Origin of the sequence: Pseudomonas pergaminensis, from assembly GCF_024112395.2 — a bacterium.
Classification (GTDB): domain Bacteria; phylum Pseudomonadota; class Gammaproteobacteria; order Pseudomonadales; family Pseudomonadaceae; genus Aquipseudomonas; species Aquipseudomonas pergaminensis.
Genome location: NZ_CP078013.2, coordinates 4747737 through 4805175, shown reverse-complemented (window position 1 = coordinate 4805175; position 57439 = coordinate 4747737). Strand labels below are relative to the sequence as shown.

Here is a 57439-nt window from a genome sequence, read left to right as displayed (position 1 = left end):
GCGCGCATGAAACTCGCCGCCGCCGGCGTAACCCCGTCCGACAGCAACATCGGTTTTGAGATCCTCGACAAGGACCAGGGCCTGGGCACCAGCCAGTTCATGGAAGCCACCCGCTACCGTCGTGGCCTGGAAGGCGAACTGGCACGCACCATCTCCAGCCTGAACAACGTCAAGGGTGCCCGCGTGCACCTGGCCATTCCGAAAAGCTCGGTGTTTGTGCGCGACGAGCGCAAGCCAAGTGCCTCGGTCTTGGTAGAACTGTTTGCGGGCCGCTCCCTGGAGCCTGGCCAGGTCCTGGCGATCGTCAACCTGGTCGCCACTAGCGTGCCTGAACTGAGCAAATCGCAGATCACCGTGGTGGACCAGAAGGGCAACCTGCTGTCCGACCAGGCGGAAAACTCCGCGTTGACCCAGGCCGGCAAGCAGTTCGACTACAGCCGCCGCGTCGAAAGCATGCTTACCCAGCGTGTACACAACATTCTGCAACCGGTGCTCGGCAACGACCGCTACAAGGCGGAAGTGTCCGCAGACGTGGACTTCAGCGCCGTCGAGTCGACCTCCGAGCAATTCAACCCAGACCAGCCCGCCTTGCGCAGCGAGCAGTCCACCAGCGAACAACGCACCGCCGCCAATGGCCCGCCGCAAGGTGTGCCAGGCGCATTGAGCAACCAGCCGCCGGCCCCGGCCTCTGCGCCGCAGACCACCGGTGGCGCTACCGCCAGCGCTGGCGCGATTCAGCCAGGCCAGCCACTGCTGGATGCCAACGGCCAGCAGATCATGGACCCGGCCACCGGCCAGCCGATGCTCGCCCCGTACCCGGCGGACAAGCGTAACCAGTCCACCAAGAACTTCGAGCTCGACCGTTCCATCAGCCACACCAAGCAGCAACAAGGCCGCGTCAATCGCCTGTCGGTGTCGGTGGTGGTGGATGACCAGGTCAAGGTCAATGCCGCGGATGGCGCCGTCACCCGTGCTCCTTGGAGCGCCGACGAATTGGCGCGCTTCACGCGCCTGGTGCAGGACGCCGTCGGTTTCGACGCGAGCCGTGGTGACAGTGTCAGCGTGATCAATATGCCGTTCTCCGCCGAGCGTGGCGAAGTGATCGCCGAGCCGGCGTTCTACTCGCAGCCGTGGTTCTGGGACATCGTCAAGCAAGTACTGGGTGTGTTGTTTATCCTGGTGCTGGTGTTCGGCGTGCTGCGCCCGGTGCTCAACAACATCACCGGCAACGGCAAGAAACAGCTTGCCCTGGCAGGCGGCGACGTCGAGTTGGGTGGCATGGGCGGCCTGGACGGCGAACTGGCCAACGACCGCGTCAGCCTCGGTGGCCCGCAAAGTATCCTGTTGCCAAGCCCGAGCGAAGGCTATGACGCTCAGCTGAATGCAATCAAGAGTCTGGTGGCAGAAGACCCGGGCCGTGTGGCCCAGGTCGTGAAAGAGTGGATCAACGCAGATGAGTGATAATCGAGCCGCTGTTGCCAAGCTCACCAAGGTCGACAAAGCCGCAGTCCTGCTGCTGTCCCTGGGTGAAACCGACGCCGCCCAAGTGCTGCGCCACATGGGCCCCAAAGAGGTTCAACGGGTGGGCGTGGCCATGGCGCAGATGCGCAATGTGCACCGCGAGCAAGTCGAGCAGGTGATGAGCGAGTTCGTCGAGATCGTCGGCGACCAGACCAGCCTGGGCGTCGGCTCCGACAGCTACATCCGCAAGATGCTCACCTCGGCCCTGGGCGAAGACAAAGCCAACGGCCTGATCGACCGCATCCTGCTCGGTGGCAACACCAGCGGCCTCGACAGCCTCAAATGGATGGAGCCGCGTGCCGTTGCCGACGTGATCCGCTACGAACACCCGCAGATCCAGGCGATCGTGGTGGCCTACCTTGACCCGGACCAGGCCGGTGAAGTGCTCGGCCACTTCGACCATAAGGTGCGCCTGGATATCATCCTGCGCGTGTCGTCGCTGAACACCGTGCAACCGGCGGCCCTGAAAGAACTCAACACGATCCTGGAGAAGCAGTTCTCTGGCAACTCGAATGCCTCGCGTACCACCCTGGGCGGTATCAAGCGCGCGGCCGACATCATGAACTTCCTCGACAGCTCGGTCGAAGGCCAGTTGATGGACTCGATCCGCGAGATCGACGACACCCTGTCCGGCCAGATCGAAGACCTCATGTTCGTGTTCAACAACCTCTCCGATGTCGACGACCGTGGCATCCAGGCGTTGCTGCGCGAAGTGTCCTCGGACGTGCTGGTGCTGGCCCTCAAGGGCTCGGACGAAAACGTCAAAGAGAAGATCTTCAAGAACATGTCCAAGCGTGCCTCGGAACTGTTGCGCGACGACCTGGAGGCCAAAGGCCCGGTGCGCGTCAGCGACGTGGAAACCGCGCAGAAAGAAATCCTCACCATTGCCCGCCGTATGGCCGAAGCCGGAGAAATCGTTCTCGGCGGGAAGGGCGGCGAAGAAATGATCTAAGGCGCCTTTCATGTCGAACAAAGATGAGGCGCCCAGCGATCTGATTCGCGCGCGGGACGTCGGTGGGTTCGACATCTGGTCGTTGCCCAGCTTCGACCCACATTTGCCCGAGCCTGAGCCGGAGCCGGTTGAAGAGCCTCCGGCGGAGATGGAAGAAGTGCCGCTGGATGAAGTCCAGCCACTGACCCTGGAAGAGTTGGAAGCCATCCGCCAGGAGGCCTACAACGAGGGCTTCGCGGCGGGTGAAAAAGACGGTTTTCGCAGCACCACCCTCAAGGTGCGCCAGGAAGCGGAGGAGGCGCTGAGCGTCAAGCTCGCCAGCCTGGAACGCTTGATGGGGGTGTTGTTCGACCCGATCGCCGAGCAGGATTCACAGATCGAAAAAGCCATGGTCGACCTGGTGCAGCACATCGCCCGGCAGGTGATCCAGCGCGAGCTGGTGCTGGACTCCAGCCATATTGAAAGCGTCATGCGCGAAGCCCTCAAACTGCTGCCACTGGGTGTCGGCAATGTGCGGCTGTACATCAACCCGCAGGATTTCGAACAGGTCAAAGCCCTGCGCGAGCGCCACGAAGAAACCTGGCGCATCGTCGAGGACGCCTCGTTGCAGCCCGGTGGTTGCCGCGTCGAAACCGAACACAGCCGCATCGATGCCACGGTCGAAACCCGCATCAGCCAGATCATGGCCAAGTTGCTGGATCAAGCCCACGAGCAGGTGTTGAACCCGGCTGAGCCCGACCTGAGCGTGGACCTGGACGCCCCCGATGCGCCTTGATCGCACCAGCTTCGCCAAGCGCTTGAGCGGTTATGCCGAGGCCGCCGAGTTGCCTGGCCAGCCGATCCTCGAAGGACGCTTGCTGCGCATGGTTGGCCTGACCCTCGAAGCCGAAGGCCTGCGTGCCGCCATGGGCAGTCGCTGCATGGTGATCAACGACGACAGCTACCACCCGGTGCAGGTCGAAGCCGAAGTGATGGGCTTCTCCGGCAGCAAGATCTTCCTGATGCCCGTGGGCAGCCTGGCGGGCATTGCCCCCGGCGCCCGCGTGGTGCCATTGGCTGACACCGGCCGCCTGCCAATGGGCATGAGCATGCTTGGTCGCGTGCTCGACGGTGCCGGTCGCGCACTGGATGGCAAGGGCGGCATGAAGGCCGAGGACTGGGTGCCGATGGATGGCCCTACCATCAACCCGCTCAACCGTAACCCGATCAGCGTGCCGCTGGACGTGGGCATTCGCAGTATCAACGGATTATTGACGGTCGGCCGCGGCCAGCGTCTGGGCCTGTTCGCCGGTACCGGCGTGGGTAAGTCGGTGTTGCTGGGCATGATGACCCGCTTTACCGAGGCCGACATCATCGTGGTGGGGCTGATCGGCGAGCGGGGCCGCGAGGTGAAGGAATTCATCGAGCACAGTCTCGGCGAAGAAGGCCTCAAGCGCTCGGTGGTGGTTGCATCCCCAGCGGACGATGCGCCGCTGATGCGTTTGCGCGCCGCCATGTACTGCACGCGCATCGCCGAATATTTCCGCGACAAGGGCAAGAACGTCCTGTTGCTGATGGACTCGCTCACGCGTTTCGCCCAGGCCCAGCGGGAAATTGCCCTGGCCATCGGCGAACCGCCGGCCACCAAGGGGTATCCGCCGTCGGTGTTCGCCAAGCTGCCCAAGTTGGTGGAGCGCGCCGGTAACGCCGAAGCCGGTGGTGGCTCGATCACCGCGTTCTACACTGTATTGTCCGAAGGCGATGACCAGCAGGACCCGATTGCCGACTCGGCGCGGGGCGTGCTCGACGGCCACATCGTGCTGTCACGGCGCCTGGCGGAAGAAGGGCACTACCCGGCCATCGACATCGAAGCGTCCATCAGCCGGGTGATGCCGGCGGTGGTTACGCCGGAACACATGGCCCGCGCCCAGCATTTCAAACAACTGTGGTCACGCTACCAACAGAGCCGCGATTTGATCAGCGTTGGCGCCTACGTGGCCGGCGGTGATCGCGACACCGACCTGGCCATCGCCCTGCAACCGCAGTTGGTGACCTACCTGCGCCAGGGCCTCAACGACAAGATCAGCATGGGCGAGAGCGAAGCACACTTGCAGACGATCTTCGCCCCCGCGCCGGGCGGCTAAGCCATGGCCAACAGCCGCGCCGCACGCCTGGCTCCGGTGGTGGACATGGCCGAAAAGGCCGAGAAAACCGCCGTTCAGCGCCTGGGTTATTTCCAGGGGCAGGTGCGCTTGGCCGAAAGCAAACTGGGCGACCTGGAGCGTTTCCGGGGTGAGTACCAGCAGCAGTGGATCGAGCGCGGCAGCAAAGGCGTATCGGGCCAGTGGTTGATGGGCTACCAGGGCTTTCTCAATCAGTTGGAAACGGCTGTCGGCCAGCAGCGCCAGAGCCTGGCGTGGCACCAGAACAACCTCGATAAAGCCCGCGAGAGCTGGCAAGCGGCGTTTGCCCGGGTCGAAGGTTTGCGCAAATTGGTGCAGCGTTATATCGACGAAGCACGCGCGCTTGAAGACAAGCGCGAGCAAAAGCTGCTCGACGAACTGTCCCAGCGCCTCCCACGCCAGTCCCAGTTCTAAATGTGCTCGCGAATGCGCTGGGTCAGTCACAGATATATCAACTGACACACCGTATTCGCGAGCAAGCCCGCTCCCACAGTTGATGTGTGGTGTTGCTCAGATCGGGTTCGCCTGCTAAACCTTGTCTCATTGCCAAAGACAAGGAAGCAGTCGCATGTCAGTCGAGTCGGAAGTATCCCTGGATGGGACGAAGTTGACGATCGCGGTCAAGGGCCGGTTTGATTTCGGCAGCCATCAAGCGTTTCGTGATGCTTACGAGCGTTTCTATAAAGTGCCTGAGTTGTACGTCGTCGACTTGAAGGAAGCCACCTACATGGACAGCTCCGCCCTGGGTATGCTCCTGCTGTTGCGTGACCATGCCGGTGGCGATAATGCCGAAGTGCAGGTGATCAACAGCAACTCCGATGTGCGCAAGATCCTCGCCATCTCCAACTTCGACAAACTGTTCGACATCAGTTGAGCGCCCTGGCCCCGGTCCTTGAGCCGCTGACGATCCTGATCGCCGAAGACAGCGCCGCCGACCTGCTGTTGCTGTCGACCATCGTACGGCGCCAAGGGCACCAGGTGCTCACGGCCACCAATGGTGCCGAAGCGGTCGAGGTGTTTATCCGCGAGCGCCCGCAACTGGTGTTGATGGACGCACTGATGCCGGTGATGGACGGCTTTGAGGCGGCGCGCCGGATCAAGCAACTGGCGGGTGAAGAGTTGGTGCCGCTGATCTTCCTTACCTCCCTGCGCGAGAGCGAAGCGCTGGCGCAGTGCCTGGATGCGGGCGGCGATGACTTTTTACCCAAGCCCTACAACCAGCTTATTCTCGCCGCTAAGATCAACGCCATGGACCGCCTGCGGCGGTTGCAGGCCACGGTCTTGCAGCAGCGCGACCTGATTGCCAAGCATCATGACTACCTTCTGCATGAACAGCGGGTGGCCAAGGCGGTATTCGATAAGGTCGCGCATTCCGGTTGCATCAATGCCGCACCGAACATTCGCTACCTGCAATCGCCCTATGCGTTGTTCAACGGCGACCTGCTGCTGGCCGCCTACACACCGTCCGGCGATATGCACGTGCTGCTCGGCGACTTTACCGGCCATGGCTTGCCGGCGGCGGTGGGCGCCATGCCCCTGGCGGAAGTGTTCTATGGCATGACCGCCAAGGGTTACGGCCTGGCACAGACCCTGCGCGAGATGAACGCCAAGCTCAAGCGCATCCTGCCGGTGGACATGTTCTGCTGCGCCACCCTGTTGTGCCTGAGCACGCAGCGGCGCGTGGTGGAAGTGTGGAACGGCGGCATGCCCGAAGGCTATGTGCATGAAGTCGCCAGCGGCAAGCGTACACCGCTGGCGTCGCGGCATTTGCCGTTGGGGGTGTTGTCGGCCGAAGCATTTGATGACCGCACCGAAGTCTGGCCGATGGCGTTGGGTGACCGGGTGTTCCTGCTGTCTGATGGTGTGTTGGATACCGCCGATGCCAATGATCAGCTGTTCGGCGCCGAACGCTTGCAGCAGGTATTCGCTGCCAACCGTGAGCCGGATCGTCTGTTTGAAGACATTGAACAGGCCTTGGCGGCGTTTCGGGGTGAGGCGCGAGATGACGTGAGCATGGTGGAGATCACCCTGCAAGCGGGCCAGCAACTGCGTGCCAGCGGGCCGTTGTATGCTGACAGCGGCCAGTCGTGCCCGCTGGACTGGTCGGTGAGTTTTGAATTCCGCGCAGAGACCTTGAAGCGTTACAACCCATTGCCGTACTTGCTGCAATTGTTGCTGGAGATCCATGGCCTGCGGGAGCAGAGCGGGGCGCTCTACAGCGTGATGGCCGAGTTGTATTCCAATGCCCTGGAACACGGGGTGTTGGGCCTGGATTCGCGGCTCAAGCGCGATGCCCAGGGGTTTGCCGAGTATTACCGCCAGCGCAATGACCGCCTGGTGCAGCTCAACAGCGGCTACATACGCGTGCATGTGCAAGTGCTGCCGACCGCGGCGGGCGGCCGCATGACCCTGCGCGTCGAGGACAGCGGGCCTGGTTTTGACGTGGAACAGGTGCTGGCGCGGCCGCTGGATATTGACCGTCTGTCTGGCCGGGGTTTGAGCCTGGTGCGTCAGTTGAGCAGCGATGTACGCTGGTCTGATGGCGGGCGCAGTGTCTGCGTGGAGTTTTGCTGGGAGGCTCTGGCATAATCCGCCGATTCTTGATCAAGGAGCGAGCAAGTGGTTGATCTACATCTGGACCCGGAGGTGTTGTCGGGTCTGCAGGAAGTCATGGAAGGCGAGTATCCCAAGTTGCTTGATACCTTTCTCGATGATTCCCAGAAGCGCGTCGAAGCGTTGCGCAAGGCCAGGGATGATGCGAAGGCGTTGGGGCGCATTGCGCATAGCTTCAAGGGGAGCAGTGGGAACCTTGGGGCGGTGAGGTTGGCGCAGTTGTGTCAGCGGTTGGAGGTTGAGTCCGTTGGGCCTGTGGTTGGGGATCTGGGGGAGTTGGTGGATCAGATTGATCGGGAGTTTGCGTTGGTGAAGCCGTTGTATGAGACGGAGCGGCAGCGGTTTCAGATCTGATTGAGTACATATCCGTTATTTAGGTAACGGCGGGTATTGGTTCCGCCCTTACGGCGGCTCACTTTTGAAAAGCGCAAAAGTAAGCAAAACGCTCTTGCCCCAACACTCGGCACCTCGCTTAGGCTCGGTGTGCCCTCACTCCGGCTTTGGAGCGTGGGCCGCCGCGATGGGCCATCCTTGGCCCAGCGCGGCTAACCCGGCGTCCTGCCGGGTTACCCACGCTCCAAAGCCTGCGTTCGGCCAGCGTGTTTGACGGGGCGCCTAAGATCAAGATCAAGAGCGACTCGCTTCGCATCGTGGATACGCGGTCCATTGTAGGAGCCGGCTTGCCGGCGAAAAACGTGAGATCGCCGCGTTTATCCAGATGTACCCCCATCATCGTTAACGACCATCGCCGGCAAGCCGGCTCCTACAGGACCGCGTTGGCTTTTGCCTTTGCTTCACACCACTCAAGCCGGCTGTCAGGCCGCTGTGCTTTTGCTTTTGATTTTGATCTTAGGCGCCCCGTCAAACACGCTGGCCGGAATCTGACAGGGATTTGGGGGGTAAACCGGCAGGGATGCCGGTTTAGCCGCCCCGCGCCATGGATGGCGCGTGGCGGCGGCCCCACAAATCACTGTCGGATTACGGGCATACCGAGCCTAGGCGAGGTACCGAGTGTTGGGGCAAGAGCCTTTTGGTTACTTTTGGGCTCTTTTCAAAAGTGACCCGCCGTAAGGGCGGAACCAATATCAGCCGTTACCTAAAAAACGGATATGTACTCAATAAAACCAACCGCCCCCAAACCTGGCCCGACTCTTGCTCTACCTCCCAATACTGCATCCCCGACCCCCATGCAGTGGAGACCTTTACCTATGCCAGTCGCCCCGAATTCGCTCCTTCAGGCTGCCCCCGCGGCCAAGCCTAAAGCGCCCGCCGCCAATCCACCGGCAGTGGCTGCGGACCCACGGGACAAGGGCCCTGGCTTCGCTCAAGTGTTCGCCAACCAGGCTTCCAAACCCACGGCCAAGGCCGACGACAATTCGCCCAAGCCCACCGCCGGCAAGTCTTCCGACGCCAGTGCCAAGCCAGCGGCAAGCAGCGACAAACCTGCCGCCAGCACGCCAGCGGTTGCCGATAGCGGCAATACCTTGCCTGCCAAGCCACCGGCCAACACCGACGACAGTGCCAGCAAGGACGACGACGCGCCTGCCGACCCATCCCTGGTACAGCAGCCCCCGACAGACCCGGTGGTCGATCCGGCACTGATTGCCACCGTCACCCCGGTGGCCGTGCCAGTGCCGGTTGAAACCCCAGCGCCTGTCACCACCGCCAAGGACGACAAAACCCAGCCGGTGGTGGCAGCGCCGGTCGCCGCGACCGAGGAGGCCAAGCCGGCCTTCGATCCGGAGGCCGATCCCCTCGACGCTATGCCGACCGTGCGCCTGGCGATGGAGCAGGGTGGCCACGTGTCGGCCAGCAGCCAGGCCTCGGCCAAAACCGCGCCGGCACCGACCCAGGATCAGCCGACCGCCGCGCAGAACTTCGCCGCTGGCCTGGCCAATATGGTTGACCAACAAGCCACCAAGGACAGCACCGACCAGGGCGGCGACAAGGCCTTCAGCGGGCTGATCGACGACGGCCTCAAGGACCTGAAGAATGCCAGCAGCGACACCCGTGTCGATGACTTCGCCAACCGCCTGGCCGCGTTGACGCAAGCGGCCACGCCGAAAACCGCCAATGCCTTGCCGCCGGTGACCAATGCGCCGTTGGCCATGCACCAGAGCGGCTGGACCGACGAAATCGTCAACCGTGTGATGTACCTGTCCAGCGCCAACCTCAAGTCGGCCGAGATCCAGTTGCAGCCGGCTGAACTCGGTCGCTTGGATATCAAGGTCAACATGACCGCCGACCAACAGGCCCAGGTCAATTTCATGAGCGCCCACCCGGTGGTGCGTGAAGCGTTGGAAAGCCAATCCGGCCGCCTGCGGGAGATGTTCGCCCAGCAGGGCATGGGCCAGGTGGACGTCAACGTCTCCGACCAGTCCCGTGGCCAGGAACAGCAGCAACAACAGGCCCAGACCCGTGGCGTGAGCAGCAGCGGCGGACGTGGCGGTGATAATGGCGACAGCGGCAATCATATTGATGTAGCTGAAGCGGTGACGCCCGTGACCTCAACCGTGATCGGTTCCAGCGCGGTCGACTACTACGCCTGATTCAAGCCTTGCACAGGCCCAGATGTGGGGGCGGGCTTGCTCGCGAATGCGGTGGATCAGTCAGCACTTCTATCGCTGACCTAGCGCTTTCGCGAGCAAGCCCGCTCCCACAGGGATCAGTTGCAAGGCAGATTGCAGGGTGTTCTTCCCAATCTGCCAGACAACTCTGGCATAACACTTGCTCTTGCCATTCCGTAGATCTATGAATCCCCGAATAGTGACGGATTATTGGCATGGCGAAGAGCGACGACGCAGCAAAAGCACCCGCAGGCAAAGGTAAGCTCAAGCTTATCCTGCTGATAGTCCTGGGCCTGCTCCTGGCCATCGGCGCGTCGGTGGGTGGCACCTGGTACATCATGCACAGCAGTGCAAGCAAACCGGCACCCGCCGCCGAAACCGCCACTAACGTCAAGCAACCGGCAATCTTCGAGCCGATGCTCCCGGCCTTTGTCGCCAACTTCAATCAGAACGGTCGTCAGCGCTACCTGCAAGTGAGCATCACCTTGCTGGCCCGCAACGCGTCGGACCTGGACGCCCTCAAGGTGCACATGCCAGTGATCCGCAACAACCTGGTGATGCTGTTCTCCAGCCAGAGCTTCGACACACTCGCCACCCCGGTGGGCCAGGAAATGCTGCGCCAGAAGGTCACGGCCAGCGTGCAGGAAGTGGCCCAGAAGGAACTCGGCAAAGTCGTGGTCGAGCAGGCGCTCTTCACTAACTTCGTATTGCAGTAGGATCACGACATGGCCGTGCAAGACCTGCTGTCCCAGGATGAAATCGACGCGCTGCTGCATGGCGTCGACGATGGTCTGGTACAGACCGAAATGGCTGCCGAGCCCGGCAGCGTCAAAAGTTATGACCTCACCAGCCAGGATCGTATCGTCCGTGGACGCATGCCGACCCTGGAGATGATCAATGAGCGTTTTGCCCGCTACACCCGGATCAGCATGTTCAACATGCTGCGCCGCTCGGCGGACGTGGCGGTAGGCGGCGTGCAGGTGATGAAGTTCGGCGAGTACGTGCACTCGCTGTACGTGCCCACCAGCCTCAACCTGGTCAAGATCAAGCCGCTGCGCGGCACCGCGCTGTTCATCCTCGACGCCAAGCTGGTGTTCAAGCTGGTGGACAACTTCTTTGGTGGCGACGGCCGCCACGCCAAGATCGAAGGGCGTGAATTCACCCCGACCGAGCTGCGCGTGGTGCGCATGGTGCTGGAGCAGGCCTTCATCGACTTGAAGGAAGCCTGGCAGGCGATCATGGAAGTCAATTTCGAGTACATCAACTCGGAAGTGAACCCGGCCATGGCCAACATCGTCGGCCCCAGCGAGGCCATTGTGGTGTCGACCTTCCACATCGAACTCGATGGCGGTGGTGGCGACCTGCACGTGACCATGCCGTACTCGATGATCGAACCGGTGCGCGAGATGCTCGACGCCGGTTTCCAGTCCGACCTGGACGACCAGGATGAACGCTGGGTCAAGGCCCTGCGCGAAGACCTGCTGGACGTCGACGTGCCCCTGAGCGCCACCGTGGCCCGTCGCCAGTTGCGTTTGCGCGATATTTTGCACATGCAGCCGGGGGATGTGATTCCCGTCGAACTGCCGGAAGAAATGATCATGCGCGCCAACGGCGTGCCGTCGTTCAAGGTCAAGCTCGGCTCTCACAAAGGCAACCTGGCGTTGCAAGTGATTGAACCGATCAACCGTCGCTGATCCACATTAATTTCTGCTCCGCCGAGGACATGTAATGGCTACCGAACACGAAAACACTTCCGCCGAAGACCAGGCACTGGCTGACGAATGGGCGGCAGCCCTGGAAGAAACCGGCGATGTTGGCCAGGACGATATCGATGCGCTGTTGGCCGCTGACGCTGCCACCGCGCCGGCCGGCAACCGCCTGCCGATGGAAGAATTCGGCAGCGTGCCGAAAAACAACGACCCGGTGACCCTCGACGGCCCGAACCTGGATGTGATCCTCGACATCCCGGTGTCGATTTCCATGGAAGTGGGCAGCACCGAAATCAACATCCGCAACCTGCTGCAACTCAACCAGGGTTCGGTGATCGAGCTGGACCGCCTGGCCGGTGAGCCGCTGGACGTGCTGGTCAACGGTACCCTGATCGCCCACGGCGAAGTGGTGGTGGTCAACGAGAAGTTTGGCATCCGCCTGACGGACGTGATCAGCCCAAGCGAACGCATCAAGAAGTTGCGCTGATATGAAGTATTCGATGGCGGGACTGTTTCTGGCGCTGCCATTGAGCGCCCTCGCGGCTGAGCCGGTCGCGCAAGCGGCTGCGACGGCAGCGCCGGTGGTGAGCAGCGGCATCGGCGGGCAACTGACCCAGCTGGTACTGGGCCTGTTGCTGGTGGTGGGTTTGATCTTTGCGCTGGCCTGGCTGATGCGCCGCGTGCAGCGCGTGGGCCCGGGCAACGGCCAGGTGATCGAGATGATCGGTTCGCGCGCCCTCGGCCCGCGTGATCGGCTGGTGCTGGTGCAAGTGGGCGAGGAGCAGATCCTGCTCGGCATCACGCCCGGTCGCATCACCCCGCTGCATGTGCTCAAGACCCCGGTGAGCGTGGATCAGAGCCAGTCCGCCACGCCAGAATTCGCCCAGCGCCTGATGGAGTTGCTGGGCAAGGATCAGAAGGATAAGAAGTAATGCGCGTTTTATTGACGCTCATGCTGCTGCTGGCGGCGCCATTGGCGTTCGGCGCCGACCCGTTGTCGATCCCGGCGATTACGCTGGGGACCAACGCGGCGGGTGCGCAGGAGTATTCGGTCAGCCTGCAGATCCTGCTGATCATGACCGCGCTGAGTTTTATCCCGGCGTTCGTCATGCTGATGACCAGCTTCACGCGGATCATTATCGTGTTCTCGATCCTGCGCCAGGCCCTGGGCCTGCAGCAGACGCCGTCGAACCAGATCCTCACCGGCATGGCTTTGTTCTTGACGTTGTTCATCATGGCGCCGGTGTTCGACAAGGTGAACCAGCAAGCCCTGCAACCCTACCTGGCGGAGAAAATGACCGCCCAGGACGCGATCGACAAGGCCCAGGGCCCGATCAAGGATTTCATGCTGTCGCAGACCCGTTCCAGCGACCTTGAGCTGTTCATGCGCTTGTCCAAGCGCACCGACATCGCCACCCCGGACCAGGCGCCACTGACCATCCTGGTGCCGGCGTTCGTCACCTCCGAATTGAAAACCGCGTTCCAGATCGGCTTCATGATCTTTATCCCGTTCCTGATCATCGACCTGGTGGTGGCGAGCGTGTTGATGGCCATGGGTATGATGATGCTGTCACCGTTGATCATCTCGTTGCCGTTCAAGATCATGCTGTTTGTGCTGGTGGACGGTTGGGCGCTGATTATCGGCACCCTGGCCGGCAGTTTCGGCGGGGTATAGCGCAATGACGCCAGAAGTCGCCGTCGACCTGTTCCGTGAAGCGCTGTGGCTGACCACCGTGATGGTCGCCGTGCTGGTGGTGCCAAGCCTGTTGGTGGGCTTGCTGGTGGCGATGTTCCAAGCCGCGACCCAGATCAACGAACAGACCTTGAGCTTCCTGCCGCGCCTGCTGGTGATGCTGGTCACCCTGATCGTGGCTGGCCCGTGGCTGGTGCAGACCTTCATGGAATACATCCTGCAGTTGTACGGCAGTATTCCGCAGTTGATCGGCTGACCCGATGCAGTCCTTGCTGGCATTGACCGACACCCAGATCAGCACCTGGGTGGCGTCCTTCATCCTGCCGCTGTTCCGGGTGACAGCGATGTTGATGGCCATGCCGGTGTTCGGCACGACCCTGGTGCCACGCCGGATACGCCTGTACTTTGCGGTGGCGATCACCGTGGTGATCGTGCCTGGGTTGCCGCCGATGCCGGCGGTGAACGCGATCGATCTGAGTGCATTGCTGCTGATTGCCGAGCAGATCCTGATCGGCGCGCTGATGGGGTTTTCCCTCTCACTGTTTTTCCAGGCGTTTGTGATTGCCGGGCAAATCATCTCGACCCAGATGGGTATGGGCTTCGCGTCCATGGTCGACCCTACCAACGGTGTGTCGGCCGCGGTGATCGGGCAATTCCTGACCATGCTGGTGACCTTGCTGTTCCTGGCCATGAACGGCCATCTGGTGGCCTTCGAAGTGATGACCGAAAGCTTCACCACCTTGCCAGTGGGCTCGGGGTTGGTGGTCAATCACTTCTGGGAAGTGGTGGGGCGCCTCGGCTGGGTGCTGGGGGCTTCGCTGTTGCTGGTGCTGCCGGCGATCACCGCGTTGCTGGTGGTCAACATCGCCTTTGGCGTCATGACCCGTGCAGCGCCGCAACTGAACATTTTCTCGATTGGTTTCCCATTGACCCTGGTGTTGGGCATGGGGATTTTCTGGGTCGGCCTGGCCGACATTCTCAATCAGTATCAACCGCTGGCGACCGACGCCTTGCAGTTTTTACGTGATCTGGCACGGGCGCGCTGAGCCATGGCCGAGAGCGAGAGTGGTCAGGACAAGACAGAAGACCCCACGGAGAAACGTAAAAAGGACTCCAGGGAAAAGGGCGAGATTGCGCGCTCCAAAGAGCTCAATACCGTCGCCACCATGATGGCCGGTGCCGGCGCCTTGCTGATCTATGGCGGCGGGCTGGCGTTGGACTTGATGGAGTTGATGAAGCATAACTTCGCCTTGCCCCGCGAAGTGCTGCTCAACCCTGATGCCATGGGCCAGTACCTGCTGCACTCGGGTAAGATCGCGATCCTGGCGGTGCAACCGATCCTCATCACCTTGCTGCTGGCCGCGCTGATCGGCCCGGTCGCCCTGGGTGGCTGGCTGTTCGCTGCCAGCAGCATGGCGCCCAAGTTCAGCCGCATGAACCCGGCTGCCGGGCTCAAGCGCATGTTTTCCACCAAGGCCCTGGTGGAGTTGCTCAAGGCATTGGCCAAATTCATCCTGATTCTGTTTGTGGCGCTGATGGTGTTGTCGTCCGACATCGACGACCTGCTGCGCATCGCCCATGAACCGTTGGAGTCAGCAATCATCCATAGCGTGCAGGTGGTGGGCTGGAGCGCGCTGTGGATGGCCGCCGGGCTGATCATCATCGCCGCCGTGGATGCCCCGATCCAGCTGTGGGAAAGCCACAAGAAACTGCTGATGACCAAGCAGGAAGTGCGCGACGAGCACAAGGACCAAGAGGGCCGCCCCGAGGTCAAGCAGCGCATTCGCCAACTGCAGCGGGAAATGTCCCAGCGCAAGATGATGGCCTCGGTGCCCGACGCCGACGTGGTCATCACCAACCCGACCCACTACGCCGTCGCCCTCAAATACGACCCGGAGAAGGGCGGCGCGCCGATGCTGCTGGCCAAGGGCAGTGACTTTACCGCGTTGAAGATCCGCGAGATCGCGGTGGCCAACGACATCCTGTTGCTGGAGTCGCCGGAGCTGGCGCGGTCGATTTTCTATTCCACCGACCTCGACCAGGAGATCCCCGCCGGGCTCTATCTGGCCGTCGCGCAGGTGTTGGCGTACGTTTATCAGATTCGCCAGTACCGCGCGGGCAAGGGTAAGCGCCCGGACCCGCTCAAAGACCTACCCATTCCCCCAGAACTGCGCCGCGATACTTAATCCGGGGGCGGTGTAAAACCTCAATGCATGAAGCAAAGGTTTGACGCTGTTGGGCGTCTTGCAGGCGGTATTGCAAGACGCCTTCCAACTATTGCTTGATGGGAATACCGGTGGGTATTTCTATTGGGGGTCAACACCTAACGAGCCTGATGTGGCTAATATCAGCGAGCCATCTAGCGACTGAAAGCCCGCTCCACATTTGAACCTTTAAATAGGTCGTATATTCGCCGCATGAAGACCTTTTGGTCCTTGTACTACGTCAAATTCTACTCTTTGGCCTTCATTTAGGCTTTTGTACCCATCTGACGTAACTGCCGAGTAATGGGCAAAAACGTCCGCACTCCCATCATCCGGGGCAATAAAACCAAACCCCTTCTCCGCGTTAAACCACTTCACTGTGCCTGTTGCCACTGCCGCTCTCCTTTACACCTCTGGACCCGTCTCGGTATCGTTATGCGCACGAATGGGAAGCGCATAAACGCCCTGGGGTTTATGGACCATTTGGAACATTATCGGCTCACCAATCGACAGCGCAGCCCATTGCCAGTCGCTCCAATCGATGAAGACGATTTCTTCTCCGTCGTCCAACGCAATCAACCACTCACCACGGGTCAATTCATAGGATTTGACAATACCTCTACTCACCTTCAATACCGCTCTCCTGCATCTCGTTTACTACATGCGCGAAGTGCATGGCGTGTAATAAACAACGGGAAGCACCCTGTGACTACTGTCAAAGTTGACAGGTCAAGCACAGTTTACGACGAACGGCAGACCCACCTGCTGTAGGAACTGGCTTGCCAGCGATGGTCGTTAACAATACGCAGGCAGACAGGCTGAACGCGACGCCCTTGGTTTTTTTGCCGGCAAGCCGGCGGGTGGGACGTTTCTTTCTGTTCAGTCAGACTTGATAGTGTGGTTTTCCTTTAATGCTGCTGTTGTGGGTCGGTGATTGGGGTGTTTATTCGTTGTATGTAATTTCTTGAATTTTATGGGTCGGAACTTGGAGGGGGATTATCCCACTCAATCAAGGCTGCATCTTATGCTGTGTTTTTTTAAATGAAACACTCAATGAATCGCTCTCTGAGGGACTATGAATAATGGATATTGCATCTCGGCACTTATCTATGCCTGCCCATCATCGTGAAGAACAGTGTGGTGATAGATTTGGAAGGGAGAAACATTTATATAAAGCGGTTGCTTTGGCGCCCGGTGATCGCGACGGTCATGTGATGAAGCGTTCATACACACAGCCGGTTGTTGGCACCAATTGGGTGGGTGAGATGACGAATCAGCCATTGAGTAATCCAGTCGTTCAGTCCTTGAGTGATTTGTTTCATCAGCTCGCACAAACGCTTGCGAGTTTTCTCAAGGGCTTTATGCCTGGTGCTTCCGTCGCACAGAATGTCTCGGAAAAACCGGTTGTAGTGGTGGATGGCAAATCTGAGATTAAGGCCCATAAGAGTGTTATGGGGCAGGTGCTGGAGACAGCCAAAGCCACGATTACACCCGAGGATCAACGGCTGTACCAATTTCTCGACGGGCGTCATCCACGTACAGCGGAGGAGCGAAGGGCAGTTGAGAAGTTTGCCGTGGTTGAGCGTCAACTGGAAAAATATCTGACCATGGACCCGACTGAATTCACAGCGCAAACAGTGCCGGTTGAAACAGAAGACTTGGAAACAATATTAACCCATGAAGGTTTGCCTACTCGTCGGGAAATGGATGTCATTGAAAAAATGCATGAGGGGCAGGAGATGACATTGGAGGAGCAGATCATTTCTATCAAGCTGAATATGCTGGGTTGTTGATAGTGTCTGTGTAGTCAATATATTGAAGCGTATTTTATGCGGCGGGAAATGAGGGCGCATTTGTCTAACACGATCTATGCGCCCTCATGTTTTGGGGAAGATGGGAATGCGAATACCGTTCGTCGCTAAGTCGCTCTACCTGTCAACGTTAACAGTAGCCAGTATTGCCCGCTCGCGGTTCCATGGCGCTACACGCTGCATGCCTGAACGGTGCGGAGGAGCGGTGATGGAAGCGCTAACCGGCACGATCAAATCTTATAGTCGAAAAACCGGTGAAGGCTTGATTGCACTGGATGGCGAGGATGAGCCTGTACGTGTTGACCTTCTCAGTTCAGCCGGGGTCTGGCTGAAGAATGGCCTGCACGTGCAGTTATCGAGGATCCAGCGGCCCAAAGGGATTTATGCGTTCAATATCAAGCTCATCTCGCGATCTCCATAGGGGGCATCGAGCGAGCGGCCGGGAGAAAGGTAATGGCAACAGGTACGGTGAAGTGGTTTAGCGCGGACAAGGGGTTTGGTTTTATTTCGCCGGACGATAGAAGCGCAGATGTATTTGTCCACCATTCCGCAATAACAACCGATGGCTTCAGAACCCTCGAACAAGGCAAGAAAGTCGAATACGACATCGTTGAAGGCCCAAAAGGCCCCCAGGCCGATAACGTCAAACCCTTGTAGTTTCGTCCTCACCGATGGTTTCAAGGCAATGCCCCTGAGAGCGATCTGACCCTTAGAGCAAAAGTTGGAAGGCTTCTTGCAATACCGCCTGCAAGACGCCCAATTGCGTCAAAACTTTGCTTCAAAGGACACGAGGAATACCGGTGGTGGATCGCTCTCAAATGCTCGGCAACGCCCGCAGCACCCTGACTGACCTCTCGCGAGGCAATCTGGGTGTGCCGTTGTTGTTGCTGGTGATGCTGGCAATGATGATGTTGCCGATGCCGCCGTTCCTGCTCGACGTGTTCTTTACCTTCAATATTGCCCTGTCTGTGGTGGTGTTGCTGGTCTGCGTGTACGCCCTGCGGCCCTTGGATTTTGCGGTATTCCCGACGATTCTGCTGGTGGCGACCCTGCTGCGCCTGGCGCTCAACGTAGCGTCGACCCGTGTGGTCATGCTGCACGGCCAGGACGGCCACGCCGCCGCCGGTAAGGTGATCCAGGCCTTCGGTGAGGTGGTGATCGGCGGTAACTACGTGGTCGGTATCGTGGTGTTCGCGATCCTGATGATCATCAACTTTGTGGTGGTCACCAAAGGCGCCGGGCGCATCTCCGAAGTGAGCGCGCGTTTTACCCTCGACGCGATGCCCGGCAAACAGATGGCCATCGACGCCGACCTCAACGCCGGCCTGATCGACCAGAACCAAGCCAAATCCCGTCGCCTGGAAGTCGCCCAGGAGGCTGAGTTCTACGGTTCCATGGACGGTGCCAGCAAATTTGTGCGCGGTGACGCCATCGCCGGCCTGCTCATTCTGTTCATCAACCTTATCGGCGGCATGGCCGTGGGGATCTTCCAGCACGGCATGACCTTCGGCGATGCGGGCAAGGTGTACGCGCTGCTGACCATCGGTGACGGTTTAGTGGCGCAATTGCCATCACTGTTGTTATCCACAGCTGCGGCGATCATGGTGACCCGTGCGTCGGGCTCCGAAGACATGGGCAAGCAGATCAGCCGGCAGATGTTTGCCTCGCCCAAGGCCCTGGCCGTGGCGGCAGGCATCATGGCGATCATGGGGATCGTGCCGGGCATGCCTCACGTGTCGTTCCTGAGCATGGCGGCCATGGCGGCTGGCGGTGCCTACCTGTTCTGGAAAAAGCAGAATGCGGTCAAGGTCCAGGCCCAGCAAGAGATCGCGCGTCAGCAGGAACTGCTGCCATCCCCGGCCCGCGCCCAGGAAACCAAGGAGCTGGGCTGGGACGACGTGACCCCGATCGACATGATCGGCCTGGAAGTCGGCTACCGCCTCATCCCGCTGGTGGACCGCAACCAGGGCGGCCAATTGCTCGCGCGGATCAAGGGCGTGCGCAAGAAACTGTCCCAGGACCTGGGCTTCTTGATGCCCACGGTGCATATCCGCGACAACCTCGACCTGGCCCCGAGCGCCTACCGCCTGACCCTGATGGGCGTGATCCTGGCCGAAGCCGAGATCTACCCGGACCGCGAACTGGCGATCAACCCGGGGCAGGTGTTCGGTAGCCTCAACGGCATCACCGCCAAAGATCCGGCTTTTGGCCTGGACGCGGTATGGATAGAAATCAGCCAGCGCAGCCAGGCACAGTCCCTGGGTTACACCGTGGTGGACGCCAGCACGGTGGTCGCCACCCACCTCAACCAGATCCTGTACAAGCACTCCCACGAGCTGATCGGCCACGAGGAAGTCCAGCAATTGATGGGTTTGCTCGGCAAAGCTTCGCCAAAACTCGCCGAAGAACTGGTGCCGGGCATCCTGTCGCTGTCGCAATTGCTCAAGGTGTTGCAGGCGCTGCTGGCCGAACAGGTGCCGGTACGCGACATTCGCAGCATTGCAGAGGCCATCGCCAACAATGCCGCCAAGAGTCAAGATACTGCCGCCCTGGTGGCTGCGGTGCGCGTCGGATTGTCGCGTGCAATCGTCCAAAGCATTGTAGGGCTTGACTCCGAGCTGCCTGTGATCACCTTGGAACCAAGGTTGGAACAAATATTGCTCAATAGTATTCAGAAGGCAGGACAAGGCCAGGAAGAGGGCGTTCTGCTGGAGCCAAGCATGGCTGAGAAACTGCAGCGTTCGTTGATTGACGCCGCACAGCGCCAGGAAATGCAGGGCCAGCCGGTGATACTGCTGGTGGCCGGCCCGGTCAGGGCGATGTTGTCGCGGTTTGGACGCTTGGCAGTACCGAATTTGCACGTTTTGGCTTATCAGGAAATTCCTGACAACAAGCAAGTGACTATCGTCGCGACAGTAGGGCCCAACGGCTGAGGGTAGTGGGTTATGCAAGTTAAGCGTTTTTTCGCCGCCGATATGCGTCAGGCCATGAAACTGGTTCGTGATGAGCTGGGCGCCGACGCCGCGATTATCGGAAACCGTCGTATTGCCGGCGGTGTCGAGCTGACGGCTGCCCTGGACTACACACCCCAGGCCCTGGCGCCGCGCGTGCCGAACATGGAGCTCGAAGACGAGCTGCGCAAGACCGCTTCGCGGATTGTCTCGGCCCAGGCTGAACTGAGCATGCGCGGCGACAGCGATGCCACCACCAACCGCCAATTGTTCGCCGGCTTGCCGCTGACCGCTGCCGAGCCGCTGGTCGAGCCCACCTTCAAAGAACCGCCGCGTCCTGCTGCGCCTGCTCCGGCGCCTGCGGTTGACCAGCGCGTGTTTGATTCGATGCGCTTTGAACTCAACGGCCTGCGCGAACTGCTTGAAGTGCAGCTTGGCTCGCTGGCCTGGACCCAACTGCAAGGCAGCAAGCCGCAGCAGGCCAACCTGTGGCGTCGTTTGCAACGTATCGGCCTGTCTGGCCCGTTGTCTCGCGACCTGCTGGCCCTGACCACTGAAATCGAAGAGCCTCGCCAAGCCTGGCGCATGTTGCTGGCCCACTTGGCGCGGATGATCGTCACCCCGGAAATCGAACCCTTGGAAGAGGGTGGTGTGATCGCCATGGTCGGCCCTGCCGGCATGGGCAAGACCACCACCCTGGCCAAGTTGGCGGCTCGTTACGTGCTCAAGTACGGCGCTCAGAATATCGCGCTGGTGAGCATGGACAGCTACCGTATTGGTGCCCAGGAGCAGCTCAAGACCCTGGGCCGGATCCTCAATGTGTCGGTGACCCATGTCGACCCGGGCCAGTCCCTGGCCAACGCCCTGGACCCCTTGCTGCGCAAGCGCGTGGTGCTGATCGACACTGCCGGCCTGCAAGCCAGCGACCCGGCATTGCGCATGCAGTTGGAAAGCCTGGCGGGGCGTGGCATCAAGTCGAAAAATTACCTGGTGCTTGCAACCACCAGCCAGAAACAGGTTCTTACCGCTGCGTATCATAGTTACAAGCGTTGTGGCCTGGCCGGTTGCATCCTCACCAAGCTCGATGAAACCGCGAGCCTGGGCGAGGTGCTGAGCCTGGCCATCAGTCATGAATTGCCGGTCGCCTACCTGACCGACGGGCCGCGGATCCCGGATGATTTGCATCTGCCGCGCCGTCATCAGTTGGTCAGCCGTGCAGTCAGCGTGCAAATGCAAGAAGAGCCTAGCGAGGAAGCGATGGCCGATATGTTCGCCGACCTTTACCACAACCCGGCAAAGCGGGTGGGTTGAGTCAGGATGAACACCGTGAAATGTATCTACATCGATGGTCTGCAAGCGATTCACGCGGCCAAGCCATGTAGCCTGCGTCTAAGCAAGACAAGGTAAAGAAATAAAATGGGCAGCATGCATCCCGTACAGGTGATCGCGGTGACCGGCGGCAAAGGTGGCGTCGGGAAAACTAACGTGTCAGTGAATTTGTCCCTGGCCCTGGCAGAGCTTGGCCGTCGCGTCATGCTGCTGGATGCTGACCTGGGCTTGGCGAACGTGGACGTTCTGCTGGGGCTGACACCCAAACACACCCTTGCCGATGTGATCGAGGGCCGCTGCGAGCTGCGCGATGTGCTGCTGCAGGGCCCCGGTGGCATCCGCATCGTGCCGGCTGCCTCGGGCACCCAGAGCATGGTGCACCTGAGCCCGGCGCAGCATGCCGGCCTCATCCAGGCTTTCAGTGATATCGGCGACAACCTCGACGTGCTGGTGATCGACACCGCCGCTGGGATCGGCGAGTCCGTGGTCAGCTTCGTGCGTGCTGCACAGGAAGTGTTGCTGGTGGTCTGCGACGAACCCACCTCGATCACCGACGCCTATGCCCTGATCAAACTGCTTAACCGTGACTACGGCATGAACCGCTTCCGCGTCCTGGCCAACATGGCCCAGAGCCCGCAGGAAGGGCGCAATCTGTTCGCCAAGTTGACCAAGGTCACGGATCGCTTCCTCGATGTCGCCTTACAATACGTCGGCGCAGTTCCCTACGACGAGTGTGTGCGCAAGGCTGTGCAAAAGCAGCGTGCAGTCTACGAAGCGTTCCCTCGTTCCAAATGCGCATTGGCGTTCAAGGCTATTGCCCAGAAGGTCGATACCTGGCCGTTGCCCGCCAACCCTCGGGGGCATCTGGAGTTTTTCGTCGAGCGATTGGTGCATCAGACGAGCGCAGGACCCGTGCTATGACAGCGACCGGCTACAACGCGTACAAGAAGTCTGCCCGTGACAGCCAGGGCGAATTGATCGAGCGCTACGCGCCCCTGGTCAAGCGTATCGCCTATCACTTGCTGGCACGCCTGCCCGCCAGCGTCCAGGTCGAAGACCTGATCCAGGCGGGCATGATCGGCCTGCTCGAAGTGTCGACCAAATACGACGCGAGCAAGGGGGCGAGTTTCGAGACGTACGCGGGTATCCGCATACGTGGCGCGATGCTCGATGAAGTGCGCAAAGGTGACTGGGCGCCGCGTTCGGTGCATCGCAATACGCGCATGGTCAGTGACGCAATTCGCGCAATTGAAGCAAAAACCGGTCGCGACGCTAAAGATCACGAAGTTGCGGCCGAACTCCAATTGAGTCTCGACGATTACTACGGGATTTTGAACGATACCTTGGGCAGCCGCCTGTTCAGTTTCGACGACCTCTTGCAGGACGGCGAACACGAAGGGCTGCACGAGGACGGCGCGAGCGCTCATATGGAGCCATCGCGTGACCTGGAAGATGAGCGTTTCCAGGGGGCGTTGGCGGACGCGATTGCCAATTTGCCGGAGCGTGAGCGACTGGTGTTGGCGCTGTACTACGACGAAGAGCTGAACCTCAAGGAAATCGGTGAGGTCCTGGGGGTCAGCGAATCGCGGGTCAGCCAGTTGCACAGCCAGTGCGCAGCCCGCTTGCGGGGGCGTTTGGGAGAGTGGCGAGCGCGCTGACAGGCAGTGTGGGGACACTGTAGACGATACCGCGAGGGCAAGCAGCCTTCGCGGGTTCGACCCGTGGTGCCCCCGGCAGTCCTTTTTGTGTAATGCCTGTTGATTGAAATGGCGCGTCCAGGTGCTGGGCGCGTTTAAGACTGCTTGGAGGTCGAATTGGACAAGAACATGAAAATCCTCATCGTTGATGACTTCTCAACGATGCGGCGGATCATAAAAAACCTGTTGCGTGACCTTGGGTTCACTAACACGGTCGAGGCGGATGACGGCATTACGGCGATTCCGATCCTCAACAGCGGGAGCATCGACTTTCTGGTAACGGACTGGAACATGCCGGGCATGACCGGCATCGACTTGCTGCGCCACGTGCGCGCTGACGAAAAGCTGCGCAGCCTGCCTGTGCTGATGGTGACCGCCGAAGCCAAGCGTGAGCAGATCATCGAAGCCGCCCAAGCCGGGGTTAACGGTTACGTGGTCAAGCCATTCACTGCCTTGGCCTTGAAAGAGAAGATCGAAAAAATCTTCGAACGCATCCACGGCTAATGCCATCGCGGGGGAGCTATGGAGCATAAAGAAACGTCACAGGGAGACTTCGAGTCGACCCTGAAAAAGCATGCTCATCAGTTGGTCGACAGCCTTGAGAAAGGCCAGTTCGGCGACGCGGTGCAGTTAATCCATGAGCTCAACCAGACCCGTGACCGCGGCCTGTACCAGGAAGTGGGCAAGCTCACACGCGAGCTGCACAGTGCGATCGTCAATTTCCAGATTGACCCGCATATGCCCCAGGCCGAAGAAATTTCGCAAATCACTGATGCCACCGAACGCCTGTCCTACGTGGTCAGGCTGACTGAGGCGGCGGCCAACCGCACCATGGACCTGGTGGAAAACGCCACGCCTCTGGTCAACGGCATGGCCAATGAAGCCCAGGCCCTCAGCGTTGACTGGGGCCGCTTCATGCGCCGGGAAGTGGGGGCTGAAGAGTTTCGTGAATTGGCGCGTCGGGTCGATGGGTTCTTGTCACGCAGCGAGCAGGAAAACCGCACGGTTTCCAGCAACCTCAACGACATTCTGCTCGCCCAGGATTACCAGGACCTCACCGGCCAGGTGATCAAGCGTGTGACCCAGTTGGTCACCGAAGTGGAAAGCAACTTGCTCAAATTGGTGCTTATGGCAGGCCAGGTTGACCGCTTTGCCGGCATTGAACATGACCGCGAAGCGATCCTCTCGGAAAAAGATCCACAAAAACATCTCGCCAAGGGTGAAGGTCCGCAGATTCATGCCGATAAACGTGAAGACGTTGTGTCAGGTCAGGATGACGTAGATGACCTGTTATCCAGTTTAGGCTTCTAAGGAGCACCCACATGAGCTTCGGCGCCGATGAAGAAATCCTTCAGGATTTCCTTGTAGAGGCCGGCGAAATTTTAGAGCAACTGTCCGAACAACTGGTCGAGCTGGAAAGCCGCCCGGATGATGCGAACCTGCTCAATGCAATTTTTCGCGGTTTTCACACTGTAAAAGGGGGCGCCGGCTTCCTCCAGCTCCATGAGCTGGTGGAGTGCTGTCACATCGCCGAGAACGTGTTCGACATCCTGCGCAAGGGTGAGCGGCACGTCGACTCGGAACTGATGGACGTGATTCTCGAAGCGCTGGATGCGGTCAACGGCATGTTCAGCGAAGTGCGCGAACGTGCCCCGATCACCGCGGCCACCCCGGAACTGCTGGCCGCGCTGGCGCGCCTGGCAGAACCTGCCGACACCTCGGCTGCGCCTGTGGTGGAAGCCGCGCCGGAGCCCGTGGCGCAAGCCGAGCCGGATGTGACCGACAGCGAGTTCGAACAGCTGCTCAACTCCCTCAGTGCCGTGAAGGCCGAGGCAGAGACGCCGGCGGCTGCCGTCGCAGCACCGACCAGCGAAGACATTACCGACGCTGAGTTCGAGTCCCTGCTCGATCAGTTGCATGGCAAAGGCCAGTTTGCGGCCGATGCTGTCGCACCGGTTGCTGCTGCAGAGGCGCCTGCCGCCAGTGCCAGCACCGACATTACCGACGACGAATTTGAAGCGTTGCTCGACCAACTGCATGGCAAGGGCACCTTCGTGGCCGACGCCTTGCCGGAAGTCGCCGCCACGGCTGCGGCGCCTGCCGCTGCCAATGCAGCACCGGCGGGCGACGGCCTGATCTCCGATCACGAGTTCGAGTCCCTGCTGGACGAATTGCACGGCAAGGGCAAGTTCAGCGAAGTGGCCCCGGCCGCAGCGGTCGCGTCCGCTGCACCGGTGGCCGCCAAAGCCGCAGCGCCGGCCCCGGCCGCCAAGCCAGCTGCCACGCCAGCCGCAGCGCCAGCACCGGCTCCGGCGCGTGCCGCTGCAGCACCGGTGGCCGAGAAGCCTGCCAGTGAAGCCGAAACCACCGTGCGGGTTGATACCGCACGCCTGGACGACATCATGAACATGGTCGGCGAACTGGTACTGGTGCGTAACCGCCTGGTACGCCTGGGCTTGAGCAGCGGCGACGAAGCCATGCAAAAGGCCGTGTCGAACCTCGACGTGGTGACCGCCGACCTGCAGACCGCCGTGATGAAAACGCGGATGCAGCCGATCAAGAAAGTCTTCGGCCGCTTCCCACGCCTGGTTCGCGACCTGGCGCGTCAGCTGAAGAAAGAGATCAACCTGGAACTGGTGGGTGAAGAAACCGACCTCGACAAAAACCTTGTCGAGGCCCTGGCCGACCCGCTGGTCCACTTGGTGCGCAACGCCGTCGACCACGGCGTGGAAACCCCGGAAGAGCGCGAAGCCTCGGGCAAGTCGCGCAACGGCAAGGTGATCCTGGCCGCCGAGCAAGAGGGCGACCACATCCTGCTGTCGATCACTGACGACGGCAAAGGCATGGACCCGACCATATTGCGCAACATCGCGGTCAAGCGCGGCGTGATGGACAAGGACGCCGCCGACCGCCTGACCGACACCGAGTGCTACAACCTGATCTTCGCCCCGGGCTTCTCGACCAAGACCGAGATTTCCGACGTGTCGGGCCGTGGCGTCGGCATGGACGTGGTGAAGACCAAGATCAGCCAGCTCAACGGCTCGATCAACATCTACTCGACCAAGGGCCAGGGCTCCAAGATCGTGATCAAGGTGCCGTTGACCCTGGCGATCATGCCGACCCTGATGGTGATGCTGGGCAACCAGGCTTTCGCCTTCCCGCTGGTCAACGTCAACGAGATCTTCCACCTCGACCTGTCGCGCACCAACGTGGTGGACGGTCAGGAAGTGGTGATCGTACGCGACAAGGCGTTGCCACTGTTCTACCTCAAGCGCTGGCTGGTGGCATCGGCCAAGCACGAAGAGCAGCGCGAAGGCCATGTGGTGATTCTCTCCGTGGGCACCCAGCGGATCGGCTTTGTCGTCGATCAACTGGTTGGCCAGGAAGAAGTGGTCATCAAGCCTTTGGGCAAAATGCTGCAGGGAACCCCGGGCATGTCGGGTGCGACCATCACCGGTGACGGTCGGATCGCGCTGATTCTCGATGTTCCGAGCATGCTCAAGCGTTACGCCGCTCGGCGTATTTGATTCTGGTGGGGCAGGGCGGTAGTGCCCGCCCCGCCTAACGGAGTGTTTATGGCAGTCAAGGTCCTGGTGGTGGACGATTCGGGTTTCTTCCGCCGCCGCGTCTCGGAAATTCTTTCCGCCGATCCAACGATCCAGGTGGTCGGCACGGCCACCAACGGCAAAGAGGCGATTGATCAAGCCATTGCGTTGAAACCGGACGTGATCACCATGGACTACGAGATGCCGATGATGGATGGCATCACGGCAGTTCGGCACATCATGCAACGCTGCCCGACCCCGGTGTTGATGTTCTCCTCGCTGACGCACGAAGGCGCCCGGGTCACCCTGGATGCGCTGGACGCTGGCGCGGTGGATTTCCTGCCGAAGAATTTCGAAGACATCTCGCGCAACCCCGAGAAGGTCAAGCAAATGCTGTGCGAGAAAGTGCACAGCATTTCGCGCAGTAACCGTCGCAGCCTGTTCAGCGCGCCAGCGCCGACGCCTGCACCGGTTGCAGCACCGGCTGCACCGACGTCATCGTTTGCTCGTCCAGCGCCTGCGCCGGTTGCACGGCCTGCCGTGGCGCCGGTTCGCGCTGCTGCGCCTGCGACTGCCCATTCGCCTGCGCCGAAGCGCAAGGCCTACAAACTTGTGGCTATCGGCACGTCCACGGGCGGCCCGGTGGCCCTGCAACGCGTATTGACCCAACTGCCGGCCAACTTCCCGGCGCCGATCGTGCTGATCCAGCACATGCCTGCGGCGTTCACCAAGGCATTCGCCGAGCGCCTGGACAAGCTGTGCCGCATCAGTGTCAAGGAAGCCGAGGATGGCGACATCCTGCGTCCTGGCCTGGCGTTGCTGGCGCCGGGTGGCAAGCAAATGATGGTGGACGGCCGTGGCGCGATCAAAATCCTGCCGGGCGATGAGCGCCTGAACTACAAACCCTGCGTGGACATCACCTTTGGTTCGGCGGCCAAGTCCTACGGCGACAAAGTTCTGGCGGTGGTCCTCACCGGCATGGGCGCCGATGGCCGTGAAGGCGCGCGGCTGCTCAAGCAGGGCGGCAGCGCAATCTGGGCCCAGGACGAAGCCAGCTGCGTGATCTATGGCATGCCCATGGCCATCGTCAAGGCGGACCTGGCCGACGCCGTCTATAGCTTGGACGACATCGGCAAGCATCTGGTGGAGGCCTGCCTCTGATGGATGTATTGAGCCTGATCGGCATCATCATGGCGTTTGTCGCGATCATCGGCGGCAACTACCTCGAAGGCGGTCACCTCGGCGCATTGGCCAACGGCCCGGCAGCGTTGATCGTGATTGGCGGTACCGTGGGCGCGGCGTTGTTGCAGTCGCCCATGAGCTCGTTCAAGCGCGCCATGCAGATTCTGATATGGATCATTTTCCCGCCTCGCGTGGACCTGCCAGGTGGCATTGATCGCGTGGTCAACTGGAGCCTCACCGCGCGCAAGGAAGGCCTGCTGGGCCTGGAGGGCGTGGCTGACGCCGAGCCGGACAGCTACGCACGCAAAGGCCTGCAATTGCTGGTGGACGGCGCCGAACCGGAAGCGATCCGCAGCATCCTGGAGGTGGATTTCTACACCCAGGAAAGTCGCGACATCAACGCCGCCAAAGTCTACGAAAGCATGGGCGGCTACGCGCCGACCATCGGCATCATCGGTGCGGTGATGGGCTTGATCCACGTGATGGGCAACCTCGCCGATCCGTCGCAACTGGGCAGCGGCATTGCCGTGGCATTTGTCGCCACCATCTATGGCGTGGCGAGTGCCAACCTGGTGCTGTTGCCGGTGGCCAGCAAGCTCAAGTCGATTGCCATGCGCCAGTCGCGTTACCGCGAGATGTTGCTGGAAGGCATCCTGTCGATCGCCGAGGGTGAGAACCCACGCTCCATCGAATTGAAGCTCCAGGGCTTCATGGATTGATGGGAGATATCGATTATGAGCCGTCGCCGTCGCGAGCCTGAAGAACACGTCAACCACGAGCGGTGGCTGGTGTCCTATGCGGACTTCATCACCTTGCTGTTCGCGTTTTTCGTGGTGATGTACTCCATCTCGTCGATCAACGAAGGCAAGTACAAAGTCATTTCCCAGGCGCTGATCGGCGTGTTCAACGATGCCGACCGCGCCCTCAAGCCGATCCCCATCGGCGAAGAACGGCCCAAGACCGTGACGCCGGCCAAACCGTTGGTCAACGACAGCGATGAAACCGCCGCAGGCGTGGGTGGAACCAGCGATCCGCTGAAAAGCATTGCCGATGACATCAGCGCCGCGTTCGGCGATTTGATCAGCTCCAACCAGATGACCGTGCGTGGCAACGAGCTGTGGGTGGAGATCGAGCTGAACTCCAGCCTGCTGTTTGCCAGTGCCGATGCGATGCCCAGTGACCAGGCGTTCACTATCATCGACAAGGTGGCGGCGATCCTGCGGCCGTTCGAGAACCCGATCCACGTGGAAGGCTTTACCGACAATTTTCCGATCAGCACCGCGCAGTACCCGACCAACTGGGAGCTGTCTTCGGCACGTGCCGCGAGCATCGTGCGCATGCTGGCGATGCAGGGTGTGAACCCTGGGCGCCTGGCGTCGGTGGGGTATGGCGAGTTCCAGCCGGTGGCCAATAACGCCACGGTGGAGGGGCGCGCACGTAACCGTCGGGTGGTGCTGGTGGTCTCGCGCAACCTGGATGTGCGCCGCAGCCTGACCGGCACCGGTACCGCCAATGCGACACCGGATGCCGCCTTGAAGCGGGCTGGCACACAAACTGCACCGCCCCCTGTAAAACCGCCGGTTCGTCAGAGCGCCGTCAATTCTCCGTCGCCGGCTCAATAACCTTATGCAATGTCTCGGTCGCGCCTGTGCCTGCCGGGAGGAACCAACCGAATGAGAGTCTGGGCAGTTGCCAATCAAAAGGGTGGGGTCGGCAAGACCACCACCTCCATCGCCTTAGCCGGCTTGCTGGCCGAGGCGGGCAAGCGCGTGGTCGTGGTGGACCTGGACCCTCACGGCTCCATGACCAGCTATTTCGGCTACGACCCGGATGCGCTGGAACACAGCAACTACGACCTGTTCCTGCACAAGGGCAGCGTGCCCGCCGACTTGCCGGGGCAACTGCTGCTGCCCACCAGCAACGAGAGTATTTCCCTGCTGCCCTCCAGCACCGCCCTGGCCACCCTTGAACGCCAGTCGCCGGGGCAGAGCGGGTTGGGCCTGGTGATCGCCAAGACCCTGGCGCAACTCTGGCAGGACTTCGACTACGCCATCATCGACAGCCCGCCGTTGCTGGGCGTGTTGATGGTCAACGCGTTGGCGGCCAGCCAGCAGTTGGTGATCCCGGTGCAGACCGAGCACCTGGCCGTCAAAGGTCTGGAGCGCATGGTCAGCACCCTGGCAATGATCAACCGTTCGCGCAAACAGGCGCTGCCGTTCAGCATCGTGCCGACTTTGTTCGACCGCCGCACCCAGGCATCCCTCGGCACCCTGCGTGTGTTGCGCGATGCCTACCCGGATACCATCTGGAACGGCTACATCCCGGTGGACACACGCCTGCGTGACGCCAGCCGCGCCGGCCTGGCGCCGTCGCAGTTCGACCCGAAAAGCCGAGGCGTACTGGCCTACCGCGCGTTGCTCAAGCACCTGCTGTCCCAGCAACTTGTGGCGCAGGTGGCGTGATGAACCGTCCCGTAGAACTCAAGACCCGGCCGCAACTGGCACTGGAATCCTACCTGGATGCCTTGCTGCAGGATGCGACCGCGGAAGAATTGCCGGAACCGATCCTGGTGCTGGAGCCCGCTGTAGAGCCGGAAAGCACGCTGGATGAATTCCAGTTGGCCGTTCTGGAAGAGCAGGCCCGCGACGCGCAGGTTGTGCCGGTTGCCCCGGTCATCGTGCCGATCGCGCCGGCAGTGGTTGCGCCCGTGGTGGTCGAGCCGGTGGTGGAAGTGCACCTGCCACCGAGCATCACCCCGCCGCCGGTGACTGGCGATGGGCGTCCGAGTTGGGCTGCCGAGCCGTTCGAATGCCTGCTGTTCGATGTCGCCGGGTTGACCCTGGCGGTACCACTGGTGTGCCTGGGCTCGATCTACTCCCTGGAAGGTCAGGAACTGACGCCGCTGTTCGGGCAGCCGGAGTGGTTCCTCGGCATCCTGCCCAGCCAGGCGGGCAACCTCAAAGTGTTGGATACCGCGCGTTGGGTCATGCCCGACCGCTATCGCGACGACTTCCGCCAAGGCTTGCAGTACGTGATCTCGGTGCAGGGTTATGAGTGGGGGCTGGCGGTGCATCAGGTCAGCCGCTCGTTGCGCCTGGACCCGAACGAAATCAAATGGCGCAGCCACCGGGGCCAACGGCCTTGGCTGGCGGGCACCGTGATCGAACACATGTGCGCGTTGCTCGACGTCGCCGAACTGGCCGAGTTGATCGCCAGTGGCGCGGTCAAGGCGATGCCACAGAACAAACGCAGTTGATTGAACAATAAGGGCCGCATGCGAATGCGGTCAGCGAAGCACACACGCCGTGTCATGCGGCATTTGAAGGGGTCAGGGGTATGAATAAGTCAGCGTCCGCACAAGGTTTGGATGATCCGATCCTGCAATGGGTTACCTTCAAACTGGACAACGAGTCCTATGGCATTAACGTGATGCGCGTGCAGGAAGTGCTGCGCTACACCGAGATCGCCCCGGTACCGGGTGCGCCGAGCTATGTGCTGGGCATCATCAACCTGCGCGGCAACGTGGTGACGGTGATCGACACCCGCCAGCGTTTTGGCCTGGTACCGACTGAGGTCAACGACAACACGCGTATCGTGATCATCGAAGCCGACAAGCAAGTGGTCGGGATCATGGTCGATAGCGTGGCGGAAGTGGTGTACCTGCGCCAATCGGAAGTGGAAACCGCACCGAATGTGGGTAACGAAGAGTCCGCCAAGTTCATCCAGGGCGTATGCAACAAGAACGGCGAACTGCTGATTCTGGTTGAGCTGGACAAGATGATGAGCGAAGAAGAATGGTCGGAACTGGAGAGCATCTGATTGTTCTTTGAGGCCGCGGTGATTGTCCTGGCCCTGTTGTGGGCCGGGACCCTGGCGTTCCTGCTGCGCTATGTGCGCCAGCAGCGCGAATTGTTCCTGCAGCAGGCCGAGCGTGATGCGGTGCGTGACCGGCGCATTCTGGAGTTGGTCAAGCGGGTTGATCATTACCAGCAGAGTGCGGTGAAGGTGGGGGATGAGGTGCATGAACTGCGCGCCATCCTTGCGCCGTTGCCCGACAAGCTGGCGCAGATTGAGCAGCGGGATCCGTCGAGCCTTTCGTTTGCGCAGGCGGCGAAGTTGGTGGGGATGGGGGCTACGGTGGATGAGCTGACGCAGTCATGTGGGTTGACGCAGGCTGAAGCGCAACTGATGAGTAAGTTGCATAAGAGTTGATTGGGTTGTGAGTACATATCCGTTGCTGCGGTGACGGCTGGTATTGGTTCCGCCCTTACGGCGGCTCACTTTTGAAAAGCGCAAAAGTAAGCAAAACGCTCTTGCCCCAACACTCGGCACCTCGCTTAGGCTCGGTGTGCCCTCACTCCGGCTTTGGAGCGTGGGCCGCCGCGATGGGCCATCCTTGGCCCAGCGCGGCTAACCCGGCGTCCTGCCGGGTTACCCACGCTCCAAAGCCTGCGTTCGGCCAGCGTGTTTAACGGGGCGCCTCAGATCAAGATCAAGAGCGACTCGCTTCGCATCGTGGATACGCGGTCCATTGTAGGAGCCGGCTTGCCGGCGAAAAACGTGAGACCGCCGCGTTCATCCAGACACCCCACGTCATCGTTAACGACCATCGCCGGCAAGCCGGCTCCTACAGTGGGCCGCGTTGGCTTTTGCCTTTGCTTCACACCACTTAAGCCGGCTGTCAGGCCGCTGTGCTCTTGCTTTTGATCTTGATCTTAGGCGCCCCGTCAAACACGCTGGCCGGAATTCGGCAGGGATTTGGGGGGTAAACCGGCAGGGATGCCGGTTTAGCCGCCCCGCGCCATGGATGGCGCGTGGCGGCGGCCCCCCAAATACCTGTCGGATTACGGGCATACCGAGCCTAGGCGAGGTACCGAGTGTTGGGGCAAGAGCCTTTTGGTTACTTTTGGGCTCTTTTCAAAAGTGACCCGCCGTAAGGGCGGAACCAATACCCGCCGTTACCCAAAAAACGGATATGCACTCAATCATCCAATTTTTTTCCCATCCAATGGCTTTTTTCTCCCCGCCCAAGGTCCACATCCTCCAAGCACCCTTGAATCAGGAGATTCCCGCAATGACCACCCCCAAAGCCCTGTTGATCCTCCACGGCAAGCAAGCCCTCAACGAGGACGTCCGCACCGCCGTGCAGGCCCGGCGCGAGCAGGGCGGCGAGTTGGCGGTGCGGGTCACCTGGGAAGGCGGCGACGCCCAGCGGCTGGTCAACGAAGCCCTCACTGACGGCTACACCCACATCATCGCCGGTGGCGGCGACGGCACCCTGCGCGATGTGGCCGAAGCCATGGCCCAGGCCAAGGCCGACGCCAGCCTGTTGCTGATGCCCCTGGGCACCGCGAACGATTTCGCCAAGGCCGCCGGCGTGCCGCTGGGGCCTGCCCAGGCCCTGGCACTGCTGGACGTGCCACCCAGGGCCATCGACCTGGGCCAGGTCGGCGGGCAGATCTTCCTCAATATGGCGACCGGCGGTTTCGGCAGCCAGGTCACTGCCAACACCTCCGAAGACTTGAAAAAAGTCCTGGGTGGCGCCGCCTACCTGTTCACTGGCTTGACGCGGTTCAGTGAGTTGAAGGCCGCCTACGCCGAGCTGGATGGCCCCGATTTCCACTGGAAAGGCGAGCTGCTCGCCCTGGGGATCGGCAACGGTCGCCAGGCAGGCGGTGGGCATGAGCTCTGCCCAGGCGCCATGGCCGATGACGGCCTGCTGGACGTCAGTATCCTGCCGGCCCCCCAGGAAGTGGTCGGTACATTGCGCGAGTTGATGAACAACGGCTGGGGCCTGGACACCATGTTTGTCCGCGCGCGCCTGCCATGGGTGAATATCAAGGTCGCGCAAGGGCTGTATATCAACCTCGATGGGGAGCCGCTGGAGGGTGATGACCTGCACTTCGAAGCCTTGCCTCAAGCCTTGCGCGTGCACCTGCCGGTGGATTCGCCGTTAGTCGTCCAGGCTGATGATCTGCTCGCGCACCGCGAATAGCACCAGGCCCGCCACGTCGAAAATCTGCAGGCGCTTCATGATCTGCGAGCGGTGGGCTTCCACGGTCTTGATGCTCAGGCCCAGGCCGTGGGCGATTTCCCGCGTGGACTTGCCGCGCACGATCAGGCGCAGGATCTCCAACTGCCGCGCCGTGAGGTTGTGGCTGTGGCCGGCGGGGGTGGTGGGCCCCTGGCTGCGCACCAGCGCCTGGTTGATCACGGTGTGGGCAATCGCCGGGCTCAGGTAGCGTTCGTTGTTGCGCAAGGCCAGCAGTGCGTGTTCCAGCTCGTTGGCGGTGGTGTCCTTGAGCAGGTAGCCATGGGCGCCGGATTCCAGCGCGCACATGATCAGTTCCGGGTCGGTGTGCATCGAAAGGATCAGCACTTTGCTCTTGGGGTAGACGCGCTTGAGCTGCTGCAAGGCATCCAGGCCGCCGGTGTGTTTCATCGACAAGTCCAACAGCACGATATCCGGCAGCAGGGCGCTGAACTGCTCCAGCAACTGCGCGCCATCGCTGGCTTCGCCGATCACCGTGTAGCCGGGAATGTCCTGGACCAGCGCGCGAACGCCGGCCCGGATCAGTGCGTGGTCATCCACCAGGAGTAATTTGCAGGTCACTCGAGAACCTTAGGGGAACTGGCCCGTTCGAGGGCGCGCGGCGCCCAGGGGAAAAGCGCTTCGATCCGTGTCCCTTTGCCTGGCTGGCTACTGACGGATAATGAACCGCCAAGCTGATCAGTCCGCTCGGACATGCCGGCCATGCCCCGTTGGCCTTCCAGGCCTGGGTTGATGGCTGGCGAAAAACCCTGCCCGTCATCGCAGATAACCAGCGACAGGCCCTCGGGCAGGCGTTGCAGGCGTACCAGCAGGTTGCGCGCCTTGGCGTGGCGCAGCATGTTGGTCACGGCTTCCTGGGTGATGCGAAAGGCCGCCACGGCCATTTCTTCCGGGATGCCGGTCAGCCGTTGCTGGCATTCCAGGCTCCAGTGAATCGGAGTGTTTTCCAGGGTCTTGAGCAGGTGCGCGCGCAGGCTGGCCTCCAGGCCCAGGCTGGCCAACTGGCGAGGGTTGAGGATGGCGGAGACGTCGCGCACCTTGGCCAGGGTTTCATTCAGGGTGTTGCACAGCACTGTGCATTGGCTTTGCAGGTCTTCGGGCAGGCGGCGCTTGAGCCATTCGCTTTGCAGTTTGGCGGCGGTGAGCAGTTGGCCGATATCGTCATGCAGTTCGCGGCTGAGGCGGTGGCGCTCGTTCTCCTGCACTTGCAACAGGCGGTCGGCCAGTTCCTGGGGTTGGAACTTGATGGACTTGCGCGAGCGCCATTGTTGCAGGCCGACCACCACCAGGGTGGCCAGGTTGAGCACGATCACCAGCAATGGCAGCGCCTCGGAACGGGTGTAGGCCCACAGGCCGAGCAGCAGCGAAGCAAGGCACAGGGCAAGGATCAAACGGCGTGCATTGCTGCGGGACGCGAACCTGGCGATGAGGGGCTTGAGACTGGCGTACATAGCGGATGGAGCCAATGAAGGTTCGCTGCGGGAAGACCGGTCACGGCGGCTGACTGGGCTCTGTTTGGAATGCGTTATCGAATCGTTTTTATGCATGATGAAGTTGAGTCACTTCGAGCGGGGCATAGTACCACCACTGTTACCGTTGGTCGCCTGGTGCCGTGCCTTGCAGGATTAATAACCGCGCAAATGCTCCGGGCGGTATTCCCAGAGTTCATGAAGTGGGGAAGTTATATTATTTCTGCAAGGTTGTATCGTTATTACCGTTAATGGCTAATTGATATCTTTGCCCGCGCGACTCAATTCAACTCGATTAATGGTGGGGTCGTTTTCAGACAACTTCAGTTTAAATACGACATGGATATTCACTCAAGACGTATGATGCAAGCGCTGCTGCGGTTTATAACTGAAATCTTTTTGCGGAATCTGCAACGTAACCGTTGCAATCAATGTCGCCTGCTCACTCTCATCCATACCCAGTTCGCCGGTGCGGGTGTCGATGAGTTCCAGTTGCCATGCCAATAAAGTCAGGCAAGCATGCAAGGCATCCAGCGCCTGATCATGCAGCTGCATGGGGCTGGCGGCGTTGGCGATCAGGTACTGGATATGCCGGGAAAACTCGCTGATTGCCTGCAGGGCCAGGCTGTCGGCCTTCTCGGCCAGTTTGGCCAGGCTGGACTTCATGCAGTCGATGGCGTCGCTGTCGTCGCGAATCAGGTGCAAATGGCTCAAGCACTCTTCCGACTTGGCCAGTAGCCTTTCCGCTTCCAACAAAAACTCGGGAAGTGTGGTCTGCCATTCATTTGCGCTGTTCATCATGCAAGTCTCCACAACATAAGGTCGGGTGATGAGATGTCGCACCGGGTGAATGGCTTAAAAGTAGCGCTGAAATATGACTGAGATCTGTAGGTCGCTTCTGAGTTTTCAGTAGGACGCTTATTAGAGTGGCGGCAACGGCGGTGCGCTGCCCTCATGAGCGGGGTCAGTTGCACACCTTCAATGGCCGACATCTGTATGTCTGGAAGGCCTGCGGGCCGAGGGCTTGGGATGGCAAACAAAAGCCTGACTCCATTCATGCATTGAGAATGGCGTCACATTAATGGCTATTAGATATTGCGAATATCAGGTTGGGCCTGATTGTGCCTAGGGGAATCCCTTACATAGCGGAACCTTGCTTCGAATTGAATGTCGCGCAACGTCGCTATACCGCCATCTGGAGTGGCCAGCGCAGTAAACCATGATGTCAGTGTGACATCAATGAATTTACGTGGCATTTTACCAGGGTCAAGGTCTGGCGTTCGCCGCCGATAACCAGGCTTATGTGAACCGCACAATTCCTCAGCGCAACAGGAGCTTTTAATGGCCGGCATTCTCGACACGGTAGATCAACGCACACAGCTGGTGGGTGAGAATCGCCTGGAGATCCTCATGTTCCGCCTGGCCGGGCGCCAGTTGTTCGCAATCAACGTGTTCAAGGTGCAGGAAGTGCTGCAACTGCCCAAGTTGACCTTGATGCCGCAACGTCATCCGTTCGTGTGCGGCGTGGTCAACCTGCGTGGCCAGACCCTGCCGGTGATCGACCTGTCCCAGGCGATTGGCATGCGCCCGCTGGTGCCGGGCCCCAACAGCACCATTATCGTCACCGAGTACAACCGCTCCGTGCAGGCGTTTTTGGTGGGCGGCGTTGACCGCATCGTCAACATGAACTGGGAAGCCATCCTGCCGCCGCCGGCCAGTGCCGGTCGCCAGCATTACCTCACGGCCATCAGCAAGGTCGACGACCAGCTGGTGGAAATCATCGACGTGGAAAAAGTCCTGGCTGAAATTGTGCCGTACAACGCCAAGGTCTCCCGCGAGAAACTCGAAGACCCGGTGCTGGAGCGCGCCCGTGGCCGTGAAGTGCTGCTGGTGGATGACTCCAACGTGGCCCTCTCGCAATTGCGCGACACCCTCGGCCAACTGGGCGTGAAGATGCACATTGCCAGCGACGGCCTCAAGGCACTGAACATGCTCAAGGCCTGGGCCGACAGTGGCCAGGTGATGACCGACAAGCTGCTGATGATCTTCACCGATGCCGAAATGCCTGAAATGGACGGCTACCGTCTCACCACTGAGATCCGCAACGACCCGCGCCTGCGCAAGCTGTATGTGGTGCTGCACACCTCTTTGTCGGGCAGTTTCAATGACTCGATGGTGAAGAAGGTCGGCTGCGACAACTTCCTGTCCAAATTCCAGCCCGACAAGCTGGTGGATGTAGTGCGTCAGCGTCTGATGCTGGACGAAGTGCCCGCTTGACCTTAGGGTGACGGCTTTGCCCCTCAGGAATGCAGGCCCATGCTTCGTCTCAGCGCGTTGTACCGTTACCCCTTGAAGTCCGGCAAGGCCGAAATAGTGCAGCAGGTCGGCCTGGATAAGCTTGGGGTGGACGGCGATCGACGCTGGATGCTGGTGGATGAGGCCAGCGGGCGTTTCCTCACGCAGCGTGCCGTGGCCAAGATGAGCCAACTCTCGGCCCTGTGGAACAGCCAAGGCGGGCTCACCCTGAGTTCGCCAGGCTACACGCCGTTGGACGTGGCGTTGCCTGGTAGCGACGCTCAATTACGCGGTGTGACCATCTGGCGCGACACCTTGCGTGTGCCCGACGCCGGCGACGAGGCCGCGGCCTGGGTCAGTGCCTTTATCGGCAAACCGACGCGCCTGGTGCAGATCCCCCTCGAACGCGCCCGCACCACCGAAGCCGGTTATGGCAAAGATGACGATCAAGTTGGGTTCGCCGACGGCTACCCGCTGCTGGTGATCGGCCAGGCCTCGCTGGATGACCTGTCGCGACGCATCGGCCGCCCCATGGAGATGCTGCGTTTTCGTCCCAACCTGGTGATCGAAGGCGGCGAAGCTTTTGCCGAGGACGGCTGGAAACGCCTGCGCATCGGTGATGTTGAGTTTCGAGCGGTCAAGCAGTGCTCGCGCTGCATCCTCACCACCATCGACCCGCAGACCGGCGAACGCAGCGCCGACCGCGAACCCTTCGCGACGCTGGAGGCCTACCGCAAGACTGAAAATGGCGCGATGTTCGGCCAAAACCTGGTCAACGATGGCGTGGGTCGCCTGGAAGTCGGGATGCCGGTGACGATTCTTGAGTAATTTCCCGCGCCCATAAAAAAGCCCGTCTCCTGCGAGACGGGCTTTTTTTTGCCTGTGGCTGACCCTTAGCCGCGGTATTCGCACAGGTAAGCGGTGTCCACGGCGACCTTCAGCTGGAACTTGCTGTTGGCCGGTACGTTGAACTGGCTGCCGGCGGCGAAGGTTTCCCACTCGCTGGCGTCAGGCAGCTTGACGGTCAGGGCACCGGACACCACGTGCATGATTTCACGCTGGGCGGTGCCGAACTCGTATTCGCCGGGGGCCATGACGCCGATGGTCGCCGGACCTTCTGGGGTGCCGAAAGCGATCGACTTGACGGTGCCGTCGAAGTACTCGTTGACTTTGAACATGGGCGAATCCTCGAAAAGTGAGTAAAGGCTTCACGCACCCTGTAGGCGCCGGCTTGCCGGCGATGGCATTCGCTTGTGCGATGCACGGCATGCGGGCCTCATCGCCGGCAAGCCGGCGTCTACAGGGAATGCAGATTACGGAAATAGGTCGGCCAGTATGCCCAAGCCTTGGGGAGCTGCCTAGACCGGCAGAATCAGCGGCAGCAGGCGCGCGGTGTTGCGTGCATCCTCCAGCGCCCGATGTTGCTGGCCATGGAACTGCATCCCCGCCAATTGCAGCGCGCCGTTGAGCCCAAGGGGCTTGTCCAGGCGCCGGGCCTTGGCGAAGCGCTGTTTGAGGTTCACATGGGGTGTCTGGGCGAGTGCGCTGGCCAGGCCATGACGCTGCCACTCCAACTCCAGCTGCTTTCGATCGTAATCACCCCAGCTGGCCCAACCTTCCAGGCGCGCCTGATGCTGGCCCAGCCAGCGTTCGAACAACGGCCACACCTCAGTGATCGGCGCGGCGGTATCGATGTTTGCTTGGGTGATGTGGGTCAGTTGGCGACAAAAGGGCGTCAGCAATGGCCGGCGCAGCGGTCGCACAAAGCGCTGGAAGTGATCCAGCTCGCGACCCTGGCGGTTCACCAGGCTCGCGCCGATCTCGATGACTTCCATCTCCGTCACGGGCCAGCCGCCTTCATCCGTTGTGGCTTCAAGGTCAATAATCAGCCAATGGGGCATCGCGCAGGTTCCCGTTCTCTTCCCTTTCTGTTGGGGATAGAGCGTAGCCCGGCCCTGTAGTTCCGCCTAGGGGCTAGACGATCTCCAGTAAAACCTGACGATTGCGCACTTGATCGCCCGTGGCCACCTGCACGCCCTTGATCACACCGTCGATACCGGCCGTCAGCGGATGCTCCATTTTCATGGCTTCGAGCACCAGCAGCAGTTGGCCTTTGGTGACGCTGTCGCCGGCGCTGACCCGCACATCGACAATCGCACCGTCCATCGGCGCCTTGACTGTGCCGCTGCTGGCGTTGGCCTGGCGGCTGGCGATGTGCTGGCTGCGGTCGACCACGGTGAGGCCGGGTAGCCACAGTCGGTTGGCTTCGAGGTGATAGGCAATGCGACGGCGGATACCCTTGGACACCCAGGTGGCGAAGCGACCGTCGATGGTAAGGGGCAGGGGCTCGGTACTGACGGTGTGGAGCTCGCCGTTGACCTCGAGCCGGTAGCTGCGGGACGCGCTGGCGTTGTTGCGCCATCCGGCCAGGGCTTGGGGATGCTGGTGTGCGCTGTGTGCGTAAAACAGTGCGGCGGCCAGGCTGAGTTGTTCTGCTGAGGGGGGCTGGGGCTGGATTTCGCTGAAGTGTCGCGCGATAAACCCGGTGCTGAAATCGCCAGCAATAAAATCCGGGTGCTTGAGCAGGGCGGCCAATAGCTGCCGATTGGTCTGCAGGCCCAGCAATACCGTGTCTTCCACCGCCCTTAGCAGTTTACGCCGCGCCTCTTCGCGGGTGGCGCCGTGGGCGATGAGCTTGCCGAGCATCGGGTCGTAGAACGGGCTGATGCACTGGCCTTGCACCACACCATGATCGATGCGTACACCAGTCGCCGGTTCCCAGCGCAGCACTTCGCCGGTTTGCGGCAGGAAGCCTTGGGCCGGGTCTTCGGCGTACAGGCGCACCTCGATGGCGTGGCCGCTCAGGGTGACGTCCGCCTGCGTCAGCGGCAGTGGCTGGCCGGCGGCGATCTGCAGTTGCCAATCCACCAGGTCGAGGCCGGTGGTCAGTTCGGTCACCGGATGTTCCACTTGCAGGCGCGTGTTCATTTCCAGGAAGTAGAACCGACCGTGGCGGTCGAGCAGGAATTCCACGGTGCCGGCGCCGACGTAGTTCACCGCACGTCCGGCCTTCAAAGCAGCTTCGCCCATGGCTTGGCGCAGCTCGGGCGTCATGACAGGGCAGGGGGCTTCTTCGATGACTTTCTGGTGGCGGCGCTGGATCGAGCAGTCGCGCTCACCGAGGTAGATCAGGTGGCCGTGGCTGTCGCCGAACACCTGGATTTCGACGTGGCGCGGGTCGATCAGCGCTTGTTCGAGGATCAGTTCGTCGCTGCCGAAGGCGTTTTTGGCTTCCGAGCGGGCGGTGTGCAGGTTGTCCAGCAGGTCTTTCGATTGGTGTACGAGGCGCATGCCGCGACCGCCGCCGCCGGCGCTGGCCTTGATCATCAGGGGGTAGCCGATGCGGTCGGCTTCCTGTTGCAGGGTGGTGTCGTCCTGGGCGCTGCCCTGGTAGCCGGCGATGCAGGGAACGCCGGCTTCGAGCATGGCGAGTTTGGACAGGCGTTTGCTGCCCATCAGTTCGATGGCTTCAACGCTCGGGCCGATAAAGGTGAGGTTGGCGTGTTGGCAGGCGCGGGCGAAGTCGGGGTTTTCGGAGAGGAAGCCGTAGCCGGGGTGGATGGCGTCGGCGCCGGTTAGTTTGGCGGCGTTGAGGATGGCTTCGATGTTGAGGTATGACTGGTGGACGGGGGCAGGGCCGATGTGGACGGCTTCGTCGGCCATCTGCACATGCAGGGCCTGGGCGTCGGCGTCGCTGTAGATGGCCACGGTGCGATAGCCCAAGGCCTGGGCGGTGCGCTGGATGCGGCAGGCGATTTCGCCGCGGTTGGCGATCAGGATTTTTGTTAGCTGCGGCATTGCTGCGGTCCTCGGGTACATATCCATTTCTGCGGTAACGGCTGCTGGCGGTTCCGCTCTTACAGCGGGTTACCCACGGATTCAAGCCTGCGTTCGGCCAGCGTGTTTGACGGGGCGCCCAAGATCAAAATCAAAAGCGCGGCGGCCTTAGAGCCGACCGGTTTGTACGTGCCGTACTCGGTCCAAATGTGGGAGCGGGCTTGCCCGCGAAGGCGTCATCTGCACCACTTCGGTTTCCGCTTCTGCACAAACGCCTGCGTCCCCTCAATCCCTTCCTCACTCCTCACGGCCTCGGCAAACCACTGCGCTCCGCGATCCAGTACTGCCTCAAGCGGTTCATCCACACTCGCGAGCAGCAGCGCTTTGGTCCGTGCATTGGCGCCTGGCGCACACTTCAGTACCTGGCTCAACACTTCATCCAATCGTTCTGCCAGCGCCTGCGGATCGCGCTCGGTGAAGTGCACGACCCCCAGTTGCTCGGCCTCTACGCCATCAAAGCGCGCGGCGGTCAGTGCCAAGCGGCGTGCCTGGGTCAGGCCAATTCGCTTGACCACAAACGGGGCAATCTGCGCCGGCAACAAGCCCAGGCTGGTTTCCGGCAGGCCGAATTGCGCTTGGTGATCGGCGATGGCGATATCGCTCACGCACGCCAGGCCAAAACCGCCGCCCAGCACCGCGCCTTGCAGCACCACGATCACCACTTGCGGTACGGCTTCCACTGCCTGCAGCAAGGTGCCAAACGCCCGGTTCAGTGCCTGGAGTTGATTGCCCGCCGTGACCAGGTCTTTCACGTCCGCCCCGGCGCAAAAGTGCCCGCCCGCGCCGCTGATCACCACGGCCCGCGTCTGGCTGTCCAGCTGCGCCAGCACGCTGCGCAGCTCATTGACCATTTCCAGGCTCATCGCATTGCGGCATTCCGGGCGGTTTAGGGTGATGTGCAGCACACCGTTGTGCGGTTCGAGCAGCAGGGTGTTCATGATTTTTTCCCCGGCAAGGTGCCCATCAGTTTGCAGATGATGCCCAGCATGATTTCGTCGGCGCCGCCGCCGATCGAGACCAGGCGCACATCGCGATAGGCGCGGGCCACCGGGTTGTCCCACATGAAGCCCATGCCGCCCCAGTATTGCAGGCAACTGTCGCTGACTTCGCGGCCCAGGCGGCCCGCCTTGAGCTTGGCCATGGAAGCCAGGCGGGTCACGTCCTGGCCTTTGATGTATTGCTCGGTGGCCTGGTAGACCAGAGCGCGCAGGCATTCGATTTCGGTGGACAGTTCGGCCAGCCGGAAGTGAATCACTTGGTTGTCGATCAGCGCCTTGCCGAAGGTCTGGCGCTCCTTGCAGTACTCGATAGTGCTGTCGATGCAATGTTCCAAGCCCTTGATCATGTTGGCCGCGCCAAACAGGCGTTCTTCCTGGAACTGCAGCATCTGCATCATGAACCCCGCGCCTTCGTGGCCAATGCGGTTGCGCTGCGGTACGCGCACGTCGTCGAAGAACACCTGGGCGGTCTCGGAACTGTGCATGCCGAGCTTTTCCAGGGGCGGGCTGACACTGATGCCGGGGGTGTTCATCGGCACCATGATCAGCGACTTGTTGATGTGCGGCTTGTCGTCGGAGGTGTTGGCCAGCAGGCAGATGAAGTCGGCGCTGGGCGAATTGGTGATCCACATTTTGCTGCCGTTGATCACGTAGTCGTCGCCGTCCTTGCGCGCGTGGGTCTTGAGCCCGGCCACGTCGGAGCCGGCGCCGGTTTCCGAGACGCCAATGCAGCCGACCTGCTCGCCGCTGATCGCCGGGCGCAGGAATTCGTCGCGCAGTTCATCGTTGCCGAAGCGGGCGAGGGCGGGGGTGCACATGTCGGTCTGCACGCCGATGGACATGGGAATGCCGCCGCAGCGGATGGTGCCGAACTCTTCGGCGGCGACGATGGAATAGCTGTAGTCCAGGCCCATGCCGCCGAATTGCTCCGGCTTGGATATGCCCAGCAGGCCGAGGTCACCGGCCTTGCGAAAGATCTCGTGGATGGGGAAGCGCCCGGCCTTTTCCCACTCGTCAACATGGGGGTTGATCTCGCGGTCGACGAAGGCGCGGACGGTGCGGCGCAGTTCCTGGTGTTCCTGGGTGAAGATCATTTTTATTGTGCTCCTTATCGCGACGCGGGGCGTCTCGGGCGAACGTTAGAGACGCGCCACGCCAAAGCTGTTGGGCTGCAACGCCCGCACTTCGGCCTCATGGCAGATATCCAGCAAAAAGCCGAGCAACGTGCGGGTATCCCTGGGATCAATCAGCCCGTCATCCCACAGGTTCGCACTGCCGTAGAGTGCAGTGGATTGGCTGTCGAGCTTCTGCGCGGTGACCTGTTCCAGCATGTCCAGGACCTTGGGGTCTGGCACCAGGCCGTCCTTCAACTGCTTGGCCTCGGTGACGATGCGCAGCACCTTGCCCGCCTGGGCACCGCCCATCACCGCCGTGCGGCTGTTGGGCCAGGCGAAAATGAAGCGTGGGTCCAGGCCGCGGCCGCACATCGCGTAGTTGCCGGCGCCGTAGGAGCCGCCCACCACCACCGTGAGTTTAGGCACTCGCGCATTGGCGACCGCCTGGATCATCTTCGCGCCGTGCTTGATCACCCCTTGCTGCTCCGATTCGGTGCCCACCATGAAGCCGGTGGTGTTGTGCAGGAACACCAGCGGCGTGCGGCTCTGGTCGCACAGCTGGATAAATTGCGCGGCCTTGCTCGCGCCCTTGGGCGTGATGGGGCCGTTGTTGCCGATCACACCGACCGCGCGCCCCTGGATGTGCAGGTGGCCGCAGACAGTGTGGGCGTCGAACTCGCCCTTGAATTCAAGAAAGTGCGAGCCGTCGGCCAGGCGCGCGAGGATCTCGCGGACGTCGTAGGGTTTTTTCGGGTCATCCGGGATCAGGCCCAGCAGGTCTTCGATGGGGTACAGCGGCTCTGCATAAGCCCGCTTGGTCGCAGGTGGCAGGTGATCATTCCAGGGCAGCAGGCTGACAATCTCGCGGGCGATGCGCACGCCGTCGGCGTCATTTTCCGCCAGGTACTCGGCGGTGCCGGCGGTTTGTGCGTGCATCTCGGCGCCGCCCAGTTCTTCATCGGTCGCCACTTCGCCGGTCGCGGCTTTAAGCAGCGGCGGGCCGGCGAGAAACAGCTTGGCCCGGCCGCGCACCACCACCACGTAATCCGACAACCCTGGCTGATAGGCGCCGCCGGCCGTGGCCGAGCCATGCACCACGGTGATCTGCGGCAACCCCATGGCTGACAGGCGCGCCTGGTTGGCGAAGCTGCGCGCGCCTTCGACGAAAATCTCGGCGGCATAGTTGAGGTTGGCGCCGCCGCTTTCGGCGAGGGTCACCACCGGCAGTTTGTTCTCCATGGCGATCTGTTGCAGGCGCAGGGATTTCTTCAGGCCGGAGGGGGAAATAGTACCGCCCTTGATCGCGCTGTTATTGGCCACCACCAGCATGCGCACGCCGCTGACGTAGCCGATGCCGGCGATCAACCCGCCACCGGCGGCGCTGCCGTCCTTGTCGTCGTGCAGCTTGTAGCCGGCCAGGCTGGCCAGTTCCAGGAACGGCGCGCCGGGGTCCAGCAGCAGGTTGAGGCGCTCGCGGGGTAGCAGTTGGCCGCGCTTGTCGAACTTGGCCTTGGCTTCCTGCGCCTTGGCGAGCAGGTTGTGTTCCAACTGCTGAAGCTGGGCGATGGCCGCCAGCATGGCTTCGCGGTTTTGCGCGAACTGGGCGCTGTGGGTGTCGATCAAGGATTCAATCACCGGCATGGTCTATTGCTCCGTCTTGAGCACATCGGGCAGGTAAGCGCGGTGGAAGCCATTGAAGGGTTCGCTCGGCGATTGCGCCTTGTGCAATGGCCAGGCGCGGCTGCCCAGGCTGGCGGCACCGTCGATGCGCAAGGTGCTGCCGCTGATAAAGGCGGCGGCGGGGCTGAGCAGGAACACGATCGCCGCGCTGACTTCCGACTCGGTGCCAATGCGCTTGAGCGGCACGTGTTCGCGCAAGGTCGGAATCACCGCCTTGAAGGCGCCTTCGTAGGTGTCCATGCCACTGGAGGCGATCCATCCCGGCGACACGGCATTCACGCGGACGCCGGCATAACCCCATTCAAAGGCGGCGGTCTTGGTGACGTTGTCCATGCCGGCACGCGCCGCGCCTGAGTGGCCCATGCCGGGCATGCCGCCCCACATGTCGGCGAGCATGTTGACGATGGCGCCGCCGTGCTTGCTCATGGATTGGTTGAACACTTCCCGGGCCATCAGGAAGCCGCCAACCAGGTTGGTGCGCAGCACGGTCTCGAAGCCTTTTTGATTGATCGCGGCCAGCGGCGACGGATATTGGCCGCCCGCATTGTTGACCAGGCCGTGGATCGGGCCATGCGCTTGAATGATGTGTTTGACCAGCGCCTTGACCGCCTCTTCATCGCGAATGTCGCACACCTGCCAATCGGCGGTGCCGCCGTCTTCGGCGATCTCGATGGCGACGTTCTGCAGTTTCTCCGCCTTGCGCCCCACCAGGATCACGTGAGCGCCGAGGGCCGCCAGTTCATGGGCGGTGCAACGGCCAATGCCGCTGCCGCCACCGGTGACTATCACGGTTTGCCCCTGGAACAGATCGGCTTTGAAGATTGAGTCGAAGGCCACGGCAAGGCTCCTGTCAGGTGAGAGAATCTGCGATGTGTTGCGGCACGGCGATGGGAATTTCCAGCAGTTGCTGGGCGAAGGCCTTGCCCTGAGGGTCGATGCGCAGGCTGGCGATGCCGCCGCCGCCCAGGGCGTTTTCCAGCAGGAAATTGAGGCTGTGGCTGCCGGGCAGGTACCAGCGCTCGACGCGACCATGCACGGGGTCGAGCACATGGCCCATCCAGTCGACGATCACTGCCGGGGTGAGTGCTTCGGCGATCCACGGCAGGTAGTCGGGGTCGCGGGCGATCACGCCGATGTTGCTGTGGTTGCCCTTGTCGCCGGAACGCGCCACGGCCAGTTTCACCAACGGTACGCTGGCGTCGGCGCGGCCTTGTGGCGTGGGTGGCTCAATCGGCGCATCCGGCAGGGTGGGCGTGTCGGCCATCGGCCGTGCGCAGGCGTGGCGTTCGCCCTGGAAGTCGATCTCGATGTCACAGGAGGCCTTGTCGATCAGGAACGAAAACAGCCGGATCAACGGGTACACGGTTGGCCGTCCGCCGACGATGCCGGTGAGGCCGGGCGCCATGCCAGTAGCGGCCTGGGCGATTTCGCGGGCGAACAGCACCAATGCTTGTTTGTTGGGATGACGCACTGCCAGTTTCACCACCACCTCGCGGCAGTCCTGGCGCATCGCGTGGGCGCCGTAGGTGGCTTCGCTGCCGAGCAATTCGATGTTCACTTCGGTGAAAGGCGCCCAGCCGCGTTGGCTGAACAGTTCCGAGGTCTTGTTGATGATCGCCTGGCTGACCCGTTCGGCCTTGGCCACGGCATCGATCCCGGCGATCAGGCAACTGGCGGTGCAGCGGAAACCGTCCGGGTAAGTGGCGCTGACTTTGTACTGGTCGGTCGGCGGCAAACCCTTGGCGCCGTGCAGGCGTACGCAGTGCTTGCCTTGTTGCTGCAGCTTGACCTGGCTGAAGTCGCAGATCACATCCGGCAGCAGGTACGCGTGTGGGTCGCCAATTTCATACAGCAGCTGTTCGGCCACGCTGAGTTCGCTGATCAGTCCGCCCGTGCCGTCGACTTTGTTGACGGTGAACTGGCCGTCGGCGCTGACTTCGACGATGGGAAAACCGATGTGCTCGTAGTCCGGCACGTCGCGCCAATCGGTGAAGTTGCCGCCGGTGCACTGCGCGCCACACTCGATGATATGCCCGGCCAGCGCGGCCTGGGCGAGGCGGTCGTAGTCCTGCCATGACCAGTCGAATTCATGCACCAGCGCGGCGCTGACCACTGCGCTGTCGACCACCCGGCCGGTGATGACGATATCCGCACCCAGCCGCAGCGCCTGGGTGATGCCCGGTGCACCCAGGTAGGCATTGGCGGACACGCACATCGGCGGCAGTGGCATGCCATTGAACATGTCGGTGATGGTGTGAAGATGCTTGAGCTGGGGTTGCAGGTCATCGCCCAGGAGCACGGCGATTTTCAGCGCGACGCCTGCCTTGTCGCAGGCCGCTTGCAGGGCGGCGGCGCAGGCCTGGGGGTTGATACCGCCGGCGTTGCTGATCACCCGCACGCCCTGGCGCTGGATATCGGCGAGCAGCGGGGTGAGCACCTCGACAAAATCCGTGGCATAACCGGCCTGGGGATCTTTCATGCGCGCGCCGGCGAGGATCGACATGGTGATTTCCGCCAGGTAGTCGAACACCAGGTAATCCAGTTTGCCGCCGTGCACCAATTGGGCTGCGGCGGTGCAGGTGTCGCCCCAGAAGGCGCTGGCGCAGCCGATGCGAACCGTCTTGCTCATGAGAAATCCTTCCTCGAATGGCTGGCAACGAGACTACCAAGCAAGCGCTTGGTTTGTAAACTCCGGACACAAGTTTTAGCCAAGCGCTTGCTTGGGTGGCCGGCACGGCCTAAATTGCCGGCCAAGACGTCCGTGGAAGTAGAGGAGAGAGGCATGGATGAGCACAAAGCCCTGCGGGTGATGCGCACCATGGTCGATGGCGGCCAATTGACCGACCCCGACAGTGCCCGTGGCAAGCTGCTGCAAACCGCGGCCCACCTGTTTCGCAACAAGGGTTTTGAGCGCACCACCGTGCGCGACCTGGCCAGCGCCGTGGGCATCCAGTCCGGCAGCATCTTTCATCACTTCAAGAGCAAGGACGAGATCCTGCGCGCGGTGATGGAAGAAACCATCCACTACAACACCGCGATGATGCGCGCTTCGCTTGAAGAAGCGAGCAACGTGCGCGAACGCGTGCTGGCGCTGATCCGCTGCGAATTGCAGTCGATCATGGGCGGCAGCGGCGAAGCCATGGCGGTGCTGGTGTACGAGTGGCGTTCACTGTCGGCCGAAGGCCAGGCCCAGGTGCTGGCCCTGCGCGATGTGTATGAGGCGATCTGGCTGCAGGTACTGGGCGAGGCCAAGGACGCCGGTTATATCCGTGGCGATGTATTTATTACTCGGCGTTTCCTCACCGGCGCCTTGTCCTGGACCACCACCTGGTTTCGCGCCGAGGGCAGCCTGACGCTTGAGCAGTTGGCCGAAGAAGCCCTGCTGATGGTTCTGAAAGCGGATTGAGGCGCAAGCTATTAATTTGCCGGTGGAAAGTTGTCTCGCCAGACAAAAACGCCTAGCTTATCGCCATGAGTGTTTTTAAACGGTGTGTGCCTTGATGTTTTCGCCATGGCGGCTGGCTGCAGGACTGACCTTTTGGGCACTGGGCACCGCGTGGTGGGTGCCGGCTTCGGCTGCGCAATTGGTCCGCATCGGTGCGGCACATTTCCCGCCCTACACCGTGCGCCCCGAGCAGGGCGCCGACACCGGTTTGCTGCCGCAACTGGTCGAGGCCCTCAACGCCTCGCAAACCGACTACCAATTTGTACTGGTGCCCACTTCTATCCCGCGACGCTTTCGTGATTTCGAGCAGGGCCGGGTGGACATGGCCATCTTCGAAAACCCCGACTGGGGCTGGCAGAAGATTCCCCACACTACCGTCGACATGGGCCTGGAAGATGCAGAAATCTTCGTCGCCCAGCGTGAGACCGGTCGCGACCAACGCTATTTCGCCGACCTCAAGGGCAAACGCCTGGCCGTATTCAGCGGGTATCACTACGCCTTCGCCAACTTCAACCCCGACCCCAAGTACATGGCCGAGCACTTCAACGCCACGTTGACCTATTCCCATGACAGCAACCTGCTGATGGTTGCGCGCGGGCGTGCCGACATCGCCTTGGTGACCCGTTCGTACTTGAGTGATTTTATGGTGCGCAACGCGGAGATGGCGGGGCAGTTCCTGGTGTCGGAGCGCATCGACCAGGTGTATCACCACTATGCGCTGCTGCGGCCAAAGGCGCCGATCACGGGGGAAGCCTTTTCCGCGTTGCTCAAGCGCTTGCGTGACGATGGCGAGATGCTGAAGATTTTCGAGCCGTATCGTATTGATGTGATGCCGGTGCCCTGACAGGCACGCTGCAGATCGTCTTGGTGGACATAGGCTCATGTGGGAGCTGGCTTGCCTGCGATGCGGGCGACTCGGTGTATTTGTCAAACCGCATCGCCAGCTCCCACACAAGCCAGCTCCCACATTTGATTTGCTGAGTGTCAGATCACTCTGCTGAGCGTCAAACCCTGCGCGCAAACGTATCGCTATGGCTGCCCGACACCTTGCGGCAGTGCACCAGCGCATCACGGATCATGAAGTTCACCAGGGTCGGCGAAACCCCCAGTTCCTTGGCGATGTCCTTTTGCGGCACGCCGTGCAGGCGGTACATCTCGAACGCGTAGCGGGTGCGTTGGGGCAGCTCCGTCAGGGCGTCGGCGATGTTTTCCAGGGTGTTGAAATTGATGTGCGAGGTTTCCGGTGAAGCGCCGTGAATAACCACATTCAAGCCTTCCTCTTCCGTCCCGGAGTATTTGAGCTCCAGGGCCTGCTTGCGGTAGTGATCGATCGCCAGGTTGCGCACGATCTGGAACAGATAACTCAGCTGGGCCTTGAACGATGAGGTGATCGTCGGCGCCGATTGCAGCCGGAAGTAGGCGTCCTGCACTACGTCTTCGGCTCGGGAGCGGCACCCTGTAATGCGTGCCGCGATCTTCACCAGAATCAGCCGGTTATCGACGAATGCCTGGAGAAGCGGTGAGTCGCACCTGCCTGTGGATACTTGTTCCGTCATGGAAATCACCTTGTCGCAAAAGAGGTTAGGGGAGGGCGTCCTTGCTGAGGCCTCCTACACATCGGGCAACAAATTATGCTTAATGATAATGATTGTCAAATGAGAAGGCGAACTAATCTTATGCTTTCTTGTTTGGTGTGAACCACGTCTCGCTCGTACCCGGCGACTAATTATTTGCCGGTGCCGTCCGTTCTTCTGGGTGACAGGTCCGTTAGTAAAACGGCCAAGGATCAGCACCCGCAGGAGGACGAAATGGGTTTCTATCGTGCATACAGCGTGTTTCAGTTTGGAGTCGTCGCTCGATGAGTACGCCGACTCGACTGCGCCTGTTCTGCCTGCCCTATTCGGGCGCCAGCGCCATGGTTTACGCGCGCTGGCGCCGGGCCTTGCCTGAATGGTTGCAGGTGTGTCCGCTGGAATTGCCCGGTCGTGGCATGCGCATGGAAGAGCCGCTGCAGCGCGATATCAAGGCCTTGGCCACGCAACTCGCGGAGGAAATCAGCCGCGACTTGAACGGTCCCTACGCCCTGTTCGGCCACAGCCTTGGCGGCCTGCTCGCCTTTGAGCTGGCGCACGCCTTGAGCGCTCGCGGCGTACCCGCGCCGCTGGCGTTGTTCGCCTCCGGCACGGCCGGGCCGGCGCGTCGTGACGTCAGCGAGTACGCCATCGAAAAGACCGACGAACAACTCATCACCCGCCTGCGCGAACTGCAAGGCACCGCTGAAGAAGCCCTGGCCAACCCCGAGTTGATGCAGTTGATGCTGCCGATCCTGCGTGCCGATTTCCTGCTGTGCGGCAGCTTCACCTATGGCGAGCGCACGCCGTTGGACATGCCGATCCACGTGTTCGGCGGCAAACAGGACAGCGTGCGCGCCGACCAGTTGCTCGACTGGCAACTCGACGCCGCCAGTGGCTTTTCCCTGGACATGTTCGACGGTCACCACTTCTTCCTCATCCAGCACGAAAGCGCCGTGCTGCGTTGCGTGCGGCGCTATGCCGACGAACACCTGGCCCGCTGGCGCAATGGCGCGGCGCGGCAACTGGCCGCTGGCTAAAAGCTCCCCAATTCCCGAATTTCCCGTAAGCCGATTTCAGGCAGGAACCCCATGATGGACGCCTTCGAACTTCCCCGCACCCTGGTCCAGTCCCTTCAGCGTCGTGCCGCGCAAACCCCGGATCAGGTCGCCCTGCGCTTCCTCGCCGAGTCCGCCGAGCACAGCGTAGTACTCAGCTACCGCGACCTGGACCAGCGCGCCCGCACCATCGCCGCTGCGCTGCAAGCCAATGCCGAGCTGGGTGACCGTGCGGTGCTGTTGTTCCCCAGTGGCCCGGATTACGTCGCGGCGTTCTTTGGTTGCCTGTACGCCGGGGTTATTGCGGTGCCGGCCTACCCGCCGGAGTCCACGCGGCGTCACCATCAGGAGCGCCTGCTGTCGATCATCAGCGACGCCGAGCCGCGCCTGCTGTTGACCATCGCCAGCCTCGCCGACGGCTTGTCGCAGCTCGACAACGCGCCGCCAGTGTTAAGCGTCGATAGCCTGGAGAGCGCTGGTAACTGGATCGCTCCCGACCTGCACCCCGACGACATCGCTTTCCTGCAATACACCTCCGGCTCCACCGCGCTGCCCAAGGGCGTGCAGGTCAGCCACGGCAACCTGGTGGCCAACGAAGTGCTGATCCGCCGTGGTTTCGGCATCGACCTCAACCCGGATGACGTGATCGTCAGCTGGCTGCCGCTGTACCACGACATGGGCCTGATCGGCGGCCTGCTGCAACCGATCTTCAGTGGTGTGCCGTGCGTGTTGATGTCGCCGGCCTACTTCCTCGGCCGGCCGTTGCGCTGGCTTGAGGCGATCAGCGCATACGGCGGTACCATCAGCGGTGGTCCGGATTTCGCCTATCGCCTGTGCAGTGAACGGGTCAGTGACTCGGCGTTGGAGCGGCTGGACCTGAGCCGATGGCGCGTGGCCTATTCCGGGTCCGAACCGATCCGCCTCGACACCCTGGAACGCTTCGCCGAAAAGTTCGCCACCTGTGGTTTCACCCCAAACAATTTCTTCGCCTCCTACGGCCTGGCCGAGGCGACCCTGTTTGTCGCCGGCGGCACCCGGGGCCAGGGTATTGCCGCGTTGCGCGTCGACGAGCAGGCCCTGGCCGCCAACCGCGCCGAACCGGGGCAGGGCAGTGCGATCATGAGCTGCGGCACCAGCCAGCCCGAGCATGCCGTACTGATTGCCGACCCACAGACCCTCACCGAACTGCCCGACAACCGCGTCGGCGAACTCTGGGCCAGCGGTCCGAGCATCGCCCATGGCTACTGGCGCAACCCGGAAGCCACCGCCAAGACCTTCGTGCAACATGCTGGCCGTACCTGGCTGCGCACCGGCGACCTGGGTTTTATCCGTGACGGTGAGGTGTACATCACCGGCCGCCTCAAAGACCTGCTGATCGTGCGCGGACACAACCTGTACCCCCAGGACATCGAGCAGACCATCGAGCGCGAAGTCGAAGTGGTGCGCAAAGGCCGGGTCGCCGCATTTGCGGTGAGCGACAAGGGGCTGGAAGGCATTGGCATTGCCGCCGAAATCAGCCGCAGCGTGCAGAAAATCCTGCCGCCCGAAGCGCTGATCAAGGCGATCCGCCAAGCCGTGGCCGAGGCTTACCAAGAGGCGCCCAGCGTGGTGGTGCTGCTCAACCCCGGCGCCTTGCCGAAGACCTCCAGCGGCAAAGTGCAGCGCGCAGCCTGTGCGCTTCGTCACAAGGACGGCAGCCTCGACAGCTATGCCCAGTTCCCCGACCTGCAAGCGCAGGTGAGCGATGGGGCGCTGGAATCCGAGTTGCACACCCAGATTGCGGCGATCTGGTGTGAGCAACTGAACATCGCAAGCGTTGCCGCCGATGATCATTTCTTCTTGCTCGGCGGCAACTCCATCACCGCCACCCAGGTGGTCGCACGCCTGCGCGAAACCCTCGGCCTGGAACTGAACCTGCGCATGCTGTTCGAAGCGCCGACCCTGGAAGGCTTCGCGGCCAACGTTGCGCAGTTGCAGCAAGACGGTGGCGTCGCCCAAGGTGTGATCCACAGCCTGTCACGCCAGGATGAACTGCCCCAATCCCTGGCGCAGAACCGCCTGTGGATCACCTGGCAACTGGACCCGCATAGCAGCGCCTACACCATCCCCGGTGCTCTGCGCCTGCGCGGCGAGCTGGATGAAGACGCCGTGCGCGCCAGCTTCCAGCAACTGATCCAGCGCCACGAAGCGCTGCGTACGCGCTTCTACGAAAGAGACGGCCAGGCTTTCCAGCGCATCGATGCCAAGGTGGAGTTCGAGCTGCAAGTCATCGACCTCAGTGACCTGCCAGCGGCCGAACGCGAAGCCCGTGCGCAACAGATCCGCGAGGACGAAGCCCGCACCCAGTTCGACCTGGAAAAAGGCCCGCTGCTGTGGGTGACGCTGGTGCGCCTGGACGATGAGGATCACCAACTGCTGGTGACGCTGCACCACATCATCGCCGACGGCTGGTCGCTCAACATTCTCATCGACGAGTTCTCGCGCCTCTACGCCGCCGCTGTCCAGGGCCAACCCCTGGAATTGCCGCCCCTGGCCCTGCAATACGCCGACTACGGCAGTTGGCAGCGCCAATGGCTGGCCGAGGGCGAAGGCGAGCGCCAACTGGCGTACTGGAAAGCGCAACTGGGTGAAGAGCATCCAACCCTGAGCCTGGCCACCGACCACCCGCGTTCGGCGCACCACCGTCACACCGCCTCACGCCACACCGTGCGGCTTGGCACGAGCCTCAGCGAAGCGATTCGCCAGACCGCCCAGGCCCACGAATCCACGCCCTTCATGCTGTTGCTGGCGGCCTTCCAAAGCCTGCTGCATCGCTACAGCGGCCAGCGCGACATTCGCATCGGCGTGCCCAACGCCAACCGTCCGCGCCAGGAAACCCAAGGTCTGGTCGGCTTCTTCATCAACACCCTGGTGCTGCGTGCCGAGCTGGACGGGCGCCTGGCGTTCAGTGAGCTGTTGGCCGCGACGCGCCAGACGGCACTGGGCGCCCAGGCCCATCAGGACCTGCCGTTCGAACAACTGCTGGAAGCCTTCCCGCAGGCCCGCGTACAGGGCCTGTTCCAGGTCATGTTCAACCACCAACAGCGCGATTTGAGCGCGTTGCGCCGCTTGCCGGGCATGCTTGCCGATGAACTGCCATGGCACAGCCGCGAAGCCAAGTTCGACTTGCAACTGCACACCGAAGAAGACCGCAACGGGCGCTTGAGCCTGTCGTTCGACTACGCCGATGAGCTGTTCGAAACCGCGACCATCCAGCGCCTGGCCGCGCACTACATCAACCTGTTGCACGCCGTCTGCGAGCACCCCCAGCAAGCCATCGGCGACATCGCGCTGATGCAGCAGGACGAACAGGCGCTTTACAGCGAAGCACCCTGCGCGCCAGCCCAGCAGTGGCTGCCGGAGCTGCTTAACCAGCAGACCTCGGACGCCACTGCGCTGGTCTGGGACGGTGGTAGCCTGACCTTTGCCCAACTGCACACCCAGGCCAACCGCCTGGCCCACTACCTGCGCGATAAAGGCGTCGGCCCGGACGTGTGCGTGGCCATCGCCGCCGAGCGTTCGCCGCAACTGCTGATCGGCCTGCTGGCGATCATCAAGGCCGGTGGCGCCTATGTGCCGCTGGACCCGGATTACCCCGTCGAGCGCCTGGCCTACATGCTCAAGGACAGTGGCGTCCACCTGCTGCTGACCCAGACCGCATTGCTGGAACAGGTGCCGAGCGCCGAAGGCGTGTGCGTGATTGCGATGGACAGCCTGCACCTCGACAGCTGGCCCACCCAGCCGCCCGGCTTGCACCTGCACGGTGACAACCTCGCCTACGTGATCTACACCTCCGGTTCCACCGGCCAACCCAAAGGCGTGGGCAACACCCATGCGGCCCTGGCCGAGCGCTTGCAGTGGATGCAGGCCACTTATCAACTCAATGAAACCGACGTGCTGATGCAAAAGGCGCCGATCAGTTTTGACGTGTCGGTGTGGGAATGCTTCTGGCCACTGATCAGCGGTTGCCGCCTGGTGCTGGCCGGCCCCGGTGAACATCGCGACCCGCATCGCATTGCGCAGTTGGTGCAGGAGCACGGCGTGACCACGCTGCACTTTGTGCCGCCGCTGTTGCAGTTGTTTATCGACGAACCGTTGGTAGCCGAATGCACCAGCCTGCGCCGCCTGTTCTCCGGCGGTGAAGCCTTGCCCGCCGAACTGCGTAACCGCGTGCTGGCGCAGTTGCCTGCGGTGCAACTGCACAACCGTTATGGCCCGACCGAAACCGCGATCAACGTGACCCACTGGCACTGCCGTGTCGAAGACGGCGAGCGCTCGCCGATTGGCCGCCCGCTGGGCAATGTGATCTGCCGCGTGCTGGACGAGCAGCTCAACCCGGTGCCACTGGGTGTACCGGGTGAACTGTGCATCGGCGGCATTGGCCTGGCCCGGGGTTACCTGGGCCGCGCGGGGTTGACGGCTGAGCGTTTTGTCGCTGACCACCAAGGGGCACGCCTTTACCGCACCGGTGACCGCGCGCGTTGGAATGCCGACGGCGTGATCGAGTACCTCGGGCGCCTCGACCAGCAGGTCAAGCTGCGTGGCTTTCGCGTGGAGCCGGAAGAAATCGAAGCGCGCATGCTCGCCCTGGAAGGCATCGCCCAAGCCGTGGTGCTGGTGCGTGATGCTCAGCTGATTGGCTACTACACCGCCCCTGCCGAGCTGGACGAACAACAGGTCAAGACCGCCCTGGCCGCCGAGCTGCCCGAGTACATGGTGCCCGCGCTGCTGATGCGCCTGGACAGCATGCCTCTGAGCCCCAGCGGCAAGCTGGACCGCCGGGCGTTGCCGGAACCGGTGTGGCACGTGCGCGAACATGTCGAGCCCGAAACCCCGCTGCAACAGCAGATCGCTGCAATCTGGCGCGAAGTGCTGGGCCTGCCAGGCATCGGCCTGCGCGATGACTTCTTCGCCCTCGGTGGCCATTCGTTGCTGGCCACGCAAATCATCTCCCGCACCCGCCAGGCATGTGACGTCGAGCTGCCATTGCGCACTTTGTTCGAAGCCAGTGAGTTGGGGGCATTTGCTGAGCAGGTCGCACTGATCCAGGCGTCGGGCCAACGCAACCAGCAGACCGCCATCGCCAAGGTCGACCGCAGCCAGCCGGTGCCGCTGTCCTATTCCCAGCAGCGCATGTGGTTCCTGTGGCAGATGGAACCGGACAGCCCGGCCTACAACGTCGGCGGCATGGCGCGCTTGCGTGGCGTACTGGATGTGGGGCGTTTCGAGGCGGCGTTGCAGGCCTTGATCATGCGTCACGAAACCCTGCGCACCACCTTCCCGAGTGTCGACGGCGTGGCCTATCAGAAGGTCGCGGCGCAGACCGGCCTGCGCATGGACTGGCAGGATTTCTCCGCGCTGGACGAAGCCGAACGCCAGCCACGGTTGCAACAATTGGCAGATCACGAGGCCCATACACCGTTCAACCTGGAGACCGGGCCGTTGCTGCGAGCCTGCCTGGTCAAGGCCGGCGAGCGCGAACACTACTTGCTGCTGACCCTGCACCACATCGTCACCGAAGGCTGGGCCATGGACATCTTTGCCCGTGAACTCAGTGCGCTGTACGAAGCCTTTATCGATGAGCGTGAATCGCCACTGGCACCGCTGCCGGTGCAGTACCTCGACTACAGCGTGTGGCAGCGCCAATGGCTGGAGGCTGGCGAACGTCAGCGTCAACTGGACTACTGGACTGCGCAATTGGGCAGCGAACACCCCTTGCTGGAACTGCCCGGCGACCGTCCACGGCCACCGGTGCAAAGCCACCAGGGCGAACTCTACCGCTTCGACCTGAGCGATGACCTGGCGGCCCGCGTGCGAGCCTTCAATGCCGAACGCGGCTTGACCCTGTTCATGACCATGACCGCCACCCTGGCTGTGTTGCTCT

At 61.6% G+C, this 57439-nt stretch carries 55 protein-coding genes (2 of these 55 only partly in view); 41 read left to right on the top strand and 14 right to left on the bottom strand.

The window, feature by feature from the left end:
- The 17 genes from fliF to flhB form a co-directional block, all read left to right on the top strand.
- Positions 1–1461, top strand: partial view of a flagellar basal-body MS-ring/collar protein FliF gene (fliF, locus tag KUA23_RS21710; RefSeq protein ID WP_078049621.1) — the 3' portion only. The gene continues 318 nt to the left of window position 1, outside the view; 1461 of the gene's 1779 nt are visible here — the last part of the coding sequence; its start codon lies beyond the left edge, outside the window; the stop codon is at positions 1459–1461.
- Complete coding sequence (gene fliG / locus KUA23_RS21705) at positions 1454–2473, top strand: flagellar motor switch protein FliG (RefSeq protein ID WP_010208743.1); 1020 nt, start codon at positions 1454–1456, stop codon at positions 2471–2473. The genes fliF and fliG overlap by 8 nt, the downstream gene beginning before the upstream one ends.
- Positions 2474–2483: 10 nt before the next feature.
- Complete coding sequence (gene fliH / locus KUA23_RS21700; RefSeq protein WP_100492400.1) at positions 2484–3248, top strand: flagellar assembly protein FliH; 765 nt, start codon at positions 2484–2486, stop codon at positions 3246–3248.
- Positions 3238–4596, top strand: a complete 1359-nt coding sequence (gene fliI, locus KUA23_RS21695; protein WP_078049619.1) for a flagellar protein export ATPase FliI — start codon at positions 3238–3240, stop codon at positions 4594–4596. Before fliH ends, fliI begins: the two co-directional genes overlap by 11 nt.
- Before the next feature lie 3 nt (positions 4597–4599).
- Positions 4600–5049, top strand: a complete 450-nt coding sequence (gene fliJ / locus KUA23_RS21690) for a flagellar export protein FliJ (protein ID WP_028617325.1) — start codon at positions 4600–4602, stop codon at positions 5047–5049.
- 154 nt (positions 5050–5203) lie between these two features.
- On the top strand, positions 5204–5509 hold the full coding sequence (locus tag KUA23_RS21685) for an STAS domain-containing protein (protein ID WP_033900756.1): 306 nt from the start codon (positions 5204–5206) through the stop codon (positions 5507–5509).
- Positions 5506–7224: an ATP-binding SpoIIE family protein phosphatase gene (locus KUA23_RS21680; protein ID WP_252992826.1), complete on the top strand. Its 1719-nt coding sequence runs from the start codon at positions 5506–5508 to the stop codon at positions 7222–7224. Before KUA23_RS21685 ends, KUA23_RS21680 begins: the two co-directional genes overlap by 4 nt.
- 30 nt (positions 7225–7254) lie before the next feature.
- Positions 7255–7602, top strand: coding sequence for an Hpt domain-containing protein (locus KUA23_RS21675; RefSeq protein ID WP_178954099.1), 348 nt, complete (start codon positions 7255–7257; stop codon positions 7600–7602).
- 854 nt (positions 7603–8456) lie between these two features.
- Positions 8457–9797 carry a flagellar hook-length control protein FliK gene (locus KUA23_RS21670; RefSeq protein WP_252992825.1) on the top strand — a complete coding sequence of 447 codons (1341 nt, stop codon included), beginning with the start codon at positions 8457–8459 and terminating at the stop codon, positions 9795–9797.
- Positions 9798–10030: 233 nt separating this feature from the next.
- Entirely contained in the window at positions 10031–10531 is a 501-nt protein-coding gene (gene fliL, locus KUA23_RS21665) for a flagellar basal body-associated protein FliL (protein ID WP_071489823.1), read from the top strand.
- Positions 10532–10540: 9 nt separating this feature from the next.
- On the top strand, positions 10541–11509 hold the full coding sequence (fliM, locus tag KUA23_RS21660) for a flagellar motor switch protein FliM (RefSeq protein ID WP_017735217.1): 969 nt from the start codon (positions 10541–10543) through the stop codon (positions 11507–11509).
- Between the two features lie 34 nt (positions 11510–11543).
- A complete protein-coding gene (gene fliN / locus KUA23_RS21655) occupies positions 11544–12011 on the top strand; it encodes a flagellar motor switch protein FliN (RefSeq protein ID WP_033900765.1) in 468 nt (155 codons plus the stop codon).
- A gap of 1 nt (position 12012) precedes the next feature.
- Positions 12013–12456 carry a flagellar biosynthetic protein FliO gene (gene fliO / locus KUA23_RS21650; protein WP_252992824.1) on the top strand — a complete coding sequence of 148 codons (444 nt, stop codon included), beginning with the start codon at positions 12013–12015 and terminating at the stop codon, positions 12454–12456.
- Positions 12456–13199, top strand: a complete 744-nt coding sequence (fliP, locus tag KUA23_RS21645) for a flagellar type III secretion system pore protein FliP (RefSeq protein WP_016976565.1) — start codon at positions 12456–12458, stop codon at positions 13197–13199. The genes fliO and fliP overlap by 1 nt, the downstream gene beginning before the upstream one ends.
- Before the next feature lie 4 nt (positions 13200–13203).
- Entirely contained in the window at positions 13204–13473 is a 270-nt protein-coding gene (gene fliQ, locus KUA23_RS21640) for a flagellar biosynthesis protein FliQ (protein ID WP_010208761.1), read from the top strand.
- A gap of 4 nt (positions 13474–13477) precedes the next feature.
- Positions 13478–14263 carry a flagellar biosynthetic protein FliR gene (fliR, locus tag KUA23_RS21635; RefSeq protein WP_252992823.1) on the top strand — a complete coding sequence of 262 codons (786 nt, stop codon included), beginning with the start codon at positions 13478–13480 and terminating at the stop codon, positions 14261–14263.
- Positions 14264–14266: 3 nt separating this feature from the next.
- Positions 14267–15403, top strand: a complete 1137-nt coding sequence (flhB, locus tag KUA23_RS21630) for a flagellar biosynthesis protein FlhB (RefSeq protein ID WP_078049612.1) — start codon at positions 14267–14269, stop codon at positions 15401–15403.
- Positions 15404–15610: 207 nt separating this feature from the next.
- Here the strand turns inward: flhB and KUA23_RS21625 are convergent, their stop codons facing one another.
- Positions 15611–15814, bottom strand: a complete 204-nt coding sequence (locus KUA23_RS21625) for a cold-shock protein (RefSeq protein WP_214498093.1) — start codon at positions 15812–15814, stop codon at positions 15611–15613.
- 12 nt (positions 15815–15826) lie between these two features.
- Positions 15827–16048, bottom strand: a complete 222-nt coding sequence (locus tag KUA23_RS21620; protein ID WP_252994304.1) for a hypothetical protein — start codon at positions 16046–16048, stop codon at positions 15827–15829.
- Positions 16049–16503: 455 nt separating this feature from the next.
- On the opposite strand from KUA23_RS21620, the gene KUA23_RS21615 reads away from it, so the two are divergent.
- From KUA23_RS21615 to yegS, 18 genes are all read left to right on the top strand, one after another.
- Positions 16504–17214 (top strand): hypothetical protein, encoded by a 711-nt coding sequence (locus tag KUA23_RS21615; protein WP_143523160.1) that lies wholly within the window; start codon positions 16504–16506, stop codon positions 17212–17214.
- Positions 17215–17440: 226 nt separating this feature from the next.
- Complete coding sequence (locus tag KUA23_RS21610) at positions 17441–17653, top strand: S1 domain-containing protein (protein ID WP_252992822.1); 213 nt, start codon at positions 17441–17443, stop codon at positions 17651–17653.
- A gap of 32 nt (positions 17654–17685) precedes the next feature.
- Entirely contained in the window at positions 17686–17889 is a 204-nt protein-coding gene (locus KUA23_RS21605) for a cold-shock protein (protein ID WP_252992821.1), read from the top strand.
- A 161-nt stretch (positions 17890–18050) separates the two neighbouring features.
- Positions 18051–20165, top strand: coding sequence for a flagellar biosynthesis protein FlhA (gene flhA / locus KUA23_RS21600; RefSeq protein WP_250883698.1), 2115 nt, complete (start codon positions 18051–18053; stop codon positions 20163–20165).
- Positions 20166–20177: 12 nt separating this feature from the next.
- On the top strand, positions 20178–21494 hold the full coding sequence (flhF, locus tag KUA23_RS21595) for a flagellar biosynthesis GTPase FlhF (protein WP_078049606.1): 1317 nt from the start codon (positions 20178–20180) through the stop codon (positions 21492–21494).
- 105 nt (positions 21495–21599) lie between these two features.
- Entirely contained in the window at positions 21600–22433 is an 834-nt protein-coding gene (fleN, locus tag KUA23_RS21590; RefSeq protein ID WP_003192912.1) for a flagellar synthesis regulator FleN, read from the top strand.
- Positions 22430–23170 (top strand): RNA polymerase sigma factor FliA, encoded by a 741-nt coding sequence (gene fliA, locus KUA23_RS21585; protein ID WP_016976604.1) that lies wholly within the window; start codon positions 22430–22432, stop codon positions 23168–23170. Before fleN ends, fliA begins: the two co-directional genes overlap by 4 nt.
- Before the next feature lie 168 nt (positions 23171–23338).
- Positions 23339–23713, top strand: coding sequence for a chemotaxis response regulator CheY (locus KUA23_RS21580; RefSeq protein ID WP_015885173.1), 375 nt, complete (start codon positions 23339–23341; stop codon positions 23711–23713).
- Between the two features lie 18 nt (positions 23714–23731).
- Positions 23732–24520, top strand: coding sequence for a protein phosphatase CheZ (locus tag KUA23_RS21575; RefSeq protein WP_078049605.1), 789 nt, complete (start codon positions 23732–23734; stop codon positions 24518–24520).
- An 11-nt stretch (positions 24521–24531) separates the two neighbouring features.
- Complete coding sequence (locus tag KUA23_RS21570; RefSeq protein ID WP_252992820.1) at positions 24532–26736, top strand: chemotaxis protein CheA; 2205 nt, start codon at positions 24532–24534, stop codon at positions 26734–26736.
- A 48-nt stretch (positions 26737–26784) separates the two neighbouring features.
- The gene (locus KUA23_RS21565; RefSeq protein ID WP_028617312.1) at positions 26785–27915 is read left to right on the top strand and encodes a protein-glutamate methylesterase/protein-glutamine glutaminase; all 1131 of its coding nucleotides are present in this window, start codon (positions 26785–26787) and stop codon (positions 27913–27915) included.
- Positions 27915–28655 carry a flagellar motor protein gene (locus KUA23_RS21560; protein ID WP_033900785.1) on the top strand — a complete coding sequence of 247 codons (741 nt, stop codon included), beginning with the start codon at positions 27915–27917 and terminating at the stop codon, positions 28653–28655. The genes KUA23_RS21565 and KUA23_RS21560 overlap by 1 nt, the downstream gene beginning before the upstream one ends.
- 15 nt (positions 28656–28670) lie before the next feature.
- Positions 28671–29558 carry a flagellar motor protein MotD gene (motD, locus tag KUA23_RS21555; RefSeq protein WP_078049602.1) on the top strand — a complete coding sequence of 296 codons (888 nt, stop codon included), beginning with the start codon at positions 28671–28673 and terminating at the stop codon, positions 29556–29558.
- A gap of 51 nt (positions 29559–29609) precedes the next feature.
- Positions 29610–30398, top strand: a complete 789-nt coding sequence (locus tag KUA23_RS21550) for a ParA family protein (protein WP_016976611.1) — start codon at positions 29610–29612, stop codon at positions 30396–30398.
- Entirely contained in the window at positions 30398–31192 is a 795-nt protein-coding gene (locus KUA23_RS21545; RefSeq protein ID WP_078049601.1) for a CheW domain-containing protein, read from the top strand. Before KUA23_RS21550 ends, KUA23_RS21545 begins: the two co-directional genes overlap by 1 nt.
- Positions 31193–31272: 80 nt before the next feature.
- The gene (locus KUA23_RS21540) at positions 31273–31755 is read left to right on the top strand and encodes a chemotaxis protein CheW (protein ID WP_010564003.1); all 483 of its coding nucleotides are present in this window, start codon (positions 31273–31275) and stop codon (positions 31753–31755) included.
- Positions 31756–32148, top strand: a complete 393-nt coding sequence (locus KUA23_RS21535) for a DUF2802 domain-containing protein (protein ID WP_078049600.1) — start codon at positions 31756–31758, stop codon at positions 32146–32148.
- Between the two features lie 862 nt (positions 32149–33010).
- The gene (yegS, locus tag KUA23_RS21530; protein ID WP_252992819.1) at positions 33011–33931 is read left to right on the top strand and encodes a lipid kinase YegS; all 921 of its coding nucleotides are present in this window, start codon (positions 33011–33013) and stop codon (positions 33929–33931) included.
- Here the strand turns inward: yegS and KUA23_RS21525 are convergent.
- The 3 genes from KUA23_RS21525 to KUA23_RS21515 form a co-directional block, all read right to left on the bottom strand.
- Entirely contained in the window at positions 33890–34549 is a 660-nt protein-coding gene (locus KUA23_RS21525; RefSeq protein WP_078049598.1) for a response regulator transcription factor, read from the bottom strand. The two genes, yegS and KUA23_RS21525, sit on opposite strands and share 42 nt — an antisense overlap.
- Entirely contained in the window at positions 34546–35439 is an 894-nt protein-coding gene (locus KUA23_RS21520; protein ID WP_099492353.1) for a sensor histidine kinase, read from the bottom strand. Before KUA23_RS21520 ends, KUA23_RS21525 begins: the two co-directional genes overlap by 4 nt.
- 369 nt (positions 35440–35808) lie before the next feature.
- Positions 35809–36258 (bottom strand): hypothetical protein, encoded by a 450-nt coding sequence (locus tag KUA23_RS21515; protein ID WP_177409497.1) that lies wholly within the window; start codon positions 36256–36258, stop codon positions 35809–35811.
- A gap of 540 nt (positions 36259–36798) precedes the next feature.
- Between KUA23_RS21515 and KUA23_RS21510 the strand changes: the two genes are divergently transcribed.
- Entirely contained in the window at positions 36799–37734 is a 936-nt protein-coding gene (locus KUA23_RS21510) for a chemotaxis protein CheV (RefSeq protein ID WP_078049596.1), read from the top strand.
- Positions 37735–37773: 39 nt separating this feature from the next.
- Complete coding sequence (locus tag KUA23_RS21505) at positions 37774–38580, top strand: MOSC domain-containing protein (RefSeq protein ID WP_252992818.1); 807 nt, start codon at positions 37774–37776, stop codon at positions 38578–38580.
- A gap of 65 nt (positions 38581–38645) precedes the next feature.
- Here KUA23_RS21505 and ppnP read toward each other — a convergent pair whose 3' ends face one another.
- From ppnP to KUA23_RS21465, 8 genes are all read right to left on the bottom strand, one after another.
- Positions 38646–38930, bottom strand: coding sequence for a pyrimidine/purine nucleoside phosphorylase (gene ppnP / locus KUA23_RS21500; RefSeq protein WP_034107898.1), 285 nt, complete (start codon positions 38928–38930; stop codon positions 38646–38648).
- A gap of 180 nt (positions 38931–39110) precedes the next feature.
- A complete protein-coding gene (locus KUA23_RS21495; RefSeq protein ID WP_078049594.1) occupies positions 39111–39653 on the bottom strand; it encodes a 3'-5' exonuclease in 543 nt (180 codons plus the stop codon).
- A gap of 73 nt (positions 39654–39726) precedes the next feature.
- A complete protein-coding gene (locus KUA23_RS21490; protein ID WP_252992817.1) occupies positions 39727–41610 on the bottom strand; it encodes an acetyl/propionyl/methylcrotonyl-CoA carboxylase subunit alpha in 1884 nt (627 codons plus the stop codon).
- 215 nt (positions 41611–41825) lie between these two features.
- Positions 41826–42587, bottom strand: a complete 762-nt coding sequence (locus tag KUA23_RS21485) for an enoyl-CoA hydratase/isomerase family protein (RefSeq protein ID WP_252992816.1) — start codon at positions 42585–42587, stop codon at positions 41826–41828.
- Entirely contained in the window at positions 42584–43741 is a 1158-nt protein-coding gene (gene atuD, locus KUA23_RS21480) for a citronellyl-CoA dehydrogenase (RefSeq protein ID WP_252992815.1), read from the bottom strand. Before atuD ends, KUA23_RS21485 begins: the two co-directional genes overlap by 4 nt.
- A 45-nt stretch (positions 43742–43786) precedes the next feature.
- Positions 43787–45403, bottom strand: coding sequence for a geranyl-CoA carboxylase subunit beta (atuC, locus tag KUA23_RS21475; protein WP_078049589.1), 1617 nt, complete (start codon positions 45401–45403; stop codon positions 43787–43789).
- 3 nt (positions 45404–45406) lie between these two features.
- Positions 45407–46279: an SDR family oxidoreductase gene (locus KUA23_RS21470; protein WP_252992814.1), complete on the bottom strand. Its 873-nt coding sequence runs from the start codon at positions 46277–46279 to the stop codon at positions 45407–45409.
- Positions 46280–46292: 13 nt separating this feature from the next.
- A complete protein-coding gene (locus KUA23_RS21465) occupies positions 46293–48071 on the bottom strand; it encodes an acyclic terpene utilization AtuA family protein (RefSeq protein WP_252992813.1) in 1779 nt (592 codons plus the stop codon).
- 153 nt (positions 48072–48224) lie between these two features.
- On the opposite strand from KUA23_RS21465, the gene KUA23_RS21460 reads away from it, so the two are divergent.
- Positions 48225–48848 carry a TetR/AcrR family transcriptional regulator gene (locus tag KUA23_RS21460; protein WP_078049586.1) on the top strand — a complete coding sequence of 208 codons (624 nt, stop codon included), beginning with the start codon at positions 48225–48227 and terminating at the stop codon, positions 48846–48848.
- Between the two features lie 94 nt (positions 48849–48942).
- A complete protein-coding gene (locus tag KUA23_RS21455) occupies positions 48943–49731 on the top strand; it encodes a substrate-binding periplasmic protein (RefSeq protein WP_252992812.1) in 789 nt (262 codons plus the stop codon).
- A 160-nt stretch (positions 49732–49891) separates the two neighbouring features.
- Here KUA23_RS21455 and KUA23_RS21450 read toward each other — a convergent pair whose 3' ends face one another.
- Positions 49892–50443: an RNA polymerase factor sigma-70 gene (locus KUA23_RS21450; RefSeq protein ID WP_005789991.1), complete on the bottom strand. Its 552-nt coding sequence runs from the start codon at positions 50441–50443 to the stop codon at positions 49892–49894.
- A gap of 302 nt (positions 50444–50745) precedes the next feature.
- On the opposite strand from KUA23_RS21450, the gene KUA23_RS21445 reads away from it, so the two are divergent.
- On the top strand, positions 50746–51498 hold the full coding sequence (locus KUA23_RS21445) for a thioesterase II family protein (protein WP_252992811.1): 753 nt from the start codon (positions 50746–50748) through the stop codon (positions 51496–51498).
- Positions 51499–51549: 51 nt separating this feature from the next.
- On the top strand, positions 51550–57439 hold the beginning of the coding sequence (locus tag KUA23_RS21440; protein WP_252992810.1) for a non-ribosomal peptide synthetase. The gene runs 6992 nt beyond the window's last position; the window shows 5890 of its 12882 coding nt (coding positions 1–5890); its start codon is at positions 51550–51552; its stop codon lies off the right edge, out of view.

Bases quoted from the DNA above. Each gene is read 5' to 3' on its own strand.
- fliG (WP_010208743.1), top strand. From the start codon at position 1,454: ATGAGTGATAATCGAGCCGCTGTTGCCAAGCTCACCAAGGTCGACAAA.
- fliH (WP_100492400.1), top strand. From the start codon at position 2,484: ATGTCGAACAAAGATGAGGCGCCCAGCGATCTGATTCGCGCGCGGGAC.
- fliI (WP_078049619.1), top strand. From the start codon at position 3,238: ATGCGCCTTGATCGCACCAGCTTCGCCAAGCGCTTGAGCGGTTATGCC.
- fliJ (WP_028617325.1), top strand. From the start codon at position 4,600: ATGGCCAACAGCCGCGCCGCACGCCTGGCTCCGGTGGTGGACATGGCC.
- KUA23_RS21685 (WP_033900756.1), top strand. From the start codon at position 5,204: ATGTCAGTCGAGTCGGAAGTATCCCTGGATGGGACGAAGTTGACGATC.
- KUA23_RS21670 (WP_252992825.1), top strand. From the start codon at position 8,457: ATGCCAGTCGCCCCGAATTCGCTCCTTCAGGCTGCCCCCGCGGCCAAG.
- fliL (WP_071489823.1), top strand. From the start codon at position 10,031: ATGGCGAAGAGCGACGACGCAGCAAAAGCACCCGCAGGCAAAGGTAAG.
- fliM (WP_017735217.1), top strand. From the start codon at position 10,541: ATGGCCGTGCAAGACCTGCTGTCCCAGGATGAAATCGACGCGCTGCTG.
- fliN (WP_033900765.1), top strand. From the start codon at position 11,544: ATGGCTACCGAACACGAAAACACTTCCGCCGAAGACCAGGCACTGGCT.
- fliO (WP_252992824.1), top strand. From the start codon at position 12,013: ATGAAGTATTCGATGGCGGGACTGTTTCTGGCGCTGCCATTGAGCGCC.
- fliP (WP_016976565.1), top strand. From the start codon at position 12,456: ATGCGCGTTTTATTGACGCTCATGCTGCTGCTGGCGGCGCCATTGGCG.
- fliQ (WP_010208761.1), top strand. From the start codon at position 13,204: ATGACGCCAGAAGTCGCCGTCGACCTGTTCCGTGAAGCGCTGTGGCTG.
- fliR (WP_252992823.1), top strand. From the start codon at position 13,478: ATGCAGTCCTTGCTGGCATTGACCGACACCCAGATCAGCACCTGGGTG.
- flhB (WP_078049612.1), top strand. From the start codon at position 14,267: ATGGCCGAGAGCGAGAGTGGTCAGGACAAGACAGAAGACCCCACGGAG.
- KUA23_RS21615 (WP_143523160.1), top strand. From the start codon at position 16,504: ATGGATATTGCATCTCGGCACTTATCTATGCCTGCCCATCATCGTGAA.
- KUA23_RS21610 (WP_252992822.1), top strand. From the start codon at position 17,441: ATGGAAGCGCTAACCGGCACGATCAAATCTTATAGTCGAAAAACCGGT.
- KUA23_RS21605 (WP_252992821.1), top strand. From the start codon at position 17,686: ATGGCAACAGGTACGGTGAAGTGGTTTAGCGCGGACAAGGGGTTTGGT.
- flhA (WP_250883698.1), top strand. From the start codon at position 18,051: ATGCTCGGCAACGCCCGCAGCACCCTGACTGACCTCTCGCGAGGCAAT.
- flhF (WP_078049606.1), top strand. From the start codon at position 20,178: ATGCAAGTTAAGCGTTTTTTCGCCGCCGATATGCGTCAGGCCATGAAA.
- fleN (WP_003192912.1), top strand. From the start codon at position 21,600: ATGGGCAGCATGCATCCCGTACAGGTGATCGCGGTGACCGGCGGCAAA.
- fliA (WP_016976604.1), top strand. From the start codon at position 22,430: ATGACAGCGACCGGCTACAACGCGTACAAGAAGTCTGCCCGTGACAGC.
- KUA23_RS21580 (WP_015885173.1), top strand. From the start codon at position 23,339: ATGAAAATCCTCATCGTTGATGACTTCTCAACGATGCGGCGGATCATA.
- KUA23_RS21575 (WP_078049605.1), top strand. From the start codon at position 23,732: ATGGAGCATAAAGAAACGTCACAGGGAGACTTCGAGTCGACCCTGAAA.
- KUA23_RS21570 (WP_252992820.1), top strand. From the start codon at position 24,532: ATGAGCTTCGGCGCCGATGAAGAAATCCTTCAGGATTTCCTTGTAGAG.
- KUA23_RS21565 (WP_028617312.1), top strand. From the start codon at position 26,785: ATGGCAGTCAAGGTCCTGGTGGTGGACGATTCGGGTTTCTTCCGCCGC.
- KUA23_RS21560 (WP_033900785.1), top strand. From the start codon at position 27,915: ATGGATGTATTGAGCCTGATCGGCATCATCATGGCGTTTGTCGCGATC.
- motD (WP_078049602.1), top strand. From the start codon at position 28,671: ATGAGCCGTCGCCGTCGCGAGCCTGAAGAACACGTCAACCACGAGCGG.
- KUA23_RS21550 (WP_016976611.1), top strand. From the start codon at position 29,610: ATGAGAGTCTGGGCAGTTGCCAATCAAAAGGGTGGGGTCGGCAAGACC.
- KUA23_RS21545 (WP_078049601.1), top strand. From the start codon at position 30,398: ATGAACCGTCCCGTAGAACTCAAGACCCGGCCGCAACTGGCACTGGAA.
- KUA23_RS21540 (WP_010564003.1), top strand. From the start codon at position 31,273: ATGAATAAGTCAGCGTCCGCACAAGGTTTGGATGATCCGATCCTGCAA.
- yegS (WP_252992819.1), top strand. From the start codon at position 33,011: ATGACCACCCCCAAAGCCCTGTTGATCCTCCACGGCAAGCAAGCCCTC.
- KUA23_RS21520 (WP_099492353.1), bottom strand. From the start codon at position 35,439: ATGTACGCCAGTCTCAAGCCCCTCATCGCCAGGTTCGCGTCCCGCAGC.
- KUA23_RS21515 (WP_177409497.1), bottom strand. From the start codon at position 36,258: ATGATGAACAGCGCAAATGAATGGCAGACCACACTTCCCGAGTTTTTG.
- KUA23_RS21510 (WP_078049596.1), top strand. From the start codon at position 36,799: ATGGCCGGCATTCTCGACACGGTAGATCAACGCACACAGCTGGTGGGT.
- KUA23_RS21505 (WP_252992818.1), top strand. From the start codon at position 37,774: ATGCTTCGTCTCAGCGCGTTGTACCGTTACCCCTTGAAGTCCGGCAAG.
- ppnP (WP_034107898.1), bottom strand. From the start codon at position 38,930: ATGTTCAAAGTCAACGAGTACTTCGACGGCACCGTCAAGTCGATCGCT.
- KUA23_RS21495 (WP_078049594.1), bottom strand. From the start codon at position 39,653: ATGCCCCATTGGCTGATTATTGACCTTGAAGCCACAACGGATGAAGGC.
- KUA23_RS21490 (WP_252992817.1), bottom strand. From the start codon at position 41,610: ATGCCGCAGCTAACAAAAATCCTGATCGCCAACCGCGGCGAAATCGCC.
- KUA23_RS21485 (WP_252992816.1), bottom strand. From the start codon at position 42,587: ATGAACACCCTGCTGCTCGAACCGCACAACGGTGTGCTGCACATCACC.
- atuD (WP_252992815.1), bottom strand. From the start codon at position 43,741: ATGATCTTCACCCAGGAACACCAGGAACTGCGCCGCACCGTCCGCGCC.
- atuC (WP_078049589.1), bottom strand. From the start codon at position 45,403: ATGCCGGTGATTGAATCCTTGATCGACACCCACAGCGCCCAGTTCGCG.
- KUA23_RS21465 (WP_252992813.1), bottom strand. From the start codon at position 48,071: ATGAGCAAGACGGTTCGCATCGGCTGCGCCAGCGCCTTCTGGGGCGAC.
- KUA23_RS21460 (WP_078049586.1), top strand. From the start codon at position 48,225: ATGGATGAGCACAAAGCCCTGCGGGTGATGCGCACCATGGTCGATGGC.
- KUA23_RS21455 (WP_252992812.1), top strand. From the start codon at position 48,943: ATGTTTTCGCCATGGCGGCTGGCTGCAGGACTGACCTTTTGGGCACTG.
- KUA23_RS21450 (WP_005789991.1), bottom strand. From the start codon at position 50,443: ATGACGGAACAAGTATCCACAGGCAGGTGCGACTCACCGCTTCTCCAG.
- KUA23_RS21445 (WP_252992811.1), top strand. From the start codon at position 50,746: ATGAGTACGCCGACTCGACTGCGCCTGTTCTGCCTGCCCTATTCGGGC.